Source organism: Pseudomonas sp. JH-2, from assembly GCF_036231725.1.
GTDB classification, from domain to species: Bacteria; Pseudomonadota; Gammaproteobacteria; order Pseudomonadales; family Pseudomonadaceae; genus Pseudomonas; species Pseudomonas delhiensis.
The window spans coordinates 1-57,350 of sequence record NZ_JAZAQP010000035.1 but is presented as its reverse complement, the minus strand read 5'-3'; the positions used below and the strand labels follow the sequence as shown (position 1 = coordinate 57,350).

Annotated in this window: 46 protein-coding genes; 27 read left to right on the top strand and 19 right to left on the bottom strand. The window is 70.2% G+C overall.

What is annotated here, in order from left to right; genetic code table 11:
- Nucleotides 1-89: 89 nt before the first annotated feature.
- Together VV867_RS21745 and VV867_RS21740 are read right to left on the bottom strand one after the other, a co-directional pair.
- Entirely contained in the window at nt 90-461 is a 372-nt protein-coding gene (locus VV867_RS21745; protein ID WP_109935132.1) for a response regulator transcription factor, read from the bottom strand.
- Between the two features lie 196 nt (nt 462-657).
- Complete coding sequence (locus tag VV867_RS21740) at nt 658-1,680, bottom strand: GlxA family transcriptional regulator (RefSeq protein ID WP_328567536.1); 1,023 nt, start codon at nt 1,678-1,680, stop codon at nt 658-660.
- Nucleotides 1,681-1,920: 240 nt separating this feature from the next.
- On the opposite strand from VV867_RS21740, the gene VV867_RS21735 reads away from it, so the two are divergent.
- From VV867_RS21735 to nahK, 7 genes are all read left to right on the top strand, one after another.
- Complete coding sequence (locus VV867_RS21735; RefSeq protein WP_275626826.1) at nt 1,921-2,595, top strand: response regulator transcription factor; 675 nt, start codon at nt 1,921-1,923, stop codon at nt 2,593-2,595.
- Nucleotides 2,596-2,617: 22 nt separating this feature from the next.
- On the top strand, nt 2,618-7,735 hold the full coding sequence (locus VV867_RS21730; RefSeq protein ID WP_328567535.1) for an AAA family ATPase: 5,118 nt from the start codon (nt 2,618-2,620) through the stop codon (nt 7,733-7,735).
- Between the two features lie 245 nt (nt 7,736-7,980).
- Nucleotides 7,981-8,205 (top strand): hypothetical protein, encoded by a 225-nt coding sequence (locus VV867_RS21725; RefSeq protein ID WP_328567534.1) that lies wholly within the window; start codon nt 7,981-7,983, stop codon nt 8,203-8,205.
- Between the two features lie 84 nt (nt 8,206-8,289).
- Nucleotides 8,290-10,578, top strand: coding sequence for a pyrroloquinoline quinone biosynthesis protein PqqF (gene pqqF / locus VV867_RS21720; RefSeq protein ID WP_328567533.1), 2,289 nt, complete (start codon nt 8,290-8,292; stop codon nt 10,576-10,578).
- A gap of 289 nt (nt 10,579-10,867) precedes the next feature.
- Nucleotides 10,868-12,064 carry a porin gene (locus VV867_RS21715; RefSeq protein WP_275626823.1) on the top strand — a complete coding sequence of 399 codons (1,197 nt, stop codon included), beginning with the start codon at nt 10,868-10,870 and terminating at the stop codon, nt 12,062-12,064.
- Between the two features lie 562 nt (nt 12,065-12,626).
- Complete coding sequence (gene nosP / locus VV867_RS21710) at nt 12,627-13,790, top strand: nitric oxide-sensing protein NosP (RefSeq protein WP_109933495.1); 1,164 nt, start codon at nt 12,627-12,629, stop codon at nt 13,788-13,790.
- A complete protein-coding gene (gene nahK / locus VV867_RS21705) occupies nt 13,720-16,347 on the top strand; it encodes a hybrid sensor histidine kinase/response regulator NahK/ErcS' (RefSeq protein ID WP_328567532.1) in 2,628 nt (875 codons plus the stop codon). The genes nosP and nahK overlap by 71 nt, the downstream gene beginning before the upstream one ends.
- 688 nt (nt 16,348-17,035) lie before the next feature.
- Here the strand turns inward: nahK and VV867_RS21700 are convergent.
- The 7 genes from VV867_RS21700 to VV867_RS21670 all read right to left on the bottom strand — a co-directional run bounded on the left by VV867_RS21700 (nt 17,036) and on the right by VV867_RS21670 (nt 23,025).
- On the bottom strand, nt 17,036-17,896 hold the full coding sequence (locus VV867_RS21700) for a DMT family transporter (RefSeq protein ID WP_109936002.1): 861 nt from the start codon (nt 17,894-17,896) through the stop codon (nt 17,036-17,038).
- A 9-nt stretch (nt 17,897-17,905) separates the two neighbouring features.
- Nucleotides 17,906-18,571, bottom strand: a complete 666-nt coding sequence (gene agmR, locus VV867_RS21695; RefSeq protein WP_058070436.1) for a response regulator AgmR — start codon at nt 18,569-18,571, stop codon at nt 17,906-17,908.
- A 52-nt stretch (nt 18,572-18,623) separates the two neighbouring features.
- Nucleotides 18,624-19,160, bottom strand: coding sequence for a PQQ-dependent catabolism-associated CXXCW motif protein (locus VV867_RS21690; RefSeq protein WP_328567531.1), 537 nt, complete (start codon nt 19,158-19,160; stop codon nt 18,624-18,626).
- Between the two features lie 104 nt (nt 19,161-19,264).
- The gene (locus VV867_RS21685; protein WP_328567530.1) at nt 19,265-20,083 is read right to left on the bottom strand and encodes an ABC transporter permease; all 819 of its coding nucleotides are present in this window, start codon (nt 20,081-20,083) and stop codon (nt 19,265-19,267) included.
- The gene (locus tag VV867_RS21680) at nt 20,080-20,811 is read right to left on the bottom strand and encodes an ABC transporter ATP-binding protein (protein WP_328567529.1); all 732 of its coding nucleotides are present in this window, start codon (nt 20,809-20,811) and stop codon (nt 20,080-20,082) included. The genes VV867_RS21685 and VV867_RS21680 overlap by 4 nt, the downstream gene beginning before the upstream one ends.
- A complete protein-coding gene (locus tag VV867_RS21675; RefSeq protein WP_109937295.1) occupies nt 20,808-21,779 on the bottom strand; it encodes a YVTN family beta-propeller repeat protein in 972 nt (323 codons plus the stop codon). The genes VV867_RS21680 and VV867_RS21675 overlap by 4 nt, the downstream gene beginning before the upstream one ends.
- 43 nt (nt 21,780-21,822) lie before the next feature.
- Complete coding sequence (locus tag VV867_RS21670) at nt 21,823-23,025, bottom strand: ABC transporter substrate-binding protein (protein WP_328567528.1); 1,203 nt, start codon at nt 23,023-23,025, stop codon at nt 21,823-21,825.
- A gap of 158 nt (nt 23,026-23,183) precedes the next feature.
- On the opposite strand from VV867_RS21670, the gene VV867_RS21665 reads away from it, so the two are divergent.
- The 4 genes from VV867_RS21665 (at nt 23,184) to hemN (ending at nt 27,105) form a co-directional block, all read left to right on the top strand.
- Nucleotides 23,184-23,324, top strand: a complete 141-nt coding sequence (locus VV867_RS21665; RefSeq protein WP_167364804.1) for a hypothetical protein — start codon at nt 23,184-23,186, stop codon at nt 23,322-23,324.
- Nucleotides 23,325-23,333: 9 nt separating this feature from the next.
- The gene (locus VV867_RS21660) at nt 23,334-24,584 is read left to right on the top strand and encodes a sensor histidine kinase (RefSeq protein ID WP_328567527.1); all 1,251 of its coding nucleotides are present in this window, start codon (nt 23,334-23,336) and stop codon (nt 24,582-24,584) included.
- Nucleotides 24,585-24,597: 13 nt separating this feature from the next.
- A complete protein-coding gene (locus VV867_RS21655) occupies nt 24,598-25,254 on the top strand; it encodes a response regulator transcription factor (protein ID WP_089392283.1) in 657 nt (218 codons plus the stop codon).
- A 465-nt stretch (nt 25,255-25,719) separates the two neighbouring features.
- A complete protein-coding gene (hemN, locus tag VV867_RS21650) occupies nt 25,720-27,105 on the top strand; it encodes an oxygen-independent coproporphyrinogen III oxidase (RefSeq protein ID WP_328567526.1) in 1,386 nt (461 codons plus the stop codon).
- A 281-nt stretch (nt 27,106-27,386) separates the two neighbouring features.
- On the opposite strand, the gene VV867_RS21645 is transcribed toward hemN, so the two are convergent.
- Genes VV867_RS21645 through VV867_RS21620 form a run of 6 tightly spaced genes read right to left on the bottom strand, consistent with a single transcriptional unit; the run spans nt 27,387 to nt 33,607 of the window.
- Nucleotides 27,387-28,010, bottom strand: coding sequence for a hypothetical protein (locus tag VV867_RS21645; protein ID WP_109933717.1), 624 nt, complete (start codon nt 28,008-28,010; stop codon nt 27,387-27,389).
- Between the two features lie 4 nt (nt 28,011-28,014).
- Nucleotides 28,015-28,641: a hypothetical protein gene (locus VV867_RS21640; RefSeq protein ID WP_109933716.1), complete on the bottom strand. Its 627-nt coding sequence runs from the start codon at nt 28,639-28,641 to the stop codon at nt 28,015-28,017.
- The gene (locus VV867_RS21635; protein WP_328567525.1) at nt 28,638-29,414 is read right to left on the bottom strand and encodes an ABC transporter ATP-binding protein; all 777 of its coding nucleotides are present in this window, start codon (nt 29,412-29,414) and stop codon (nt 28,638-28,640) included. The genes VV867_RS21640 and VV867_RS21635 overlap by 4 nt, the downstream gene beginning before the upstream one ends.
- On the bottom strand, nt 29,407-30,423 hold the full coding sequence (locus VV867_RS21630) for a FecCD family ABC transporter permease (protein WP_109933714.1): 1,017 nt from the start codon (nt 30,421-30,423) through the stop codon (nt 29,407-29,409). The genes VV867_RS21635 and VV867_RS21630 overlap by 8 nt, the downstream gene beginning before the upstream one ends.
- Nucleotides 30,420-31,487 (bottom strand): ABC transporter substrate-binding protein, encoded by a 1,068-nt coding sequence (locus tag VV867_RS21625; protein WP_109933713.1) that lies wholly within the window; start codon nt 31,485-31,487, stop codon nt 30,420-30,422. Before VV867_RS21625 ends, VV867_RS21630 begins: the two co-directional genes overlap by 4 nt.
- Nucleotides 31,487-33,607 (bottom strand): TonB-dependent receptor, encoded by a 2,121-nt coding sequence (locus VV867_RS21620; protein WP_177412042.1) that lies wholly within the window; start codon nt 33,605-33,607, stop codon nt 31,487-31,489. The genes VV867_RS21625 and VV867_RS21620 overlap by 1 nt, the downstream gene beginning before the upstream one ends.
- Nucleotides 33,608-33,716: 109 nt before the next feature.
- Between VV867_RS21620 and VV867_RS21615 the strand changes: the two genes are divergently transcribed.
- A complete protein-coding gene (locus VV867_RS21615; RefSeq protein ID WP_109933712.1) occupies nt 33,717-34,409 on the top strand; it encodes a Crp/Fnr family transcriptional regulator in 693 nt (230 codons plus the stop codon).
- A 737-nt stretch (nt 34,410-35,146) separates the two neighbouring features.
- Here VV867_RS21615 and VV867_RS21610 read toward each other — a convergent pair.
- Nucleotides 35,147-35,803 carry a pentapeptide repeat-containing protein gene (locus VV867_RS21610; RefSeq protein WP_328567524.1) on the bottom strand — a complete coding sequence of 219 codons (657 nt, stop codon included), beginning with the start codon at nt 35,801-35,803 and terminating at the stop codon, nt 35,147-35,149.
- Between the two features lie 53 nt (nt 35,804-35,856).
- The gene (exaA, locus tag VV867_RS21605) at nt 35,857-37,740 is read right to left on the bottom strand and encodes a quinoprotein ethanol dehydrogenase (protein ID WP_328567523.1); all 1,884 of its coding nucleotides are present in this window, start codon (nt 37,738-37,740) and stop codon (nt 35,857-35,859) included.
- Between the two features lie 313 nt (nt 37,741-38,053).
- Here exaA and pedF point away from each other — a divergent pair, with 313 nt between their 5' ends.
- From pedF to VV867_RS21530, 15 genes are all read left to right on the top strand, one after another.
- The gene (gene pedF, locus VV867_RS21600; protein ID WP_109936270.1) at nt 38,054-38,491 is read left to right on the top strand and encodes a cytochrome c-550 PedF; all 438 of its coding nucleotides are present in this window, start codon (nt 38,054-38,056) and stop codon (nt 38,489-38,491) included.
- Between the two features lie 7 nt (nt 38,492-38,498).
- On the top strand, nt 38,499-39,380 hold the full coding sequence (locus VV867_RS21595) for a substrate-binding periplasmic protein (protein ID WP_089392303.1): 882 nt from the start codon (nt 38,499-38,501) through the stop codon (nt 39,378-39,380).
- Nucleotides 39,381-39,394: 14 nt separating this feature from the next.
- Entirely contained in the window at nt 39,395-40,141 is a 747-nt protein-coding gene (locus VV867_RS21590; RefSeq protein ID WP_328567522.1) for a quinoprotein dehydrogenase-associated SoxYZ-like carrier, read from the top strand.
- A gap of 27 nt (nt 40,142-40,168) precedes the next feature.
- Nucleotides 40,169-41,098 (top strand): quinoprotein relay system zinc metallohydrolase 1, encoded by a 930-nt coding sequence (locus VV867_RS21585; protein ID WP_328567521.1) that lies wholly within the window; start codon nt 40,169-40,171, stop codon nt 41,096-41,098.
- 276 nt (nt 41,099-41,374) lie between these two features.
- Complete coding sequence (locus VV867_RS21580; RefSeq protein ID WP_109936274.1) at nt 41,375-43,153, top strand: methanol/ethanol family PQQ-dependent dehydrogenase; 1,779 nt, start codon at nt 41,375-41,377, stop codon at nt 43,151-43,153.
- A 485-nt stretch (nt 43,154-43,638) separates the two neighbouring features.
- Nucleotides 43,639-45,159, top strand: a complete 1,521-nt coding sequence (gene exaC, locus VV867_RS21575; protein WP_109936275.1) for an acetaldehyde dehydrogenase ExaC — start codon at nt 43,639-43,641, stop codon at nt 45,157-45,159.
- 599 nt (nt 45,160-45,758) lie between these two features.
- On the top strand, nt 45,759-45,830 hold the full coding sequence (gene pqqA / locus VV867_RS21570) for a pyrroloquinoline quinone precursor peptide PqqA (RefSeq protein ID WP_003106462.1): 72 nt from the start codon (nt 45,759-45,761) through the stop codon (nt 45,828-45,830).
- Between the two features lie 47 nt (nt 45,831-45,877).
- Nucleotides 45,878-46,792 (top strand): pyrroloquinoline quinone biosynthesis protein PqqB, encoded by a 915-nt coding sequence (gene pqqB / locus VV867_RS21565; RefSeq protein WP_089392308.1) that lies wholly within the window; start codon nt 45,878-45,880, stop codon nt 46,790-46,792.
- A 12-nt stretch (nt 46,793-46,804) separates the two neighbouring features.
- Nucleotides 46,805-47,551 (top strand): pyrroloquinoline-quinone synthase PqqC, encoded by a 747-nt coding sequence (pqqC, locus tag VV867_RS21560; RefSeq protein ID WP_109936276.1) that lies wholly within the window; start codon nt 46,805-46,807, stop codon nt 47,549-47,551.
- Nucleotides 47,551-47,829 carry a pyrroloquinoline quinone biosynthesis peptide chaperone PqqD gene (gene pqqD / locus VV867_RS21555; RefSeq protein WP_109936277.1) on the top strand — a complete coding sequence of 93 codons (279 nt, stop codon included), beginning with the start codon at nt 47,551-47,553 and terminating at the stop codon, nt 47,827-47,829. The genes pqqC and pqqD overlap by 1 nt, the downstream gene beginning before the upstream one ends.
- Complete coding sequence (gene pqqE, locus VV867_RS21550) at nt 47,801-48,946, top strand: pyrroloquinoline quinone biosynthesis protein PqqE (protein WP_089392311.1); 1,146 nt, start codon at nt 47,801-47,803, stop codon at nt 48,944-48,946. The genes pqqD and pqqE overlap by 29 nt, the downstream gene beginning before the upstream one ends.
- Before the next feature lie 2 nt (nt 48,947-48,948).
- Nucleotides 48,949-50,781 carry a S9 family peptidase gene (locus VV867_RS21545; protein ID WP_328567520.1) on the top strand — a complete coding sequence of 611 codons (1,833 nt, stop codon included), beginning with the start codon at nt 48,949-48,951 and terminating at the stop codon, nt 50,779-50,781.
- Nucleotides 50,782-50,860: 79 nt separating this feature from the next.
- Nucleotides 50,861-52,024, top strand: a complete 1,164-nt coding sequence (gene ercA / locus VV867_RS21540; protein WP_328567519.1) for an alcohol dehydrogenase-like regulatory protein ErcA — start codon at nt 50,861-50,863, stop codon at nt 52,022-52,024.
- Entirely contained in the window at nt 52,008-53,705 is a 1,698-nt protein-coding gene (locus VV867_RS21535; protein ID WP_328567518.1) for a PAS domain-containing hybrid sensor histidine kinase/response regulator, read from the top strand. Before ercA ends, VV867_RS21535 begins: the two co-directional genes overlap by 17 nt.
- Before the next feature lie 139 nt (nt 53,706-53,844).
- Complete coding sequence (locus VV867_RS21530; protein ID WP_328567517.1) at nt 53,845-55,437, top strand: sensor domain-containing diguanylate cyclase; 1,593 nt, start codon at nt 53,845-53,847, stop codon at nt 55,435-55,437.
- Between the two features lie 135 nt (nt 55,438-55,572).
- Here VV867_RS21530 and VV867_RS21525 read toward each other — a convergent pair whose 3' ends face one another.
- The gene (locus tag VV867_RS21525; RefSeq protein WP_328567516.1) at nt 55,573-55,983 is read right to left on the bottom strand and encodes a hypothetical protein; all 411 of its coding nucleotides are present in this window, start codon (nt 55,981-55,983) and stop codon (nt 55,573-55,575) included.
- Nucleotides 55,984-56,105: 122 nt separating this feature from the next.
- On the bottom strand, nt 56,106-57,350 hold a 1,245-nt coding region (gene bamA, locus VV867_RS21520; protein ID WP_328567515.1), incomplete at its 5' end, for an outer membrane protein assembly factor BamA.

The window sequence follows — 57,350 nt, the reverse complement described above, 5'->3', positions numbered from 1 at the left end:
CGCCGCACACTTCTACATGGGGTTCGCGGAATAGTGCGTTGGTCTGGCGGATATATACCTAGGTATCGGCGGAACTTGCCGGGGAGGTTTCAGCAGGGCTGGCGCAGGGCGCTTTCGATGCACGCGAGCAGGCGCTCGGCGTCGAACGGTTTGGACAGGCAGGCGAGCGGGACGGGAACCGCCTCGGGGTAGGCGGTGATGAAGATGACGGGAACGCACAGGCCCATGGCGATGAGCCTTGCATGCAGCTGCAGGCCGCTCATGCCGGGCATCTGCACGTCGGAAACCAGGCACTGCACCTCGCCGGGCTCTCCGGCGGAGAGAAAGTCCAAGGCGCTGGAATGACTGCGCACGCGGTAGCCGCTGGCGCGCAGCAGGCTCTCCAGCGCCGCGCGCACGGATTCATCGTCGTCGACCACGGCAATCACGGCCGTATGGTGACTCGGGGGTTCTTGGATCATCCGAAATTGCTCGTGGCGGTATCTGTCGAGATTTCAAGATACGCCAGCGGACAAGGCGAAGAAGTATACCTGGGTATAGTCCGGCGAGACCTGGGTATGGGTTCTTGCAAACTTCCGTCGAGGCACTTTCCACAACTTCGTAACTTGCCTTGATCACTAAAAGGCAAGCTCATCCATACGAAGACGAAGGCAGCACTCAGGCCTCGCGAGTGAAACGGCTGCGGTAGTCGCGCGGGGAGAGGGACAGGTTGCGCTGGAAGGTGCCGCGCATCCGCTCCTCGTTGCCGAAGCCGCATTGCCGGGCGATCTGCTCGATGCTCTGCGTCGAGTGCTCCAGCAGGCGCCTGGCCGCCTCCAGGCGGAACAGCTCGATGGCCCTGGACGGGGTGCGGCCGGTCTTCTGCTTGTAGACCCGCGAGAAGTTGCGCGGGCTCATCCGCGCACGCTCGGCCAGGCTTTCCACCGTCAGCCCGGGCTCGCCCAGGTGCTCGGCCAGCCACAGGTGCAGCTCGTCGAACAGCGGGCTGTCCGCGGCCTGGGACTGCAGCAGCGTGCTGTACTGCGCCTGGCCGCCGGGGCGCTTGAGGTACACCACCAGTTCGCGGGCCACCGCCATGGCCACCTCGCGGCCGCAGTCGGCCTCCACCAGGGCCAGCGCCAGGTCGATGCCGGCGCTCACGCCCGCCGAGGTCCAGACCGCGCCCTGCTGGATGAAGATGGCGTCGGCATCCACCTGCACCGCCGGGAAGCGCTGCCCGAGGGTGTCGCACAGGGCCCAGTGGGTGGCGGCGCGGCGGCCGTCGAGCAGGCCGGCCTTGGCCAGCAGGAAGGCGCCGCTGCACACCGCGGCGACGCGCCGGGCCCGCGGCGCGGCGGCGGCTATCCAGGCCGCCAGCTCGGCGTGGCTGTCCAGGGTCTGGCAGATGTCCGGGGCGCCGGGGACCACCAGGGTGTCCACCGCCAGGCTCTGCGGCGGGGCCAGGGCTACGCTGTCCACCGCCAGGCCCTCCACCGTGCGCACCAGGCCGCCGGCGAGGCTGGCGGTGCGCAGGCGGTAGCCGGGCAGGCCGCGTTCGGCCAGCGCCTTGCTGGCGGCCCAGAACACCGTCTGGGCGCCGCTGAGGTCGAGCAGGCCCATGTCCGGGTAGGCCACGAACAGCACGTCGCGCGGGCCGCCGGGTGTTTCGTTCATCACGCTGTCGCCAGGGGTTTCGTTCATCGCCACGCCGCCATGCCAGTTTCAGTTGCCTGGCGGAATACCGCCTGCGGTTGCGCTTTGCAAGCGCGGCGTCGGCGCTGGCCGATAACCTGGGATTTATGGCCTGGCGGGTGCGCGCGGCGGCGCGCTAACCTCGTGCGGATGCCAGCCGCCCGGCCGCCGCGTTGCCGGGCATGGCGGCATGGGCTAGATTTTTCGGGCTGCATGCCGCGCGCACCGCCGGCCGCCAGAGGAGACGAAATGAGTTCGTGGTCGCAATCGGGTTCGGCCCAGGGCGCCGCCGGCCACCAGGACCCCGTGGTCTACGTGGTGGACGACGACGAGTCGATGCGCCTGGCGCTGTCGGGCCTGCTGCGCTCCATCGGCCTGCGCGTGGAGGCCTTCGAATCCCCCCGGGACTTCCTCGCCTTCCCCCGCCACGACGTGCCCAGCTGCCTGGTGCTCGACGTGCGCCTGCGCGGCGAGAGCGGCCTGGCCTTCCAGGAGCAGGTGCAGAAGCACGGCCTGCGCATGCCCATCGTGTTCATGACCGGCCACGGCGACATCGCCATGACCGTCAAGGCCATGAAGGCGGGGGCGGTCGACTTCCTCGCCAAGCCGTTCCGCGACCAGGACATGCTCGACGCCGTGGCCAGCGCCCTGGCCAGGGACACCGAGCGGCTCGCCGCCGAGCGCTCCAGCGCCGGGCTGCGCGAGGCCTATGCCGCGCTCACCGCCCGCGAGCGGGAGGTGATGGGCTACGTGGTGGCCGGCCTGATGAACAAGCAGATCGCCGCCGAGCTGAACCTCAGCGAGGTGACGGTGAAGGTCCACCGCGGGCAGCTGATGCGCAAGCTGGCGGCGCGCTCGGTGGCGGACCTGGTGCGCAAGTCCGAGGCCCTGGGCATCGCGCCGCAGACGCGCCGGGCCCCCTGAGCGGGCGCGGCGTGGAGCGGGGATGAGCGACAGACAGCAGGCCCTGTGGGACGACGGCGAGCGCGTCTTCAGCCGTGGACGGCACCCGCGTGACGAAGCGCTGAGCGTGCTGCTCGCGCGCCCGGCCGGCGAGCCGCCGCAGCCCGCGAGCCTGGAACGCCTGGCCCACGAGTTCGGCCTGAAGGACGAGCTGGATGGCGCCTGGGCGGTGCGCCCGCTGGCGCTGCTGCGCGAGGGCGGGCGCAGCCTGCTGGTGCTGGAGGACCCCGGCGGCGAGCCGCTGTCGGCCCGGCTGGGGGCGCCCATGGAGACCGGCCGCTTCCTGCAGCTGGCCGTGGGCATCAGCGCGGCCCTGGGCCGCCTGCACCTGCGCGGCCTGGTGCACAAGGACCTGAAGCCGCCGCACATCCTGGTCGACTGCGCCGATGGCCGCGTCCGCCTCACTGGCTTCGGCCTGGCCTCGTGGCTGCCGCGCGAGCGCCAGGCGCCGGAACCGCCGGAGACCATCGCCGGCACCCTGGCCTACATGGCGCCCGAGCAGACCGGGCGGATGAACCGCTCGATCGACTCGCGCAGCGACCTCTACGCCCTGGGCATCACCCTCTACCAGATGCTCACCGGCGACCTGCCGTTCGCCGCCAGCGAGGCCATGGAGTGGGTGCACTGCCACATCGCGCGCCAGGCGGTGCCGCCCGCTGCGCGGGTGGCGGGCATCCCCGCGCCGCTGTCGCGGCTGGTCATGAAGCTGCTGGCCAAGACCGCCGAGGAACGCTACCAGAGCGCCGCGGGGCTGGAGCACGACCTGCGCCGTTGCCTGGCGAACTGGCAGCGCCAGGGGCGCATCGACGACTTCCCGCTGGACGGGCACAGCGTGCCGGAGCGCCTGCTGGTCCCCGAGAAGCTCTACGGCCGCGACGCCGAGGTGGCCACCCTGGTCGCCGCCTTCGAGCGCATAGTCGGCGGTGACGCGCCGGGGCTGGTGCTGGTGTCCGGCTACTCCGGCATCGGCAAGTCCTCGGTGGTCAACGAGCTGCACAAGCTGCTGGTGCCGCCGCGCGGGCTGTTCGCCGCCGGCAAGTTCGACCAGTACAAGCGCAACATCCCGTACTCGACCCTGGTGCAGGCCTTCCAGGGCCTGGTGCGCATGCTCCTGGGCAAGAACGAGCGGGAACTGGCGCGCTGGCGCCAGGCCCTGCTGGCGGCGCTGGGCGCCAACGCGCGGGTCATGACCGAGCTGATCCCGGAGCTGAAGCTGGTCATCGGCGAGCCGCCGCCGCTGCCGCTGCTAGAACCGCAGCAGGCGCAGCGCCGTTTCCTGCTGGTGTTCAAGCGCTTCATCGGCGTGTTCGCCCGGCCGGAGCACCCGCTGGCGCTGTTCCTCGACGACCTGCAATGGCTGGATGCGGCCACCCTCGGCCTGCTGGAAGAGCTGCTGACCAGCGACGACCTGCGCCACCTGATGCTGGTCGGCGCCTACCGCAGCAACGAGGTGGACGAGGCCCACCCCTTGCGCGCCACGCTGCGCAAGGTCGGCAAGGCGCAGGTGCGCATCGACGAGATCGGCCTGGCGCCGCTCGGCCGCGCCCACGTCGAGCAGCTGATCGCCGAGGCGCTGCACGGCGAGCCGGCGCACGTCCGCCCGCTGGCGCAACTGGTGCACGGGAAGACCGCCGGCAATCCGTTCTTCGTCATCCAGTTCCTCCAGGCCCTGGCCGAGGAGGGCCTGCTGGCCTTCGACGCCGGCGCGCGGGGCTGGCGCTGGGACCTGGGGCGCATCCAGGCCATGGGCTACACCGACAACGTCGTCGACCTGATGCTCGACAAGCTGGGCCGCCTGCCGGCGCAGACCCGCGAGGTGCTGCAGCAGTTGGCCTGCCTGGGCAACCGCGCCGAGGCCGGGGCCCTGGGCCGCGTGCTGGCGCTGCCCCGCGGCCAGCTGCAGCGGGCCCTGTGGGCGGCCATCCGGCAGGAGCTGGTGGAGCGCGTGGACGGCGCCTACGCCTTCGCCCACGACCGCATCCACGAGGCGGCCTACCTGCTGATCCCGCAGGCCGAACGCGCCGCGGCGCACCTGCGGATCGGCCGCCTGCTGGCCGAGCAGACGCCGCCGCAGGCACGCGAAGAGGCCATCTTCGAGATCGTCGGCCAGCTCAACCGCGGCGCCGCGCTGATCGCCGAACCGGCCGAACGGGAGCGGCTGGCCGGGTTCAACCTGCTCGCCGGGCAGCGGGCCAGGGCCTCGGCCGCCTATGCCTCGGCGCTGGCCTATTTCAGCCGGGGCCTGGAGCTGCTGGACGAGGCGTGCTGGCAGGCCCGGCACGAGCTGATGTTCGCCCTGGAATCCGGCCGCGCCGAGTGCGAGTTCGTCACCGGCCAGGTGGCCGTGGCCGAGCAGCGCCTGCGGGCGCTGTCCGGGCGCGCCGCGACCACCGTGCAGCGCGCCTGGGTGGCCTGCCTGCAGGTGGACGTCTACCTGATCCTCGACCGCCGCGACGACGCGGTGGCCGTGTGCCTGGATTTTCTCCGCCACGTGGGCATCGACTGGCCGGCCCACCCGGACGACGCGACGGTGCAGGCCGAGTACGAACGCATCCGCGCGCAGCTCGGCGCGCGGCCCATCGAGACGCTCATCGACCTGCCGCCGATGCGCGACCCGCTCGCCCTGGCCACCATCGAGGCGCTGACCACGCTGTTCTCGCCGGCCCTGCACACCGACGGCAACCTGGCCTGCCTGACCATCTGCAAGGCCATCAACCTCAGCCTGGAGCACGGCAACGGCGACGCCTCCTGCGTGGCCTACGCCAACATCCCGCGGGTCGCCGGGCGGCGTTTCGGCGACTACGACGCCGGCTTGCGCTTCGGCCGGCTCGGCTGCGAACTCGTCGAACGGCGCCGCCTGGAGCGCTACGAGGCGCGCACCCTGCTTTCCTTCTCGCTGTTCGCCGCGCGCTGGGTGCAGCCGGTACGCGCCTGCGACGAGCAACTGCGCCGCGTGTTCGACAGCGCCAACCGCACCGGCGACCTGCCGTTCGGCGCCTTCGCCTGCAACAGCCTGGTGTCCAACCTGCTGTTCGGCGGCGAGCCGCTGCCCGAGCTGCAGGCCGAGGCGGAGCGCGGCCTGGGCTACGCCGGCAAGGTGGGTTTCGGCCTGGTCATCGACTTCCTCGACAACCAGCTCGCCCTGGTCCGCATGCTGCGGGGCCTGGCGCCGCGCTTCGGCCGCCTGGACCAGGGCGGCTTCAGCGAGGCGGACACCGAGGCGCGCCTGGCCGGCGCCTCGCGGGTGTACAGCTGCTGGTACTGGATCCGCAAGCTGCAGGCGCGCTACTTCGCCGGCGACCATGCGGCGGCGCTGGAGGCCTCCGCCCAGGCGCAGCCGCTGCTGTGGACTTCCCACGCGTTCATCGAGGAAGCCGAATACTGCTTCTTCGACGCGCTCGCCCACGCGGCGCTGTGCGACGCCGCTGCGCCGGGCGACCGCCACCTCGGCGCCGTGGCCGCGCACCGGGAGGAACTGCGGATGTGGGCGCACCTGTGCCCGGCCAACTTCAGCTGCCACGTCCTGCTGCTGGAGGCCGAGCTCGCCCGCCTGCAGGGCCGCGTGGCGGATGCCGAAGTGCATTACGAGCAGGCCATCCGCGCGGCCCAGGAAGGCGGCTTCATCCAGGTCGAGGCGCTGGCCAACGAACTGGCAGCCGCCTGCTACGCCACGCGTGGGCTCGACAGAGTGGCCCGCGTCTACCTGCAGGGCGCCCGCGACTGCTACCTGCGCTGGGGCGCCGAGGGGAAGGTGCGGCAGCTGCAGGCGCGCCATCCCTTCCTCGGCGAGCCGGCGCCGGCGCCGGGCCCCACGGCCACCATGGCCACCCCGGTGGAGCAGCTGGACCTGGCCACCGTGCTCAAGGTGCTGCAGACCACCTCCGGCGAGATCGCGCTGGAAGGGCTGGTGGACAGGGTCATGCGCACGGCCATCGAACAGGCCGGCGCCGAACGCGGCGTGCTGGTGCTCCAGGGCGCCGGCGAACCGCGCATCGTGGCCCAGGCGACGGTCGACGACGACGCGCCGGCGCTGCAACTGCGCGACGAGCCGGTGAGCGAGGCGCTGCTGCCCGAGGCGGTGCTCTACCAGGTGCTGCGCACCGGCCGGAGCCTGGTGCTGGACGACGCCCTGGCCGAGGCGGCGTACGCCAGCTCGGCCTACGTGCGCAGCCGCCAGGCGCGCTCCATCCTCTGCCTGCCGCTGATGAACCAGGGCCAGCTCACCGGCGCCCTGTACCTGGAGAACAACCTGACCGCCCGGGCCTTCAGCCCGGCGCGCACCGCGGTGCTCAAGCTGGTGGCCTCGCAGGCCGCCAGTTCCCTGGAGAACGCCCGGCTGTACCGCGACCTCGCCGAACGCGAGCGGCGCTACCGCGAGGTGCAGGCCGAACTGGCCCACGCCAACCGCGTGGCGACCATGGGCCAGCTCACCGCATCCATCGCCCACGAGGTCAACCAGCCGATCGCCGCCACCGTCACCAACGCCTACGCGGCGCAGCGCTGGCTGGCGGCGCAGCCGCCGGAGCTGGGCGAGGTGGGGCAGGTGCTCGAACGCATCGTCAAGGACGCCAACCGCGCCTCGGACGTGCTCAAGCGCATCCGCGGGCTGCTGCGCAAGGCGCCGTCGCAGAAGGCCGCGGTGGACATCAACGAGGCGATCCTGGAAATGGTCGAGTTCACCCGCGGCCAGGCCGCCAAGGGCGGTGTCTCCGTACGCACGCGGCTGGCCGACGGGCTGCCGCCGGTGCAGGGCGACCGGGTGGAGCTGCAGCAGGTGCTGCTCAACCTGATCATCAACGCCATCGAGGCCATGGGCGAGGTCGACGACGGGGTGCGCCAGCTGGACATCGAAACGGCGGCGGACGGCGAGGGCGGCGTGGCGGTGAGCGTCGGCGACTCCGGCCCGGGGTTCGCCGCGCAGGACGCCGGGCAGCTCTTCGCGCCTTTCTACACCACCAAGCCCAGCGGCCTGGGCATGGGCCTGTCGATCTGCCGCTCGATCGTCGAGGCCCATGGCGGGCAGCTCCAGGCGCTGGCCAACCCGCCCCGCGGCGCGCTCGTCCGCTTCAGCCTGCGGGGCCGCCCGGACGAGGCCCCATAGCCGCGACAGGCCACCGTCCACGATTGCTCCCGCCACGCCGGGCGTCCAGGCGGCACGGCCCGAGTTCCAGCGCTCGCGGGAATGACGAGGGTGGAGGATGGCGCCTGACCTCGACGCCGCTCCGAACGGCCCCCTCTCCCGCTTGCGGGAGAGGGCTGGGGAGAGGGCGCTCTTCCCCGGCGCGGAGCCCGGCCGTACCCGACTCGGCTATGCTGGAATTTTCGACTGCCTTGCGAGGGTGCGTCATGGGCCTGAACGAAGCGAGCCAGCGGCTGCGGCGCGAGTTGCTGAACATGGCCTTCCGCCATGAAGGGCTGGCCACCGACCTGGGGCGGGCCGCCGAGCAGTTGCCGGCGTCCCAGGCGGTGCACCTGGTGCGCATGGCGGCGTTCCTGCAGGGCGATGCCGAGCGGCTGATCGCCATGGCCGAGCAGGTGCGCACGGGCGTCATCAGCGCCAGCGGCCGCTGACCCCTCCAAAGCACTATTCCCTTCTTCCGGCGTGCGGGTAATGTGGCCGCAACAGGCCTCCGGGCCTTCTCGACCGGACCCTCCATGAGCCGCAACGCCGATCCCCAGCAGACCCGCCAGGCCACCCTGGCCAACGGCCTGGCGCTGACCCTGGTGCATGCCCCCCAGGCCACCCGCGCCGCCGCCCTGGTGCGGGTGGCGGCCGGCAGCCATGACGAGCCGCCGGCGCACCCGGGGCTTGCGCATTTCCTCGAGCACCTGCTGTTCCTCGGCGGCGCGCGCTTCGCCGCGGGCGAGCGGCTGATGCCCTGGGTGCAGGCGCGGGGCGGGCGCCTGAATGCCAGTACCCGGGCGCGCACCACGGACTACTTCTTCGAGGTGCCCGCCGCGGCGCTGGACGGGGGCCTGGCGCGCCTGGCGGACATGCTCGCCGGCCCACTGCCGGAGGCCGGCGCGCAACTCGGCGAGCGCGAGGTGCTGGAAGCGGAGTACATCGCCCGCGCGACCGATGCCGGCACCCTGATCGACGCGGCCCTGGCCGCCGGGGTGGCCGAGGGGCATCCGCTGCGCCGTTTCGTGGCCGGCCGGCGTGCCAGCCTGGCGGTGGAAGAGGAGGGCTTCCAGCGCGCGCTGCGAGACTTCCACGGCAGCTTCTACCAGCCTGGCAACCTGCAGCTGTGGCTGCAGGGGCCGCAGTCGCTCGACGAATTGCAGGCGCTCGCCGCCAGGTATTGCGAGGGCTGGCCGGCCGGCCAGCTGCCGGCCCGCGAGCGCCCTCCGGCCCTGGCGCCATTGGCGGAGGACTGGCTCCACCTGCGCCTGCCCGGTGCGCCGCGCCTGGTGCTGGGCTTCGCCGTGGGTGAGCTGGACGCCACCGCCGAGCAGACCCTCGATGCCCTGGCCGGCCTGCTGGCCGACGAGGCGGCTGGCGGGCTGCTGGCCTGGCTGGGGGAGCGGGGGTTGTGCGATGCGGCGGCCCTCCGGGTGGCCTACCGCGCAGCGGGGCAGGCGCTGTTGGCCGTGACCTTCGAGCTGGCGCAGGCCCGGCATGCGCCGACCGTCGAAGCGGCCTTCCTCGATTGGCTGCGTGCACTGTGCAGTGGCAGCGGCGAGGCGCTGGTGCCGGCCGAATGGCATCACCTGGCGCCCCTGGAGCAATTGCGCCAGCGGGCCCGCGGCCTGCCGGCGCCGGTCGTGCCGCAGTGGCTGGCGGCGCTGGACGCTTCGCGCCCGGTCCGCCTGCTGGTCGCGCCGGATGCGCCGGGCCGGCCCACCTGCGTGGCCGGCTTCGAACTGCAGCTCAGGCGCGGGCCGGCCAAGCCCCTGGACTTCGCCCCCCGGGCCTGGCGCTTCGAGGCGGCGGCACCGGCCAGCACAGCGCCGGCGGGTACGTTGCACCTGCGCTGGCGCTTCCCGAATGTGCCGGCCCGCAGCCACTTCCTCGCCCTGCGCCACGGCCTGCGCCCACTGGCTGGGCTGGCGCGGCGCAGTGGCGTGAGCCTGCGCCTGGACGAGGAGGGCGCCGACTGGGCCCTGGGCCTGCAGGGCCCGGCCGACCGCCTTCAAAGCTGCCTGGACCGCGCCCTGGCGCTGCTGGCCGAGCCCTCCGCGGCGCTGGCCGCCCAGGGCGAACGCCTGCTGCAGCGCGAGCTACAGCGCAAGGCCGCCGAACTGCCGATCCGCCGCCTGCTCGACGCCTTGCCGGTCCAGTTGGCAGGGGAGGGTACGGCTTTACCGGACTGGTCCTCGGCGCGCTGGGATGTGCTGGCGCGTAATGCCGAGACGCTCCGGGCGAGCCGGGTACCCGGCCTGCCGGCGACGCAGCCTCTGCTGCCGCCGGCCCTGGCCGCGGGCTACCATCGCCGCGTCGTAGCGGGCGAGGGCGAGGCGGCGCTGCTGCTGTTCTGCCCGCTGCCAGGACGTGACGCGGCGCAGGAGGCCGCCTGGCGGCTGCTGGCACGCGAGCTGGAAGGCGGCTTCTACCAGCGCCTGCGCGTCGAGCTGAACCTGGGCTACGCGTTGTTCTGCGGCTTCCGCCAGGTAGCCGGCTGGCGCGGGCTGCTGTTCGCGGTGCAGTCGCCGCACGCGCAGCCGGAGGCCCTGTATGGCCACCTGCGCGCCTTCCTGGAAAGCGCCGCCGCTTCCCTGGGCGAGCTGCCCGACGCCCGCCTGCACGACCTCGCCAACGCCCTGGCCCACGAGCCCGCCGGCGAGGACGCGGCCTGGCGCGACCAGCTCGCCGGCGTCGCCGCCGACCACGCGCAACACGTGGCCGAGGCGGCCCGGTGCATGACCCGCGCCGACCTCCTGGCCGCCCACGCCGCCTTGCTGGGCGAGCAGGGCGGCAGCTGGCTGCTGACCAACCGCGCCTGAGCCCCTCGAACCCTCCTTCCACCGTTGCCCGGGCATACCGCCCCCGGGCACGTACGCCTGCGACTTTGGTCCTGCGCCGCAAGGCCCGCTGCCAAGGTGCCGCTACCCCCGCGACCAAGGCGCCGAGCCTTGTGGTGGCCTGGTGCCATGGCCTTGCGCAGCGCTCCGGCAAGCCCCACGCAAGCAGCGCCGAAGCGCGCCCAAAGCAGCGTATGGCGCCGCGCAAGCCGTTTCGATAATCGCCTCCGCCACGACCCCGAACGGTCATCCATCCCCTGCGGAGCGCGTCATGAACAAGAACAACACCGCCATTCGCCGTTTCCTGCCCCTGGCCCTGGCCTCGCTGGGCAGCCTGGGCTGCCTGCCGGCCGTCGCCGACATCAAGCTGTACGACAAGGACGACACCACCTTCTCCACCGACGGCTACTTCAACGCCTTCTACGTCAATAGCGACGTGGACCGCGAGGGCGAGACCTACGACCGCCGCCAGTCGCGGGTGAAGATGGGCTTCCTGCCCAACTACATCGGCTTCAACTTCGGCAAGAAGATCGACGGCCTGACCCTCACCGGGCGTTCCTCGTTCTGGGTGACCATCAACGACAGCGAGCAGGACGGCACCGACACCGCCATCGACGTGCGGCAGTTCTACGGCAACGTGGCCGGCGACTGGGGCGAGGTGCTGATCGGCAAGGACTTCGGCCTGTTCTCGCGTTCCAACATCTTCCTCGACGAGCTGCTGGCCGGCTTCGGCAACGCCAGCGACACCCTCGGCCTGGTGGACGGCAAGGGCGTGTCCTTCGGCAACATCGGCACCGGCTACCCGTACCCGTTCCCCACCTCGCAGATCACCTACCGCAACAACAACCTGGTGGACGGCCTGCGCGTGGCGGTGGGCATCATGGACCCGATCGACACCAACCAGATCGACAAGGACGCCAGCGACGGCCTGGACGACAAGGCCTACCAGGACAACCCGCGCTACGAGAGCGAGATCAGCTACCAGTTCGACCTGGCCGGCGCGCAGATCTACAGCTGGGTCAACGGCGCCTACCAGACCTCGAAGAACACCAACGACCAGGTCGACGACGTGACCTCCAAGGGCCTGGGCTACGGCATCCAGGCCAAGTTCGGTGGCGTGTCGCTGACCGGCTCGGGCTTCACCGCCAAGGGCATCAACCCCTTCTTCACCAACAACGCCGGCGAAGCCGCGCTACGCGAGGTGGACAGCCGCGGCATGCTGCTGCAGGGCTCCTACAGCTGGGGCAAGAACCGCGTGGCGCTGTCCTACGGCAAGACCGAGGACGACGGCAACGGCCTGGGCAGCGCGGCGGACTACTCCACCCGCGGCATCGCCTACTTCCGCACCATCAACGACAACCTCAAGCTGGTGGCCGAGTACAACCAGTACGAGATCGACGGCCGCAAGGGCTCGCTGGTCAGCGAGGACACCGACACCTTCGCCGTCGGCGCGGTACTGAACTGGTAATTCCCGAGCTCCTTTGGCAGCAATTGGGCGGGGCGACGGTGACGTCGGCCCGCCGTTTTTTTTGCAGGCAGGGCGGGCGGGGTCCATCCACGGCCTTCTGCGCGCGGCGGGCCATCGCGGACGGAGTCCGCTCCTACGCCCGTGCTTCCCGGAACCGTAGGAGCAACTGTCTTGCCGGCTGCGCCGATGTGCTCTTCGTAGGAGCGAGCTTGCTCGCGAATAAGCCCCGCAGCGGAGCCTGTTCGCGAGCAAGCTCGCTCCTACGAGAAGCAGTGCCCCCCGGCAGGGTAGGAGCGGACTCCGTCCGCGATTCGGCGGATAACGCCGTAGGTGTTATGCGCCCTACGAAACTGAAGGGAGAGGGCTGCGGACTCCAACCCCCGCTCCGCAGCTGAACCTGACTCCGCTGTTCGCTGTACCGCGAATCGCCCGCAGGGCGCGCTCCTGCGAACGACACGGAGCTACGCCTTTCGGAGGTCCCCGCCAGCACCCAAGTAGCATGGGGCCGCGCCGGGCGCCTTCGTAGAATGCTCGCGAGGTCAACCGGCGTTGAGGCAGGCGTATGCAGGAAGGGCAGGGGGAAGGCGTGGTCAGGGGCATGTCCAGTGCCCGCGACGCGGAGGCGGTGGCCCAGGACCTGGCGCGCCAGCTGATCCACCCGCACCTGGGCTTCGTGCTGTTCTTCTGTTCCGCCGAGCACGACCTGCCGGCCCTGGCCGCCGCCCTGGAGCAGTACTTCGGCGGCATCGAGCTGGTCGGCTGCACCACCGCCGGCGAGATCACCCCCCAGGGCTACGGCCGCGGCTGCGTCAGCGCGGTGGGCTTCGACGTGCGCAGCTTCGCCGTGGCCAGCGCGCTGATCGACGAGATGGAGCGCTTCAGCCTGATCGACGCGCAGCAGCTGGTGGAGGCCCTGGTGGCCGACTGCCGCAGCAGCGAGCTGGCGCCGATCAAGGACCACAGCTTCGCCCTGACCCTGCTCGACGGCCTGTCCAGCCGCGAGGAGGTGGTGCTGGCGGCGCTCAGCGCGGCGCTCGGCGCCATCCCGCACTTCGGCGGCTCGGCCGGCGACGACAACCACCTCACCCACACCCACGTCTACTACCAGGGCCAGTTCCACACCGGCGCGGCGGTGGTGCTGCTGTTCAACACCTGGCTCGACTTCGAGGTGTTCACCACCCACCACGTGGTGCCGCGCGGCGAGAAGCTGGTGGTGACCCGCGCCGACAGCGCCAGCCGCCGGGTGCTGGAGCTCAACGCCGAGCCGGCGGCCCTGGAGTACGCCCGGCTGGTCGGCGTGGAGCCCCAGGCGCTGAGCTTCGAGCTGTTCTCCCGCCACCCGCTGGCGGTGCGCATCAAGGACCAGTACTACGTGCGCTCCATCCAGCAGGTCAACGACGACTTCAGCCTGACCTTCTACTGCGCGGTGGAGAACGGCATCGTCCTCACCGCCATGAGCACCGGGCCCCTGCTGCCCAACCTGCGGGCACAGTTCGCGCGCCTGCACGAACGCCTCGGCCCGCCGCTGCTGACCATCGGCTGCGACTGCTTCCTGCGCCGCCTGGAGCTGGAAGTGGCGGGCGACACCGCAGCCACCGCCGAGTTTCTCCGCCACCAGCAGGTGATCGGCTTCAACACCTACGGAGAGCAATTCAATGGCATGCACATCAACCAGACCTTCACCGGTGTCGCCATTGGCCGTCCCCGTGGCGGCGCAGCCGGCTGAGCTGCAGGCGCGCATCGAGGCGCTCGAGCGCGACAAGCTCAAGCTGCAGCGCATCAACACCGCGCTGATCGAGCGCATCGAGTCCAGCGCCTCGCGCGGCGACGGCGCCTACGGGGCCTTCCAGCACTCGGTGGTGCTGGCCGAGCAGGTGCGCGAACGCACCGACGCCCTGAGCCAGGCCATGGCCGAGCTGAAGTCCAGCAACCAGCTGCTCAGCGATGCCCGCCTGCGCGCCGAGACCGCCCACCAGCACCTGCTGGACGCCATCGAGAGCATTTCCGACGCCTTCGTGCTGTTCGACCCGCAGCAGCGCATCGTGCTGTTCAACGAACGCTTCCGCGCGCTCTGGGCGCCCACCCGCGCGCGCCTGGGCGCCGGCACCCGGCTGAGCGAAGTGCGCCGCCTGGCGCAGAGCAGCGGGCTGATCGTCGAAGAGCAGCGCAGCAGCGACGACGAACACACCCTCTACCGCCTGCGCAACGACCGCTGGGTGCGCATGAGCGAGCGGCCGACCCGCGACGGCGGCCTGGTGGTGCTCTACACCGATATCACCGAGATCAAGCTCAGCGAGACCGCGCGCCGCGAACAGGCGGTGGCGCAGAAGTCGCACCTGCTGCAGCGCGCCGTGGACAACCTGTCCCAGGGCGTGGCCATGGTCGGCGCCGAGGGCACGCTGGAGCTGTGGAACCGGCGCTTCCTGGAGCTCTGCGGGCTGGCGCCGATCGGCGCGCACCGGCTCTTCGCCGACGTCATGGGCGAGAGCGGCCTGCCGCTGCTCACCCCGCGCAGCCGCGACGCTTCCGGCGCGCCCCTGGCGGCCCTGGAGCAGCGCCTGTTCGACGGCCGCATGCTGGAGATCCGCACCCATGCGCTGCCCACCGGCGGCTTCGTCAACACCTTCACCGACATCACCGAGCGCTACCGCCACGCCGAGGCGCTGCGCGAGAGCGAACGCTGGATCCGCCTGATCACCGACCAGGTGCCGGCGCTGATCGCCTACCTCAGCGCCGACCTCAACTACGAATTCACCAACAAGGTCTACGAGCAGTGGTACCGCTGGCCCAGCGGCTCGATGCTCGGGCGCAACCTGCGCGACGTGCACAGCGCCGAGCACTGCCAGCGCCTGGAGCCCTACTTCGAGCGGGCGCTGTCGGGCGAGAGCGTGACCTTCGAGATCGCCGAGACCAACCTCGCCGGGCAGGAGCGCTACATGCAGCGTTCCTACGTGCCCAACCGCCAGGCCGACGGCCAGGTCGCCGGGCTCTTCGTGCTGATCCGTGACATCACCGAGCGCCGCCGCACCGCCGAGGCCCTGCACCAGGCCTACCAGAACCTGGAACAGCGGGTGCGCGAGCGCACCGCCGAGCTGACCAGCCTGAACGACCAGCTCAAGCGCGAGATCGACGAGCGCAGCCAGGTCGAGGCGCGCCTGCGCGAGGCCAAGCGCGAGGCCGAACAGGCCAACCTGTCGAAGACCAAGTTCCTCGCCGCCGTCAGCCACGACCTGCTGCAGCCGCTGAACGCCGCGCGGCTGTTCACCAGCGCCCTGCAGGAGCGCGGCGGCGACGGCCTGGTGCGCAACATCAGCCACTCGCTGGAGGACGTGGAGAACCTGCTGGGCACCCTGGTGGACATCTCCAAGCTCGACGCCGGGGTGATCAAGCCGGACATCGCGCCCTTCGAGGTCAGCGAACTGCTCGGCAACCTCGCCGCCGAATACCGCCAGGTGGCCGCCAGCGAGGGCCTGCGCCTGGACTACGTGGCCTGCGGCGCCCAGGTGCGCAGCGACATGCAACTGCTGGCGCGGATCCTGCGCAACCTGCTGTCCAACGCCATCCGCTACACCCCCAGCGGGCGCGTGCTGCTGGGCTGCCGACGGCGCCGGCAGAGCCTGTGGATCGAGGTCTGGGACACCGGCATGGGCATCCCCGCCGACAAGCTCGGCGAGATCTTCCAGGAGTTCAAGCGCGGCGACACCCAGCGCTCCAACCAGGACCGCGGCCTGGGCCTGGGGCTGGCGATCGTCGAGAAGATCGCACGCATGCTCGGCCACCGCATCCAGGTCGGCTCGGTGCCCGGCAAGGGCTCGCGCTTCGCCGTCGAGGTGCCCCTGGCCCGCCGCGTGGCCCGCACCCGGCCGGAGCCGGCGCAGCAGGCCGAGCATCTGGTGGAACGCCTGCGCGGCTCGCGAGTGTGGGTGCTGGACAACGACGCGGCCATCTGCGCCGGCATGCGCACGCTGCTGGAGGCCTGGGGCTGCCGGGTGGTCACGGCGCTATCGGAAGAGGACCTGGCGCGCCAGGTGGACAACTTCCACGCCGAGTCCGACCTGCTGATCGTCGACTACCACCTGGACGACGGCTGCAACGGCGTGGACGCGGTGGCCTCGATCAACGCCCGCCGCGGCACGCCGCTGCCGGCGCTGATGATCACCGCCAACTACAGCAACGAACTCAAGCAGCAGGTGCGCGAGCTGGGCCATACGCTGATGCACAAGCCGGTCAGGCCGATGAAGCTGAAGACGGCGTTGTGCCATTTGATGGACAGGGCGGGCTGAGGCTTCGTGTTGCGCCTGTAGGCGCGGGCCCTGCCCGCGATTTTCGCGCGCAGGGCGCGCTCCTACATGGGAATGGTGGGTGGGTCGGGTAGGGCGGATAACCGTTCGCGGTTATCCGCCGTTGGTTGGGCCGTGGTGGTGAAGGTTCGACTTCGGCGCAGGGGTTGGGTCCGCAACCCTCTCCCCAGCCCTCGGCTGCGCGCCCCGCCCTGAAGGGAGAGGGGGCTATCCGTGCCGCCGGTGGTTTTCGTGCCATCCGGCAACACCGGCGTGGCCGGCGAGCGCCGAAATCACACTTCACGCCGAACGGTCCCCTCTCCCTTCAGGGAGAGGGTTAGGGAGAGGGAGCGAGGGTGGGTTTGGCAGTGGAGTAGCAGGTTGTGGTGGTCGCGTAATAACGGATCAGGTTCGACTTTGGCGCAGGGGTTGGGTCCGCGACCCTCTCCCCAGCCCTCGGCTGCGCGCCCCGCCCTGAAGGGAGAGGGGGCTATCCGTGCCGTCGGTAGTTTTCGTGCCACCCGGCAACACCGACGTGGCCGGCGAGCGCCGAAATCACACTTCACTCCGAACGGTCCCCTCTCCCTTCAGGGAGAGGGTTAGGGAGAGGGAACGGAGGTTGGTTCAGCAGCGGAGTCACCGGGAGGCCGGTTCGCGAGCAAGCTCGCTCCTACGAAAAGCCAACCAGTGTTCAGGCCCGCTGCACAGCCGGCGCGCGAACCTTGGCGCGCAGGATCAGCGCAATCCCGCCCAGCACCGCACAAGACACCAGCAACAACCGCACCCCGATATGCTCCCCCAGCACCAGCGCCCCGGACAACGCCGCCAGCACCGGCACGCTCAACTGCACCGAAGCCGCCTGGATCGCCGACAACCCCGGCAGCGCCGCATACCAGATGGCATAGCCAATCCCCGAAGCCAGCGCCCCGGACAGCACCGCGTAGACGACCCCAGGCACATCCGCGCGCAACTGGCCATGGAACACCAGGGCCAGCACGGCCGCGAAGGCTATTGCGCGGACGAAGTTGCCAGTAGTCACCGCCAGCGGATCGCCCGCGTTGCGGCCCAGCAGCGAGTACAGGCCCCAGGCCACGCCCGACAGCAGCATCAGCAGGGCGCCGGCCAGGGGCGGTGCGCCGGCGCCGGGCAGCAGTTGCACCAGCAGGCCGCCCAGGGCCAGGCCGAAGCCCAGCAGGGCCTGGCCGGCCAGGCGTTCGCCGCGCAGCAGGCCGACCACCAGCATGGTCACCTGCACCGCGCCGAACAGCAGCAGCGCGCCGGTGCCGGCGTCCAGTTGCACGTAGGCATAGGAGAAGGCCGCGGCGTAGGTGAACAGCGCCGCCGCCGCCCGCCAGTTGCCGCGGGCCTGGCCGGCCCGGCCGCGCAGGCGCAGCAGCAGGCCGAGCATCAGCGCGCCGGAGAGGATGCGCACGCCGGTGAAGCTCACCGCGTCGAGCTGGGTGGCCTTGAGCGCCAGGCGGCAGAGCAGCGAGTTGCCGGCGAACGCCAGCATGGCCAGGGCGGTCAGGAGCAGGGTGCGCGAAGCGGGCATGGGCGCTCCCTAGCGGCGCAGGTAGGCGGCGAAGTCGATGTCGCCGGCGCTGAGGATGGCCTGCACCCGGTTGTGCACCTTGAGCTTGCGCAGGATGGCCGAGACGTGGGCCTTCACCGTGGTCTCGGCGATCTCCAGGTTGTAGGCGATCTGCTTGTTCGACTCGCCCTTGGTCATGCGCTCCAGCACCAGCAGCTGCTTGCGCGTCAGCGCCTGAAGCAGTTCCGGGGGGATGCCGTGCTCCTCGTGGCCGCTGCGCCGCGGCGAGGCCTTCTGGGTGCGGATGATGTCCGAGGGCAGGTAGACGTTGCCGTTGAGGATCTGCTCGATGGCCTCGGTCATCTGCGCCCGCGGCGAGGATTTGGTGATGAAGCCCACCGCGCCGTAGGTGATGGCCTGCAGCACCACCTGCTTGTCCTGCTCGGCGGAGACGATCACCACCGGGATGGTCGGCGCCTCGTTGCGCAGGTTCATCAGGCCGCTCAGGCCGTGCATGCCGGGCATGTTCAGGTCGAGCAGGATCAGGTCCAGGTCGTCGTGTTCCTGGGTCAGGCCCAGGGCGCTGTCCAGGTCGGCGGTCTCCATCACTTCGCTGCCGGGGAAGCCGTCGGCGATGACGTTGTGGATGGCCTCGCGGAACAGCGGGTGATCGTCGGCGATCAGGATCTTGTACATGGCCTACACCTCGTTGTTGTCGTTATGGCGGCGGCTAGCCGTTGGGTTGCGCTCAGGGGAAGGGCCGTGGCTGGGCGTCCTGCAGGGGCAGGCCGGCCTGTTCCCAGGCGTCCACCCCGTCACGGTACCAGTAGAGGTTGGAATAGCCCAGCGCGTGGGCGCGCCTGACCGCGTTCCAGCTCGCCCAGCAGTCCGAGCGGCAGTAGAACACCAGCGGGCGCGTCGGGTCGCCCTCGCTGAGTTGCCGCAGGTTCTCGCGGAAGTAGGCCAGCCAGGGCTCGCTCAGCACGCCGTCGCCGGTGTTGGCCAGCCACAGGCTGCCGGGCAGGTTGCGGTGCGCTTCGTTGGCCACGAACTGGCCGTTGAGCCAGGTGCGGCGGTACACGTCCACCAGGCGCGTACGCGGCTCGCGCTCGAGCAGCGCGCGCAGGGTGGCGGTGTCCAGGGTGGTGGCATGGTCGGCGCTGGCCGGGGTCGGGCTGCGGTACTGGCTGGTGCGGTAGCCGTCGCTGGAGAACAGCGCTTCGTCCGCATGGGCCAGCGGCAGGCCCAGCAGCGCGCAGAGCAGGGCAGGGGCTAGGCGAGGCATGGTGGCATCTCGATATTTATTCTTCTGCCCGCCATTACATGCCAGGGGCGCTGCTTTGGAAATTCGACGTCCGGAGGGTTGATCCAGTACCAAAGTAGGAGATTTCACCCCTTGCGCAGCGCCGCGTGCTGCGGGTTGAAGGTCAGCACCGCCAGGCCCGCGAACAGCAGCGTCAGCCCCAGGCACACCGCCAGCGCCAGGGGGTTCAGCCGTTCGTACAGGGCGAAGCGCACCAGTTCCACCGCATGGCTGAAGGGGTTGAGCGCGCACAGCCAGTACAGGCCCACGCTGGCCTCGCGCATCTTCCACAGCGGGTACAGCGCCGAGGACAGGAAGAACAGCGGGAAGATCACGAAGTTCATCACCCCGGCGAAGTTCTCCAGCTGGCGGATGGCGTTGGATAGCAGCAGGCCCAGGGCGCTCAGCAGCAGGGCCGCCAGCAGCAGCGCCGGCAGCGCCGCCAGCAGGCCCCAGGCCGGCGGCTGCACGCCGTAGAGCCAGGCGATGGCGAGGAAGGCGTACACCTGCAGCAGCGACACCAGCGCCGTGGCCAGCAGCTTGCCGGCCAGCAGGAAGGCGCGCGGCAGCGGGCTGGTGAGCAGCACGCGCATGCTGCCCATCTCGCGGTCGTAGACCATCGACAGCGAGCCCTGCATGCCGTTGAACAGCAGGATCATGCAGCACAGCCCGGGGACTATGTACGTCTCGTAGGTGACGTAGGTGTCGTAGGGCTCGATGATCGAGATGCCCAGCGCGGCGCGAAAGCCCGCGGCGAACACCAGCAGCCACAGCAGCGGTCGCACCAGGGCGCTGAGGAAGCGCGAGCGCTGCAGCACGAAGCGCAGCCACTCGCGCACCACGATGCCGCGCAGGCACTGCCAGTAGGCGGCCGGGCCGAAACCGATGGCGTCGCAGGCTCTCATGCGCAGGCCTCCAGGCGGGTGAGGCGGGCGAAGGCGCGGGGCAGATCGCCGCCGTCGGCGGCGCTGACCTGGGCCGCTTCGCCCTGGGCCACCAGGCGGCCGCGGTCGAGCACCAGCAACTGGTCATCGCCGCGCACCTCGTCCAGTAGATGGGTGGTCCACAGCACCGCCAGGCCCTCGTCGCGGCACAGCTGGCGCACGTGTTCGTTGAGCGCCTGGCGCGCCGCCGGGTCCAGCCCCACGCTGGCCTCGTCGAGCAGCAGCAGGCGCGGGCGGTGCAGCAGCGCGCGGGCGATCTCTACGCGGCGGCGGTGGCCGCCGTTGAGGGTACGCACCTTGTCGCGGCGGCGCTCCCGCAGTTGCTGGCGCGCCAGTTCCAGCTCGATGTGCTCCGCCGCCAGGGCGCGCGGCAGGCCGTGCAGGGCGGCGTGGTAGCGCAGGTTCTGCTCCACGCTCAGGTCCAGGTCCAGGGTGCTCTGCTGGAACACCACGCCCAGCTGGCGCAGGGCCAGGCGCGGCTGGCGGGCCAGGCTGCAGCCGCATACCTCGATCTCGCCCTGTTGCAGGTCGTACAGGCGCGTGAGCAGGGCGACCAGCGTCGACTTGCCGGCGCCGTTGGGCCCCAGCAGGGCGGTGAAGCGTCCGGCCGGCAGGGCGAAGTCGATGCCCTCCAGCGCCTGGCGCGCGCCATAGGCGAAGTCCACGCCGGCCACCCGCAGGGCGTTCATGGCGTCACCACCACGCCCCAGGGGTAGCGCCCGACCTTGATCGAGCGGGTCACCTTGAGGTCCTTCACGTCGATCACCGAGACGTCGCCGCTGACGCCGTTGGTGGCCAGCAGCAGGCTCTCGTCCGGGTTGAACGCCAGGTGCCAGACGCGGCGGCCCACCAGCAGGTAGTCGAGCACCTCGAAGGTCTTCGCATCCACCACCGCCACGTGGTTGGCCGGGCCCAGGGCGACGAAGGCGTACCTGCCGTCGCTGGTCAGCTTCACGCCCACCGGCTGGATCTTGTCCGGGTGCACGCCCTTGATGGCGAAGCGCAGGCTCTTGAGGATCTTGCGGCTGGCCACGTCCACCACACTGACGCTGCCGCCGATCTCCGCCGACACCCAGACCTGGCTGCCGTCCTTGTTGAACTCCGCGTGGCGCGGGCGCTGGTCCACCAGGGTGCTGTCCACCAGCTTCTGCGTGGCGGTGTCGATCCAGTGCAGCATGTTGGTGGTCTCGCTGGTGTTCACCGCCCACTTCCCGTCGGGGCTCACCGCCATGCCCTCGGGCTCCACGCCCACGTCGATCTGGCCGAGCACCTGGGCGGTTTGGGTGTCCACCACGGTCACCAGCGCGTCGTCCTCGTTGGAGACGTACAGCCAGCGGTCGTTGGGGTGCAGGGCGAACTGCTCGGGGTCGGCGCCGGAGGGCAGCTGCTTGACGATCTTGCCGCTGGCCAGGTCCATCACCTGCACGGTGTCGGAGTCGCTCGCGCAGATGTACAGCAGCTTGTTGTCGTGGGACAGCGCCAGGCCGCGCGGGCGCTTGCCGGTGTCCAGGGTGCCGGTCACGGTCATGCTGTCCAGGTCGATGACGCTGATGTTGTTGTCCTTCTCGTTGGACACGTAGGCCTTGGCGGCGAAGGCCGGCGGCGCCAGGCACAGGGCGATGGCCAGCAGGGAAGGGGCCAGGGCGGCTGGGAACATGGCAGGTCGGAAAATGGCGGCTCGGAACATGGGGTATCTCCAGTCAGGGCTTGGCGTCGGCGAGGTGGCAGCGGCTTTCCGGGGCATCCAGGCCGAGGCTGTCGAGTTCGCTTTCGGGGTGCAGGAAGCCTTCCTGCGGCGAGGTGCTGACCAGCGCGCGCGGCTGCACCAGGGGGATGGGCTGGCGCAGCTGGCCGTCCCAGGGGCGGTAGCTGAGCCGGTAGCCCTTGAAGCCGTCCAGCGGCAGGTCCGGCGACAGCGCCAGGGCGCGGATGGCCATGGGCTCGGCGCTGCGCAGGCGCGTCACGGCGCTGGCCACGCTGCGCACGGCGACCCAGGCGGCGAAATCGCGGTCGTTCATCCAGCGCCTGGCGTGCTCCTCGAAGCGCTTCTGCAGCTGCGCCGCGCCGAAGGTCTCCACCGTCTTGTGCCAGCCCGTGGCCACCAGGCCCTGGGTGCCGGCCACCGGGCGCGGCAGCCAGGTGTTGTAGGGCACGTACTCGCCGAAGTCGCCGTGCTCGTCGGCCACCAGCACCGCGTCGTAGTCGTCGGCCTGGGTGAACAGCGGCATGTCGGCCTGGGCGCTGCGGCGCTGGTCGTTGGCGAAGGTGAAGGCCTTCTCCTCGACGATCTTCGCCCCGAAGCGCCTGGCCGAGCGGCGCAGGGCGGCGGCGTAGGCCTGGTCCTCGGGGCGCTGGCCGACCACCAGCAGCCAGCGCGTCCACTTGCGCAGCACCAGGAACTGGGTGAGGGCGTCGGTCAGCATCAGCCGGCTGGGCAGGGTGTGCAGCACGTTGGCCGGGCACTGGTCGGCGCGCAGGTCGTCGTCGGCGGCGCCGGCGTTGAACAGCAGGCTGTCCGGCAGCGCGGCGGCCAGCTGGCGCAGGCTGTCGGCCGGGGCGTTGACCACGAACAGGCGCAGGCCGTCGTCGTGCAGCTTGCGCGCCTCGGCCAGCAGCTGCTGCGCATCGGCGCTGGTGGCCGTGACCAGGCTGTAGCGGTGCTTGAGGAAGCGCCCGGTGGTATTGCTGTCGTCAATGGCCAGCTCCGCGCCGCGCAGGCCGGCGTCGGTGGGCTCGGGGATGATGTTCGACAGCAGCGGGCCGGGGTCGGGCGTGTAGCCGAGGTAGGCGATGCGCACCTGCAGCTCGGCCGGGGCCTCCTCGGCACGCACGTCCAGGCAGAGCAGGGCGGCGCAAGCGACCGCCAGCAGGTAGGCCACGCCGTGCAGGGCGAACTGGCGCATGGGCGACTCCATTGTTGTTGTGTCGCCAGCATAGGAACGCGCCAGGGGCCGGGAAATATGCAGAAAGTACCGCCGGGGCAGTACCAAGGTAGTAGATCGCCGCCCGCGGCCGCGCCCTAGCATGGCCCTACAACAACAAAGACAACGGGAGCCGAGCCATGCGTATCGCCGTCACCCTGGTACTGCCCATCCTGCTGATCCTCAGCCTGCTGGGCTTCGACTTCATGTACAGCCTGCACACCCGCCCCGGCGTGCCCACCGTCTGCATCGCCGGCCAGCCCTGCCGCGTGGGGCCGTAAGGCGCGGCCATGTCGGCGCTGTGGCGGATCAACCTGCTGGTCGGGCTGTTCTTCGCCCTGGTGGCCGCGCTGTGCGTGGCCGTGCTGCTGCACCAGGGCGACGAGGACGTGCGCCGCGAGCTGGATGCCGCCCGCGCGGTGGTGGAATACCTGCGCGAGGCGGCCCTGCGTGATCCGGCCAGCCTCGACCAGAGCCTCACCGGCGGCCTGCGCCACGTGCGCGTGCACTGGCTCGACCAGCCGCCGCCGGCGCCCCGCGGCTGGCTGGACGAATGGCTGGCGGCGCGCCTGTACCCGGACGTGTACCGTGCCGAGCCACTGCAACTGGCCGACGGCCGCCGCGTGCAGCTGAGCGTGGACCCGCGCGACGAGATCGACGAGGTCCGCGACTCCCTGGTGCAGTTGCTGGCGCTGTTCGGCGTGGCCCTGGCGGTCAGCCTGCTGGCCATCCGCTGGGCGGTGCATGGCGGGCTGCGGGTGGTGGAGCAACTGCAGGCCGCGTTCGGCGAGATCGCCCAGGGCCGCCTGCAGGTGCGCCTGCCCGGCCATTCGCTGCCGGAGGCGCAGCGCCTGGCCGGGCGCTTCAACGGCATGGCCGAGGCCCTGGAGCGCGCCTGCCAGGAAAACGCCGAGCTGACCCGCTCGCTGCTGGCCGTGCAGGAGCGCGAGCGCCAGGAACTGGCCCAGGCCCTGCACGACGACATCGGCCAGTACCTGGCCGGCATCCGCGCGCAACTCTTCCTGCTGCACAGCCTCCACGACCAACCCGCCGCGCAACCCACCCTGGAACGCATGGACCAGCACTGCCGCGGCCTCAACGACAGCTTCCGGGCGCTGATCCGCGACCTCTACCCGGTGGTGCTGGAACACCTGGCCCTGGACGAAGCGGTGCGCGCCTACGTCGAGGACTGGCAGGCCAGCCAGGGCATCGCCTGCACCCTGTACCTGGCCGAACGCCTGCCGGTCCTGAACGACGCCGCCAAAGCGCACCTGTACCGCCTGCTGCAGGAAGCCCTGACCAACGTCGCCCGCCACGCCAGCGCCAGCCGCGTGTGGGTACGCCTGCAAGCGCGCGGCGGCTACCTGTACCTGGGCGTGCGCGACGACGGCCGCGGCAGCGACGGCCCGCCACGCGCCGGCATCGGCCTGCGCTCCATGCGCGAGCGCGCCCGCTGCCTGGGCGGCGAGCTGCAACTGCGCAGCCAGCCCGGCCTGGGCCTGGCGCTGCGCCTGCGGGTGCCGCTGCCGGCAGCGGCATGAGAGGAGAAAAGCGATGAAGATCCTGCTGGTGGACGACCATTTCGTGGTGCGCGAAGGCATAGCCGCCCTGCTGCGCGGCCTGCTGCCGGAAGCGGAAGTGCTGGAGGCGGCCGACGGCGAGGAAGCGCTGCAGGCGGTGCAGCGGGAAATCCCCGCGCTGGTCATCCTCGACATCGGCCTGCCGGGCATCAGCGGCCTGGAGGTCACCCGCCGCCTGCGCCAGCGCCTGCCGCAGCTGCGCGTGCTGTTCTTCAGCATGCACGACGAACTGCCCCTGGTCCGCCAGGCCCTGGACGCCGGCGCCGCCGGCTACGTGACCAAGGGCGCGGCCCCGGCAGTGCTGCTGGAAGCGGTGCGCCGCGTGCTGGCCGGCCAGCTCTACATCGAGCAACCCCTGGCCACCCGCCTGGCCTGCCAACCCCGCGGCCTGGAGCAGGGCGACCCGCGCCTGCACGGCCTGACCCGCCGCGAATTCGAAATCTTCGTCATGCTCGCCCGTGGCCTTCCGGTACGCCAGGTGGCCGAACACCTGTGCGTGAGCGCCAAGACCGTGTCCAACCATGTGACGCTGCTGAAGCAGAAGCTGCAGGTCAGTTCCCACGCGGAGCTGGTGCACCTGGCGATCGACAGCGGGGTATTGCGCGTGAGCGGCGAGGCGCTGGCCGGGTAGGGCGGCCCGCCTGCCTGCGATTCGCGGGCAGGGGAACGGAGGGCGAATAACCGTTCGCGGTTGTCCGCCGCCGGCCGCGCCACCGGGGCGTCCGGCGTGGCCGGTGAATCCGATCGCGGACGGAGTCCGCTTGTACGCCGACACCGCTGTCCCACCTGTAGGAGCGCGCCCTGCGCGCGATTCGCGGGCAGGGCCCGCTCCTACGGCTGCATGGGCAACGCCACCGCAGGATGGCGTGGAGCGAAGCGATGCCCATCGCCATGGCCCATGGGTTTCGCCCGTGGCATCCGTCACCTCGTCGAGGGCCCGGGCGCCCGCCATCCTGGAAAGGCCTATCCTGAACGGACGAAACCGCCGTGCGCGCCTGAGCGGTTCTTGATCCCACTCAGGAGCAACGCAGCCGGTCGGGTGTATCGTTGCCCGCGAAGCCCGCCGCAACGGACGGCGAGCCAGAGGAGCCGTGTCATGCCTGAGTCGATGAGTTTCAACCGCGCCCTGGTGGAGAAGTACGACCGCCCGGGGCCGCGCTATACGTCCTATCCCACCGCGCCGCAGTTCCATGGCGCCTTCGCCGCCGACGACTACCGCGCGGCGGCCCGGCGCAGCAACCAGGCACCGGCCAAGCCGCTCTCGGTGTACATCCACATCCCGTTCTGCAAGAGCCTCTGCTACTACTGCGCCTGCAACAAGATCATCACCCAGAAGACCCACCGCGCCGTCGAGTACCTGGCCTACCTCAAGCGCGAGATCGCCATGCAGGCGGCGCTGTTCGACGGCCAGCGCAAGCTCACCCAGCTGCACCTGGGCGGCGGTACGCCGACCTACCTGACCAGCGAGCAGCTGGCCGAGCTGATGGACTGCCTGCGCGAGCATTTCAACCTCGACGAGAGCGACAACCACGAGTTCTCCACCGAGGTCGACCCGCGCACCATCAGCCGCGAGCGCATCGCCGAGCTGCGCGCCCAGGGCTTCAACCGCCTGAGCTTCGGCGTGCAGGACTTCGACGGGAAGGTCCAGGCCGCGGTCAACCGCGTGCAGAGCGAGCAGCAGATCTTCGACCTCGTCCAGGCCGCCCGCGAGGCGCGCTTCAAGTCGGTGTCCGTGGACCTGATCTACGGCCTGCCGCTGCAGACGGTGGAGAGCTTCGATACCACGCTGGGCAAGATAGTCGCGCTGCGCCCCGACCGTATCGCCGCCTACAGCTACGCCCACCTGCCCGAGCGGGTGCGCGCCCAGCGCCTGATCCGCCGCGAGGACATGCCGCCGCCCGAGCGCAAGCTGGAACTGCTGGAGCTGACCATCGGCCGGCTGACCGGGGAGGGCTACGCCTACATCGGCATGGACCACTTCGCCCTGCCCGACGACGAACTGACCGTGGCCCGCGCCAAGGGCACGCTGCAACGCAACTTCCAGGGCTACTCGACCCACGCCGATTGCGACCTGATCGCGCTGGGCGTGTCGTCCATCAGCAAGGTCGACGACACCTACGGGCAGAACGTGAAGGAACTCTCCCAGTACTACGCCCGCCTCGACGAAGGCCTGCTGCCGGTGCACAAGGGCTACCGCCTGAGCGACGACGACCGCCTGCGCCGCGAGGTGATAGGCGAGCTGATGTGCCACGGCCGGGTGGACTATGCACCGCTGGAGGCACGCCACGGCATCCGCTTCACCGAGTACTTCGAGGACTCGCTGCGGCAGTTGCGGGAGCAGGTCGACGACGGGCTGGTGGAACTGCATGACGACGGGCTGCTGTTGCTGCCCCAGGGCCAGCTGATGATGCGCAGCGTGGCGATGGCCTTCGACGCCTACCTTGGCGGCGAGCAGCGGGAGCGTTTCTCGCGGACCATTTGAGGTCGCCGAAGGTCGATTCCGGCGTGGCGATGGGTGAGGCGGCGGATAACCGCGAACGGTTATGCGCCCTACGGGTGGGCCTGGCGTAGGGCGAATAACGCTCCGCGTTATCCGCCGTTTGACCTTGGCCGCATTCCGCTCGGCGCCGGGCACGGAGCCGCCGTCGGAGCCGCGCCAGGCTCGACCACGGGGTTGCCGACAAGGAAGGTGAGGCGGCGGATAACCGCGAACGGTTATTCGCCCTACGGGTGGGCTTGGCGTAGGGCGAATAACGTTCCGCGTTATCCGCCGTTTGACCTAACCCTGGCCCCCGCCTTCAGCCATGGCAGGAACCCATGCAGGAAGCGCGTGGTAGCCGGCATGAAGTAGCTGCCATGGTGGTAGCACGGATCCAGGGTGGAGACGATCATCCGCCCTGGCGTGGTGACGCTGTCGTCGTAGAGCACCGAGCCGCCGTCCACCGTGTTCACCAGGGAGATCGCGCCTTCAGGCGGCTGCAGTTCGCCGTGGCGGTGCCAGGTGGCGGCGGCCAGGTCGAGGTGGGCGAACAGGCCGTGGTCGGCTGCGCCCAGGCGCAGGCCGGAGTCGGCGCCGGGCTCCAGCCACCACCAGAAGTTGGTTTCGCAGGGGCGCCAGCGTACGCCTTGCAGCCAGAGGTCGGCGCGGCTTTCGCCCAGGGCCACCACCAGTTTGCCGGCGGCGAGGAAGGCGGCGATGGTGTCTTGCGCGGCCATCAGGTCCTCGGGGTTCTGCCGGCTGGCGACGTAGAGGCAGTCGATGTCGTCGAGATCGGCGCCAGGCAGTTCCGGGGCGTAGAGGTTGCGGTCGAAGTAGGCGTGCAGCTGCGGGTCGTTGTAGGTGGCGTGGTGGTAGTAGGTGCCACCGTCGACGAAGGCGATTCGCATGCTTTCACTCCTGTTCCGCGTAGGTGACGGCGGGCGCGCCGGCGCGCACCCAGTCCAGCAGCTGCGGGGCGATGCGCGCCGCGCTGGTGTCGTCGTTGATGTACATCCAGAGGTTGTTGCCGCTGTGCATGAACACCTGCCCGCCGGCCGGCCGCTGCCACACCCAGTCGATGGGCGAGCCGTCGGCGCGCAGGCGGTGCAGCACCACGGCGCCGGGCGGCGGCGGGTTGGCGCCGCGGGCGTAGAAGCCGGCGACGCCGCGGCGGTAGCTGAGGTCGTGGCAGTCCACGCCGTCGAACACCGGGTGCGGGTTCACGCGCTCCACTTCCAGCTCCTTCACGCCGCGCCGAGGCGCCACGACGAAGTCCGCCAGGCCGTCGAAGATCGGGTAGACCAGGTGGCCGTTGAACACCAGGGTGCCGCCGGCGTCCAGGTGGCGCCGCAGGGCGTCGCGGTGGGTGAGCAGGGCGCGCTGGTCGACGTGGCCCTCGACGAGGATGGCGCTGCGCCCGGCGAAGTGCTCGTCGCTCATCTGGCGCAGCGACAGGGAGTCGATGCCCAGCGCTTCCAGGCGCGCGACGAAGGCCGGCAGTTCATGGGAGACGGCACGGATGTGGAGGATGCTGCTCATGGCTGTTCACGGTTCTCCTGAGGGAGTTGGGAAAAGATCGGGACCGCCGTGCCGCTCTGCGGCAGCTCGTCCAGGCGGACCCGGCGTACGGGGATGCGGTACAGGCGCGACAAGGCCGCTTCGTCCATCACCTGCGCCGGCTCGCCGAAGGCGTGGGCGCCTTCGCTGAACAGCAGCAGGGCATGGCTGGCGAATTCCAGCGCGTGTTGCGGGGCGTGGGTGCTGAACACCAGGGTGATGCCGGCGCCGGCCAGCTCCGCCAGCAGGCGCAGGGTCAGGGCCTGGTTGTGCCAGTCCATGGCCGCGGTGGGTTCGTCCAGCAGCAGGATGTCGGCCTCGGCGGCCAGGGCGCGGGCCAGCAGCACCAGCTGGCGCTCGCCGCCGGACAGCGAGGCGAAGGCGCGCTCGGCCAGGTGCGCCGCTTCCACCCGTTCCAGGGCGCGGCGGGCGGCGGCATAGTCGTCGCGGCCGGCGGCGCGCAGCAGGGAGATGCCGGCGGAGCGCCCGAGCAGGACCATCTCCAGGGCGGTCATCGGCAGCGCCGGGTGCACTTCCTGGGGCACGAAGCCCAGGCGGCCGCGGCGTTCCACCCGGCCGCGGCTGGGCGCCAGGCTGCCGGCCAGTATCTTCAGCAGGGTGGACTTGCCGGCGCCGTTGCCGCCCAGCAGCGCGCAGAGGGCGCCGCGCGGCAGCGCCAGGTCGAGGCCACGCAGCAGCGGGCGGTTGTCGTAGGCGTGGTGCAGGTCGTGGCAACGCAGGGCGGCTTCAGCCATGCAGTGTCCCTCCCAGGCGACGGATGAGGAAGGCGAACAGCGGCGCGCCGAGCAGCGCGGTCAGCACGCCCAGGGGCACTTCCAGCTGGGTCAGGGTGCGCGCCAGGGTGTCGACCAGGATCAGGTAGGTGGCGCCGGCCAGCGCGGTGTTGAGCAGGAAGCCGCGGTGGTCGCTGCCGCAGCCCATGCGCACCAGGTGCGGCACCACCAGGCCGACCCAGCCGACCACGCCGCACACCGCCACGCTGGAGGCGGCGATCACGCCGACGGCGAGCAGGGCCAGCAGGCGCACGCGCTGCACCGGCACGCCGAGGCTGCGCGCGTCGCTGTCGCCGACCGACAGCGCCATCAGGTGGAAGCGCAGGCCGTAGAGCAGGGCCAGGCCCAGGCCGATGCAGGGCAGGGCGATCAGCAGCTTGCCGGTGTCGGCCGCGGACAGGCTGCCCATCAGCCAGAAGACGATGGCCGGCAGCTGGTTCTGCGGGTCGGCCACCAGCTTGATCAGCGACACGCCGGAGGCGAACACGGCGCTGACCACGATGCCGGCCAGCACCAGCAGCACGGTGCTGCTGCCACGGCTGCCGCGCCCGCCGGCCAGCCAGTAGACCGCCAGCAGTGCCAGCAGGCCCCAGACCAGCGCGCCGGTGACCACCGGCCAGCCGTCGCCGGCGAGCAGGAAGGCCAGCACGCCGCCGAAGGCCGCGCCAGAGGACACGCCGAGCAGCTGCGGCTCGGCCAGCGGGTTGCGGAACAGCGCCTGCAGCGCCGCCCCGGCCCCGGCCAGGCCGGCGCCGACCACCGCCGCCAGCAGCACCCGCGGCAGGCGCACGCCTTCCACCACGCGTTGCTGCATGGCGTTCCAGTCGCCTTCGCCGAACAGCGGGGCGAAGAGGATGCGCAGCACCGTCCAGGGCTCGATGGCATAGCGCCCGGCGCCCAGGGCGAGCACCGCGGCCAGCAGCAGGGCGACCAGCAACAGCGGCGTGGCCAGGCGTTGGCGCAGGCTCATCGGGCCTCCCCGGCGAACAGCGCGCGGTAGTGGGCGCTGTCGCCGTTGCCGGCGAGCTTGAGCAGGTCGTCGAGATCGGCCGGGCCCATGGCATAGCCGTAGAGCAACTGGTAGGCCTCGGTGATGCGCTGGCGCAGGCCGGGTTCGGCCCGTTCGGGGTGGAACAGGCTGGCCAGCCAGTCCAGCGCCAGGGGCGTTTCCTGGCTCGGCGGGTCCCAGCGGAAGCCGCCGTGGGGGTAGCTGTAGACGCGCCGCTCGCGCACCGCGGCCAGGCCGGCCAGGCGGCTGTCGCCATACAGCTCGGCCGGTGCCAGGCCCGGCTCGAAGTTGTTCAGCAGCACCACCTGCGGGTCCCACACCAGCAGTTGCTCGACGTCCACCGGAGCGAAGCCGGGCACGCCGGCGGCGACGTTGCTGCCCCCGGCCAGGCGGATGTCGCCGTCCATGCTGGTGCCGGCGCCGGCGGCGATCAGCCCCGAGCGCGTGCGCTGCAGGTAGAGCACCCGCGGCCGCTGCGCCGCGGGGATGGTGGAGGTGCGCGTGGCGATGGCCTGGCTACGCGCCTCGAACCACTGCGCCAGGCGCTCGCCGCGCTCCGGCTTGCCGAGGGCGGCGCCGACCAGGCGCAGCCAGCCGGCGGCCAGCGCGCTGTCGCCGTAGCGCAGGGTGATCACCGGGATGCCCAGGGCGCTGATCGGCCGGACGATGTCGTCGCCGCGGTCGCCCCACTGGAACACCAGGTCGGCGCCGGTGGCGGCCAGCGCCTCGACGTTGGGCACGAAGCCTTCGCCGGCTACCTGCGAGGGCACCTGCTGCGCCTGTGGGTACATGCGCCCGAGCAGGCCGTGCTCGAAGTCGGCGCGGCTGGCCGAGTTCATCCCGGCCAGGCGTTGCGGGCCGCCGTCCACGGCCATGATCATCGACGCCAGCGGGATGGGGATGGCCACCAGGTGCTCGACCCGCGCCGGCAGCTCCACGCTGCGGCCGCTCTGGTCGACGACCTGGGCGGCCAGCGCCGGGACGGCGCCGAGCAGGGCCAGCAGCAATGCGATGGGGCGCCGCATCAGTAGTCCACCGACAGCTTGACCACCAGGGCGCGGCCCGGCTCCACCAGCGGGTTGCCCACCAGGTCGTTGGGGTAGGCGAGGTTCTCGGCCACCGTGGGGTTGCGGCCCACGCGGTCGAACAGGTTCTCCACCCCGCCCATCAGCTTCCAGTCCTGCCAGCCGTTGCCGAGCACGCGGTCCAGGTCGATGCCGGCGTACAGGTCGACCATGGCGTAGCTGGAGGTCTCGCGCTCCTGCTTCTCGTCGATGTGGTGCTTGCCCTGGTAGGCGCGCACCACGCCCTCGCCGTACCAGTGGCCGGTGTCGTAGCGCAGCTTGAGGTTGCCGGTGAGCGGGGCGATGTAGGGCAGGTCCTGGTCGGTCTTGTCGTCGCGGCCGCGGGTCAGGGTGGCGGCGTAGCCCAGGCTCCAGCGCTCGGCCAGCTGCGTCCGGCCGTCCAGCTCCAGGCCGCGGATGGTGGCCTTGGCCACGTTCTGCCGCTGGTAGAGGGTGGAATCCAGGCGCACCAGGCTGATCAGGTCCTTGTACTTGCTCTGGTAGGCGGTGAGGTTCAGCTGGCTGTGCTCGCCGTACCAGCGCACGCCGGCCTCGGCGGTGACGTTGGTTTCCGGGTCGAGGTCGGGGGAGGGCAGGGTCGGCTGGGTGCCGGCGGTGCTGGAGATGGTCAGATCGTTGCCCGAGGGCGCACGGAAGCCGCGGCTGAGGTTGCCCACCAGGTGCCAGGCCGGGGTCAGCCGGTACACCGCGCCGAGGCTGCCGGTGACCGCATAGTGGCGCTGGTCGGTGTTGCCGCGGTAGGCGTTGGCCAGGCTCGCGGCCTCGCCGGCGAAGGTGTCGCCGATGTCCACGTTGACCATGTCGCCGCGTAGCGCGCCGGTGAACGACCAGCGTTCGTCGAAGCGCCAGTCGTCGTTGACGAACAGGCCCAGGTTGGTCGACTCGGAATCGCGCTCCATCTGGTTCCAGCCGCTGTCGGAGAGCAGCGCGCCGGTGCTGCGGTTGTAGCGCCGGGCATTGTTCTCGCGGCCGTCGAAGCGCTCGTTGAAGAAGTCGCCGCCGTAGCTGAGGTTGTGCTCGCCCAACTGCTTCATGGCGGTCAGGTGGCCGCCCCAGACGGTGGGGGTGTAGACCTTGATGTGGGCGAAGGCGTCGACCGTGGCGGCGGTGCTGTTGCGCTGGTAGATGTCGGTCTCGAAGTCGCGCACGTAGAGGCTGCTGTCCAGGCTGTCGGCCCAGGCGCCGACGTTGTAGTTCTGGTAGCCCAGGCGCAGGTAGCGCTCGGTGATCGGGTCTTCGCGCACGTCCATGAAGGGCTCGCCCGGCGCCGCGCCCAGGCCGCCGGCGCGCTTGCTGACCACCCGCTGGTAACGCCCGGAGAGTTCCCAGCGCGAATCGTTGTCGGGGCTGTAGCCGATGGCGAAGTCGCCGCCGAGCGAGCTGTAGCCGCTGTTGGCGGCATCGCCGATGGGGGTGGAGTAGTCGCTGGCGCTGCGCTGGTTGACGCCCAGCAGCACGTCGAAGCCGTTGCCGCCGCCAACCATCTCGGCACGCCCGCCGACCATGCTGTTGCCGCTGTTCCATTCCAGGGCGCGCAGCTTCGGCGTCAGCTCGAAGCTCTGCGATGGGTCGACCTTGGCCCTGCGGGTGACGATGTTGACCACGCCGTTCATGGCGTCGGAACCATAGAGCGCCGAGGCGGGGCCGCGGATGATCTCGATGCGCTCGATCGAATCCGGGTCGATCATGTTGAATTCCAGGGTGCTGCGGCCGCGGTAGCGGTCGCCGTCGATGGCCAGGATCGAGCGCCCCGAGTTGCTGTTGAAGCCGCGCACCACCAGCTGCCCGCCAAGGCCGCCGCTGCGGGCGAACTCGATGCCGGGGATTTCCGCCAGCAGGCTCTGGATGCCGCCGCTGCCGACCCGCTCGCGGACCTGCTCGCCGCTGATCACGGTCAGGGTGCGCGGCGAATCCTCGGCCGCCGCCGAGGAGCGGGTGGCGGTCACCGTCAGGCTTTCCAGCTCTTTATTGGTGTCTTCCGCCTGGGCCAGCGGGCTCAGGGTGAACAGGCCGCTCAGGGCCGGTGCCAGCAACAGTGCACGATAGGACTTCAGAACCACGATCAATGCCTCCCCCAAGGATGGTGTGCGCCCTTAGCAAAAGAGCTGCACGCTGTAAATGACATGAATTATCATTTGCGAATAATCCACCTTTGCGGGCTTGTATCAAATGAGAAATGTCAAGAACGGCCTGGTATTGGCCCGCGAACTGCTCGCCAGCCACCCGCTGCTGGGCGCGCAGCCGGAGGCGCTGCGCGAAAGCCTGCTGGCGGACGCCAGCCTGTGCGCGCTGGAGGAGGGCGAGGCGGTGTTCAACCAGGGCCAGCCGGCGCTGTTCTGGTACTTGGTGCTGGAGGGCCGCATCGACACCCTGCGCTACGGCATGGACGGCGAGGAACGGGTGATCCAGCACGTGGGCCGCGGCCAGCTGCTGGCGCCCGTGGTGATGTTCATGCCGCAGCGGCAATACCCGGTGGGCACCCGCGCGGCCATGCCCAGCCTGCTGTGCCGCCTGCACCGGGAAAACCTGCGCCGCGCCTGCCTGGAACACCCGCCCCTGGCGCTGGACATGCTGGACATAGCCGGCCAGGCGCTGAGTTCAAGGATCGACGACGTCGACAGCCTCGCCGGCTTCAACGCGCCGCAGCGCCTGGCGACCTACCTGCTACGCCTGCCGCGCCGCGCCGGGCAGAACATCGAGCTGCCACTGAGCCAGCGCCAACTGGCCGCCAAGCTCGGCGTACGCGCGGAAACCCTGAACCGCCTGCTGGCCGAATGGCAGCGCCAGGGTGTGCTGGAAGGCAAAAGGCGGCAATGGCGGATCGCCGAGATAGAGGCGCTGGAGGCGCAGGCGCGGAGTTGATGGTGCTGATGGCGTGCCGGGCCTGACTGTGGACGGTGCTTACCGGCGGCACTGATGTTTCGGGTTTACTCCGCACCCTCACCCCAACCCTCTCCCGCAAGCGGGAGAGGGGGCTGTCCGGCGTGGCTGGGAGGTTCGGCGTCAACCTGTAGGAGCGGGCCCTGCCCGCGATTCGCGCGCAGGGCGCGCTCCTACATGGGGCACGGCGTGAGGCTGTCTATTGGATTCCCGCGTTCGCGGCTAGGCATATCAGGATGACACTGAACTCGCCACACGCTCCGAACGGCCCCCTCTCCCTTCAGGGAGAGGGTTGGGGAGAGGGGCGGAGTTGATCCAAACACTAACGGTGCCCGGGAAGCGCCATTCGCGAGCAAGCTCGCTCCTACGAAGAGCGCCTCGGCACTGCCTGCAAGCCAGTTGCTCCTACAGGACCGATATGAAGCGAAGCGCCACGCGCCACCAGCGACTAACGCTTCGCATCACGCCCCCTACGCCTGGCTGCCATCCTCGGCAGCGGCATACAACCGCTCGGCATCGGCCGCCAGGTACTCCAGCGAGGACCTAAAAGGGGACGCATTTATTTTCTGCTCTAAAGCTGCCTATGCGGTCAGGCTCGTAGGGCGCATAACCGTTCGCGGTTATCCGCCGGTGGCCTTGGCACAGGGGCCGATGGCGGATAACGCCTGGGGCGTTATGCGCCCTACGGGAAACCCCATTCGCGAGTTCGAGCGTAGCGTTCAGTCCCAGCCGCCGGGGCAGCCCTTGCACCCCTGCATATTCGTCCCCTGGAAGTTCCCGAACCTCGGCTTGCTGCCCCGCAGGTCCGCATCCTCCAGGTTCGCCTCCGCCAGCTTCACCTCCTGCAGGTTCGCATCGCGCAAATCCGCCCCCTTCAGGTCCGCACGGGACAACCAGGTCATTTCCAGGTCCGCTGCGCGCAGGTTGGCCTGGTGCAGTTTGCCGCCGCTCAGGCGGGCGAATTCGAGGTAGGCGGCGGTCAGGTCGGCGCCTTGCCATTGGGCGCCCTGGGCGAACAGGCCCCAGGCCTGGATGGCCACCAGGCTGGCGCCGGAGAGGTCGGCGGCGCGCAGGTTGGCTTGTTGCAGGCTGGCGCGGGTGAGGTTGGCGCCGCGCAGGTTGGCTTTTTCCAGGTTGGCCAGGTCCAGGGTGGCGTGGCGCAGGTCGGCGCCCGACAGGTCCGCGCCGGCGAGGTTCATGCGGGTGAGGTCCTGGCCCTTGAGGTCGGCGCCGCGCAGGTCGGCGCCGGGGCACTGGCTGCCGGGCTCTATGCGGCAGTGGGCGATGACGGTGGCGTCGTCGGTGTCGGCGGATTCGTCGTTGGCGTGGGCCAGGCCGGCCAGCAGCAGGGCGGCGAGCAGGGTGGTGGTTTTCATGGCGTTCTCCCGGGGCATGGAAAACCGCGCCCCTGGGGGCGCGGTCGGTGGGCTCAGCGGCTGGCGGTCTTGTTGTCCCAGCTGGGCAGCTTGAACACCCAGAAGGAGCCGCCCTGGGCCACCGGGCGCGTCAGTTCGGCCATGTCGCCGCCCCACAGGGGTACGGCGCCGCCGTAGCCGACGGTCACGCCGATGTACTGCTCGCCGTCCTGTTCCCAGGTGATGGGCGGGGAGACGATGCCGCTGCCGGTCTGGAACTTCCACAGCTCCTTGCCGTTCTTCGCGTCGAAGGCCTTGAGGAAGCCGTCGCCGGTGCCGGTGAACACCAGGTTGCCGGCGGTGGCCAGCACGCCGGCCCACAGCGGCAGGTGCTCCTTGTGCTCCCACACCACCTTGCCGCTGGTGGGGTCCATGGCGCGCAGGCTGCCGACGTGGTCGTCGTACATGCGCTTGATGCGGAAGCCCATGCCCAGGTAGGCGCTGCCCTTGGTGTAGTTGACTTCTTCGGTCCAGTAGTCCTCCTTCCAGTGGTTGGCCGGCACGTAGAACAGGCCGGTGTCCTGGCTGTAGGCCATGGGGTTCCAGTTCTTGCCGCCGAGGAAGGGCGGCGAGACTTCCACCGGCTTGCCGTGCTTCTGCCCCGGTTCCGGCAGCGGCGGACGCTGGCCTTCGCGTTCCACCGGGCGGCCGGTCTTCAGGTCGATGTGGCTGGCCCAGGTGATGTTGTCGACGAAGGGGAAGGCGTTCTGCAGCTTGCCGTTGCTGCGGTCGACCACGTAGAAGAAGCCGTTGCGGTCGGCGTGGGCGGTGGCCTTGACGATCTTGCCGTCCTTGGCCTTGTAGTCGAACAGCACCAGCTCGTTGTTGCCGGAGAAGTCCCAGGCGTCGTTCGGGGTGTGCTGGTAGAACCATTTCACCTCGCCGGTGCTCGGGTCCACGCCGACCTGGCCGGAGGTGTACAGGCTGTCGTAGTCGTGCGGGTTGCCGCCCTTGGCGGTGCGCGCCCAGGTGTTCCACGGGCCGGGGTTGCCGGCGCCGACGATGATGGTGTTGGTCTCGGCGTCGAAGCTGGCGCTCTGCCAGGGCGCGCCGCCGCCGTGGTTCCAGGACTCGACCTTGCCGGTGGGGGAGTTGAGGTCGTCCGGCCAGGACGGCGCCTTGACGTTGCCGGTGACGCTGCTGTCCTTGCCGTTGAGGCGGCCCATGTGGCCTTCGACGAAGGGCCGCATCCAGATTTCCTCGCCGGTGTCCGGGTCGCGGGCGAACAGGCGGCCGACCACGCCGAACTCGTCGCCCGAGCTGCCGTGGATGAGCAGCACCTTGCCGGTCTTGCCGTCCTTCACGATAGTTGGTGCGCCGGTCATGGTGTAGCCGGCGCCGTGTTCGCCGAACTTCTTCTTCCACACCACCTTGCCGGTGTTCTTGTTCAGCGCCACGACTGAGGCGTCGAGGGTGCCGAAGAAGATCTTGTCGCCGTAGATGGCGGCGCCGCGGTTGACCACGTCGCAGCACGGGCGGATGTCGTCGGGCAGGCGGTGGTTGTAGGTCCACAGGCGCTTGCCGGTCCTGGCGTCGAGGGCGAACAGCCGCGAGTAGGAGGCGGTGACGTAGATCACCCCGTCGCTGACGATGGCCTGGGATTCCTGGCCACGCTGCTTCTCGTCGCCGAAGGAGTAGGACCAGGCCGGGGTCAGCTTGAACACGTTGTCGGCGTTGACCTGCTTGAGCGGGCTCCAGCGCTGGGCGTTGGTGCCCATGCCGTACTGCAGCACGTCGCCGGTGGTCTTGTGGTCGTTGGCGATGTCGTCCCAGCTGACGTCCTTGGCCAGCGCGGCGCCGCCGGCGCCCAGGGCGATGGCGAGGGTCAGGCTGTGCAGGGCGAGGCGCAGGGGGCCGGCAGAGCTGGGTGAAGAGGCGGGTGAGGTTCTTGTTGTCATCTTCGGGTTCCCGTTTTTTGTGTTGGGTCGAGAAACGGCGGGCCGCTGCTCGGGCCGCGGCGGTTCCATGGTGGGAGCCGGCGGCGGTGGCGGAAACGGAAAAGCTCCCGCATCGGCCGGGACAAGTTCCCGGCCGGGGCATGACTTGGGCTTGCTGCCGAAGGCGCTGGCGCGGCAGCCCTGCGCCCTAGTACGAAGGGAGTAGGCGGGGACATCCAAAGCAGCATTCGGGGCGGGGGCGGGGCTTCCTAACATGGTCGAGGAGCGCCCCGGTGGCGCCCGTGCCTTGTCCTACCCCCAGAGGAATGAAGTGATGAACAAGAAGAACTCCTTGCGCGGCCTGCTGGTGCTGGCCGGCCTCAGTGTCTCGGCCCTGGCCCTGGCCCACGGCAACGTGACCCCGCAAGCGGTGGATACCAAGGGCCTGGAGCCCCTGGGCAAGGAGTGGCGCGACACCAACCCGTACCGCGAGCCCTACGCCAACCACAAGCTGGCGGTGGAGATCGGCTCCTCCGCCTACAACCAGAACTGCGCGCGCTGCCACGGGCTGGAAGCCAAGTCCGGCGGCATCGCCCCCGACCTGCGCAAGCTCGACCTGGGCGCCGAGGGCGACGAGTGGTTCAAGGAACGGGTGATCAACGGCGCGGTGCGCGATGGCGCCGTGTACATGCCGAAGATGGCCGACTACATCAGCCAGGAAGGGCTGTGGGCGATTCGCAGCTACCTGGAAAGCGTGCACGTGGACGAGTGACGCCGCCATGCGCCTGCTCAGCCTGCTGTGCGGCCTGCTCCTGATGCTGGGGCAGGCCGAGGCCAAGGTCCGGCCCTACGAAGACATGGTCGCTTCCGGCGTGCTGCGGGTGGCGGTCTATCAGAACTTCCCGCCCTACAGCTACATGCAGGGCGGCCAGCCCCGCGGCATCGACGTCGACCTGGCCACGCGCCTGGCGCAGGGCCTGGGGCTGCGCGCGGAGTTCCTCTGGGTGATCCCCGGCGAGCGCCTGGACGACGACCTGCGCAACTTCATCTGGAAGGGCCACTACCTGCGCCCGGGCGTGGTCGCCGATGTGATGCTGCGGGTGCCCTACGACCGCGACTACTCGAACAAGCGCAACGACGTCGGCGAGCTGGCCAACGACCAGGTGGTGATGTTCGGCCCCTACCAGCGCGAGCGCTGGCAGGTGGTCAACGACGCCCGCCGGCTGCCGCAGGTGGACACCATCGCGGCGTTCCGCGAGCACCGCATCGGCGTGGAGCTGGACAGCGTGCCCTCGTTCTACCTGACCTCGGTGCTGGGCGGCCAGCTCAGCGCCATGACCGTGCACTTCCCCAGCACCCAGGCGGCCTTCGACGCCATGCGCGGCGGCAAGGTGGACGCGGTGATGGCGCTGCGCGGCGAGCTGGACTGGATGCGCGCCCAGGCCCACGACGAGCAGCTGAAGAACGCCGAGAACACCTACCCCAGCCTCGGCCAGCCGGACTGGGACATCGGCATGGCGGTGCACGAGAGCAACCGCCAGCTGTCCAACGCCCTCGACGGCGAGCTGGAGGAACTGGTGCGCAGCGGCGAGCTGGCCAAGCTCTACGCCGGCTACGGCGTGCGCTACGAGTTGCCGGGGCTGTACCAGGACGTGCAATAGCACGAGGAGGAGGGATGCGCAGACGTAGCCTGCTGTTGGGCCTGTGCGGCCTGCCGCTGCTGGCCGCGGCGGTGGAGGGCGACCCGGTACCCTCGGTGATGTGGGACTACCACCACAAGCGCCTGCTCGGCGACGAGCCCTTCGTCTTCGACGAGCGGGTGAAGCTGAGCGTGCCGCCCTTCGCCGAGGACTCGCGGCAGGTACCGGTGGAGGTGGACGCGCGGCAGCTGCCGGGGCGCTACGAGCGCCTGGTGCTGTGGGCCGAGCTGAACCCCATCCCCCACGTGCTGACGCTCTACCCGGGCAAGGACCTGGAGGCGCTGCTGGCGGTGCGCATCCGCATCGAGCAGGCCACCGCCATCCGCGCCGCACTGCGCGGCGAGGACGGTGTGTGGCACGTGGGCTCGGCCTGGGTCGACGCCGCCGGCGGCGGCTGCACCGCGCCCAGCGTGGTGCGCGCCCAGGCCGGCTGGGAGCAGCGCCTGGGCCAGGTGCACGGCGGCGCCTTCTCCCGCGGGCCGAACACGCGCTTGCGCCTGAAGGTGGACCACCCGATGGACAACGGCCTGGTCGGCGGCATTCCGGAGTTCTACCTCGACCACGCCGAACTGCGCACGCCCGAGGGCGAGGTGCTGGCGCGCCTGGACCTGTTCCCGGCGGTGAGCGAGAACCCCAGCTTCAGCTTCGAACTGCGCGGCCATCCCCACGCGAAGCTGTTCCTGCACGACAACAACGGCAACGAATTCGAGGCCGCCCTCTGAGGCGGCCGGCCCGCCCGCGAGGTGCCCATGCGTTACCTGCTGACCTTCCTGCTGCTGCTCTGCACCCAGGTCCTCGCCGACCTGCAGTACCACCTGCAACCCCGGCAGATCGCCGCGGGCACCTGGCTGGTGGAGGGCAGCACCGGGAACTTCGCCAAGGACAACGGCGGCAACATCGTCAACGTCGCCTTCATCGACACCGGCGACGGCATCCTGGTGATCGACACCGGCCCCTCGCGGCGCTACGGCGAGGCGCTGCGCGCGGTCATCCAGCAGACCACCGGCAAGCCGGTGAAGCAGGTGCTGCTGACCCACCACCACCCGGACCACGTCCTGGGCAACCAGGCTTTTGCCGACGTACCCATAGGCGCGCTGGCCGGCACCACCAGGCTGCTGAAGGAGCAGGGCAACGCCATGGCGGAAAACATGTACCGCCTGGTGGGCGACTGGATGCGCGGCACCGAGGTGGTGCTGCCGACGCAGACGGTGGAGCCGGGTGAGCTGCAGGTCGGCACGCACCGCCTGCGCCTGCTGGGCCTGCGTGGCCACACCGGAGCGGACCTGGCGATCCTCGACGAGACCACCGGGGTGCTGTTCGCCGGTGACCTGGTGTTCTACGAGCGCGCGCTGACCACGCCCAACAGCCCGGGGCTGGACGTCTGGCTGGCCGATCTCGATACCCTGCAGGCGCTGCCCTGGAAGCTGATCGTGCCCGGCCACGGCCCCATCGCCACCGACGCCAAGCCCTTCGCCCAGATGCGCGACTACCTCGGCTGGCTCGACGGCGTGATGCGCGAAGGCACCCGCGAAGGCGCGGACATGAACGACCTGCTGCGCACCCCCATCCCCGAACGCTTCGCCGGCATCAGCCTGACGCGCTACGAGCTGATCCGCAGCGTCACCCACCTGTACCCGCGCTACGAACAGAAGGCCCTGCCGCGTATCGACCAACAATGAGTCGCCCCGGCTCTTCGTAGTCGCGTAGGGCGTATAACCGTTCGCGGTTATACGCCGTTGCCCCGGGCCACGGTATCCCCCTGTAGGAGCGCGCCCTGCGCGCGAATCGCGGGCAGGGCCCGCTCCTACACCTGCGCCGAGGTTCGGGTATTGCTACCAAGGAACTAGGGAATTCGGCAAAGCGGTCAATTGTTGGCCCACCGCACCGGGCCAAGAATCTGCGGCAGACCGGGAAAACTTCCCGGGTACAACAACAAATCCGCAGAGGTAGCCGCAATGAGACATGCAGGTCCCACCCCTTCCTTCGCGCGCAGCGCGCTCTTCGCCGCACTCGCCCTGGCCAGCCTGGGCGCCCAGGCCGCGGTTACCGACCAGGACATCAGTGACAGCGCCAAGCGCACCGACCAGATCGTGGTCAACGGCATCAACCAGCAGGGCCAGCGCTTCAGCCCGCTGAAGACCCTCAACAGCGACAACGTCAAGGAGCTGCGCCCGGTGTGGGCGCTGTCGTTCGGCGGCGAGAAGCAGCGCGGCCAGCAGGCCCAGCCGCTGGTGAAGGACGGCGTGATGTACGTCACCGCCTCCTACTCGCGGGTGTTCGCCGTGGACGCGCGCACCGGGCGCAAGCTCTGGCAGTACGATGCGCGCCTGCCCGACGGCATCATGCCCTGCTGCGACGTGATCAACCGCGGCGTGGCCCTGTATGGCGACCTGGTGATCTTCGGCACCCTGGACGCCAAGCTGGTGGCGCTGAACAAGGACACCGGCAAGGTGGTGTGGAAGAAGACCGTGGCCGACTACAAGGCCGGCTACTCCATCTCCGCCGCGCCGCTGATCGCCAAGGGCAAGCTGATCACCGGCGTGGCCGGCGGCGAGTTCGGCGTGGTCGGCAAGATCGAGGCGTACGACCCCAGCAACGGCGAGCTGCTGTGGAGCCGCCCGACCGTCGAAGGCCACATGGGCTACGTGTACAAGGACGGCAAGGCCATCGAGAACGGCATCTCCGGCGGCGAGGCCGGCAAGACCTGGCCGGGCGACCTGTGGAAGACCGGCGGCGCCGCGCCCTGGCTGGGCGGCTACTACGACCCGAGCACCGATTCGCTGTTCATCGGCACCGGCAACCCGTCGCCGTGGAACTCGCACCTGCGCCCGGGCGACAACCTGTTCTCCTCCTCGCGCCTGGCGCTGAACCCGGAGGACGGCTCGATCAAGTGGCACTTCCAGACCACCCCCCACGACGGCTGGGACTTCGACGGCGTCAACGAGCTGGTGTCCTTCGACTACAAGGATGGCGGCAAGACCATCAAGGCCGCGGCCACCGCCGACCGCAACGGTTTCTTCTACGTGCTGGACCGCACCAACGGCAAGTTCATCCGCGGCTTCCCCTTCGTCGACAAGGTCACCTGGGCCAAGGGCCTGGATGAGAACGGCCGGCCGATCTACGACGACGCCCACCGCCCCGGCGCGCCGGGCGACGCTACCAAGGGCTCTTCGGTGTTCGTCTCGCCGTCGTTCCTCGGCGGCAAGAACTGGATGCCCATGGCCTACAGCCAGGACACCGGCCTGTTCTACGTGCCCTCCAACGAGTGGGGCATGGACATGTGGAACGAGAACGTGACCTACAAGAAGGGCGCGGCCTACCTGGGCGCCGGCTTCACCATCAAGCCGCTGAACGAGAAGTACATCGGCGTGCTGCGCGCCATCGACCCCAAGACCGGCAAGCAGGTCTGGCGCTACGAGAACTACGCGCCGCTGTGGGGCGGCGTGCTGGCCACCCACGGCAACCTGGTGTTCACCGGCAACCCCGAGGGCTACCTGATGGCCTTCGACGCCAAGACCGGCAAGAAGCTCTACGAGTTCAACACCGGCTCGGGCGTGATCGCTTCGCCGATCACCTGGGAGATGGACGGCGAGCAATACGTTACCGTGCTTTCCGGCTGGGGCGGCGCCGTGCCGCTGTGGGGCGGCGAGGTGGCCAAGCGCATCAAGGACCTGGACCAGGGCGGGATGATCTGGACCTTCAAGCTGCCGAAGGACCTGGTGAGCAAGCGCTGAGTTCGCTGGGGTGAGGGCAGGGGGCTGGCCGGGTGCCGGCCCTTGGCTTTTTGGCTTTTTGCTTTTTGTAGGAGCGAGCTTGCTCGCGAACGGTGGCTCCCGGCGGCTGCGGTGCAAGCACTGACGCCGTTCCCTCTCCCTAACCCTCTCCCTGAAGGGAGAGGGGACCGTTCGGCGTGTGCTGATATTTCGATGTTAGCCGGCTTGCATCGAGTCTCCGGCTGAAACCAGAGCCCTTCTCGGCACGGACTAGCCCCCTCTCCCTTCAGGGAGAGGGCTGGGGAGAGGGCGCGGAGCAACCCCAAACGCCAATACCGCCGGCTAACGCCATTCGCGAGCAAGCTCGCTCCTACGAACACCCCCCTCTACTACCAAATAACTATCCCCTCACGCCCATGGGCGCATTCCTGGCCGGCGCGGGCGCTGCCTAAGATCGCCGCAAGGCCCGGGCTTGGTGCGCCGGGACGCCACAGGAGAGCTTCGCCATGATCTACGCCCCACCCGGAACCCCCGGTGCCGTCGTCACCCTCAAGCCGCGCTACGGCAACTACATCGGCGGTGAATTCGTGCCGCCGGTGCTTGGCCAGTACTTCACCAACACCTCGCCGGTGAACGGCCAGCCGATCGCCGAGTTCCCCCGTTCCACCGCCGAGGACGTGGAGCGCGCGCTGGACGCCGCCCATGCCGCCGCCGATGCCTGGGGCCGCACTTCGGTGCAGGAGCGCTCGCTGATCCTGCTGAAGATCGCCGACCGCATCGAGCAACACCTGGAACAGCTGGCCGTGGCCGAGACCTGGGACAACGGCAAGGCCGTGCGCGAGACGCTCAACGCCGACGTGCCCCTGGCCGCCGACCACTTCCGCTACTTCGCCGGCTGCATCCGCGCCCAGGAAGGCGGCGCCGCCGAGATCAACGACAGCACCGTGGCCTACCACATCCACGAGCCGCTGGGCGTGGTCGGGCAGATCATCCCGTGGAACTTCCCGCTGCTGATGGCCGCCTGGAAGCTGGCCCCGGCCCTGGCCGCCGGCAACTGCATCGTGCTCAAGCCGGCCGAGCAGACGCCGCTGTCGATCATGCTGCTGGCCGAGATCGCCGGCGACCTGCTGCCGCCGGGCGTGCTCAACATCGTCCAGGGCTTCGGCAAGGAGGCGGGGCAGGCCCTGGCCACCAGCAAGCGCATCGCCAAGATCGCCTTCACCGGCTCCACCCCGGTGGGCTCGCACATCCTCCACTGCGCCGCGGAGAACATCATCCCGTCCACCGTGGAGCTGGGCGGCAAGAGCCCGAACATCTTCTTCGACGACATCATGCGCGCCGAGCCGAGCTTCATCGAGAAGGCCGCCGAAGGCCTGGTGCTGGCCTTCTTCAACCAGGGCGAGGTGTGCACCTGCCCGTCCCGCGCGCTGGTGCAGGAATCCATCTTCGAGCCGTTCATGGCCGAGGTGCAGAAGAAGATCGCCCAGATCAAGCGCGGCAACCCGCTGGACACCGAGACCATGGTCGGCGCCCAGGCCTCGCAGCAGCAGTACGAGAAGATCCTCTCCTACCTCGACATCGCCCAGAACGAGGGCGCCCAGCTGCTGGCCGGCGGCCAGAGCGAGCGCCTGTCCGGCGACCTCGCCAGCGGCTACTACATCCAGCCCACGCTGCTGAAGGGCCACAACGGCATGCGCGTGTTCCAGGAGGAAATCTTCGGCCCGGTGGTGGGCGTCACCACCTTCAGGGACGAAGCCGAGGCCCTGGCCATCGCCAACGACACCGAGTTCGGCCTGGGCGCCGGCGTCTGGACCCGCGACATCAACCGCGCCTGGCGCATGGGCCGCGGCATCAAGGCCGGCCGCGTGTGGACCAACTGCTACCACCTGTACCCGGCGCACGCCGCCTTCGGTGGCTACAAGAAATCCGGCGTGGGCCGCGAGACCCACAAGATGATGCTCGACCATTACCAGCAGACCAAGAACCTGCTGGTCAGCTACGACGTCAACCCGCTGGGCTTCTTCTGAGGTAGGCCGGCCGCCCGCGAACCCGTCCCCATCCGGGGGCGCGGGCCGGTTCCGGCAAGCGTGTTCAACACCCGCGCCCGGCGCTCCACCGGGCCACCTTTTTTCGATGCGCCCGTCCGTGGGCGACCCGTGCGTCCCTCCCACTTCCGGGCGCGGCGGGACTGTCGAGCGCGGCTTTGGCCGCGTTTTTTGTTTTTGGGGGGAGGAGGCTTGGGTGCCTCGCGGTGATCGCGGTGTCTTGGTGTGACTCCGCTCCCTCTCCCCAGCCCTCGGCTGCGCGCCCCGCCCTGAAGGGAGAGGGGGCCAGTCCGTGCCGAGAGAGGATCTGGTGTCAGCCGGTCGCTCGGTGCAAGCCGGCTAACGCGGAAATATCAGCGCACGCCGAACGGTCCCCTCTCCCTTCAGGGAGAGGGTTAGGGAGAGGGAACGGCATCAACACTCGCACCCCTGCAACCGGGAGGCACATCCACAAAAAAGCCGTCCCCCCCTCCCTACCAAATCAGGGGGAAAACTCCTTCGAAAGTATCATTCGGAGGACCCACCCCCGGTGTTTAACTCGACCTGCCGGAATCGCCGGCCAACAAGAAGAGGACAGACCCATGTGGACCAAGCCTAGCTTCACCGACCTGCGCCTTGGCTTCGAAGTGACCCTGTACTTCGCCAACCGCTGATCCACCCGGCCCCGGTCTTCCGGGGCCCCTGCCCACGGGGCACTGTCATGCACATCCGTATTCTCGGTTCGGCCGCCGGTGGCGGCTTCCCGCAGTGGAACTGCAACTGCCGCAACTGCCATGGCGTGCGCACCGGCCAGGTGCTGGCGCAACCGCGCACGCAATCCTCCATCGCCCTGTCCGACGATGGCGAGCGCTGGATCCTCTGCAACGCCTCGCCCGACATCCGCGCCCAGCTCGCCGCCTTCCCGGCCCTGCAGCCGGCACGCAAGGTCCGCGACACGGCCATCGCCGGCATCCTCCTGCTGGACAGCCAGATCGACCACTGCACCGGCCTGCTCAGCCTGCGCGAGGGCTGCCCGCACGACGTCTGGTGCACGCGCATGGTCCACCAGGACCTCTCCACCGGCTTCCCGCTGTTCAGCATGCTGCAGCACTGGAACGGCGGCCTGCGCCACCACCTGATCGAGCTGGACGGCGCACCCTTCAGCGTTCCCGCCTGCCCGAACCTGCGCTTCACCGCCATCCCCCTGCGCAGCGCCGCGCCGCCGTATTCGCCGCACCGCCACGACCCGCACCCGGGCGACAACATCGGCCTGTTCGTCGAGGACCTGGGCAGCGGCGGCAAGCTGTTCTACGCCCCCGGCCTGGGCCAGGTGGACGACGCCCTGCTGGGCTGGATGCGCCGCGCCGACTGCCTGCTGGTGGACGGCACCCTGTGGCGCGACGACGAGATGCGCCGCTGCGAGGTGGGCGACAAGCTCGGCAGCGAGATGGGCCACCTGGCCCAGAGCGGCCCCGGCGGCATGCTCGAAGTGCTGGACGGCGTGCCCGGGCCGCGCAAGGTGCTCATCCACATCAACAACACCAACCCCATCCTCGACCCGGCCTCGCCCGAGCGCGCCCAGCTGGACGCCCGCGGCGTCGAAGTGGCCTGGGACGGCATGGCCATCCACCTGTAGAGGGAGTACGCGATGAACGCCGCCATGAGCCCCGCCGAATTCGAGCAGGCGCTGCGCGCCAAGGGCGCCTGCTACCACATCCACCACCCGTTCCACGTGGCCATGTACGAGGGCCGCTCCACCCGCGAGCAGATCCAGGGCTGGGTGGCCAACCGCTTCTACTACCAGCTGAACATCCCGCTGAAGGACGCCGCCATCCTGGCCAACTGCCCGGACCGCGACACCCGCCGCGAGTGGGTGCAGCGCATCCTCGACCACGACGGCCGTCCCGGCGAGCCCGGCGGCATCGAGGCCTGGCTGCGCCTGGCCGAGGCGGTGGGGCTGGAGCGCGAGCAGGTGCTGTCCCAGGAACTGGTGCTGCCCGGCGTGCGCTTCGCGGTGGACGCCTACGTCAACTTCGCCCGCCGCGCCAGCTGGCAGGAGGCCGCCAGCAGCTCGCTGACCGAGCTGTTCGCCCCGCATATCCACCAGTCGCGGCTGGACGCCTGGCCGCAGCACTACCCGTGGATAGACGCGGCCGGCTACGACTACTTCCGCAGCCGCCTGTCCCAGGCGCGCCGCGACGTCGAGCACGGCCTGCGCATCACCCTCGGGCACTACCGCACCCGCGAGGCCCAGGAACGCATGCTGGAGATCCTGCAGTTCAAGCTCGACGTGCTCTGGAGCATGCTCGACGCCATGAGCATGGCCTACGAGCTGGAGCGCCCGCCTTACCACACGGTCACCCGCGAGCGCATCTGGCACCGGGGGCTGCTGTGATGAGCCTGCCCTCGCTGGACAGCGTGCCGCGCATCCGCCGCGGCTTCCGCCTGCAGTTCGAGCCGGCCCAGGGTTGCCACGTGCTGCTCTACCCCGAAGGCATGGTCAAGCTCAACGACAGCGCCGGGGAAATCCTCCAGCGCGTCGATGGCCAACGCGACGTGGCGGCGATCATCGCCGAGCTGAGCAAGAGCTTCCCCGGCGTGCCGGGCATCGACGAAGACATCCTGGCGTTCCTCGAGGTGGCCCATGCGCAATTCTGGATCGAGCTGCACTGAAGGCGCCGGCCCGCCGCTGTGGCTGCTGGCCGAGCTGACCTACCGCTGCCCGCTGCAGTGCCCGTACTGCTCCAACCCGCTGGACTTCGCCAAACAGGGCGGCGAGCTTTCCACCGCCGAGTGGATCGAGGTGTTCCGCCAGGCACGCGAGCTGGGCGCCGCGCAACTGGGCTTCTCCGGCGGCGAGCCGCTGCTGCGCCAGGACCTCGCCGAACTGATCGGCGCGGCCCGCGGGCTGGGCTTCTACACCAACCTGATCACCTCCGGCATCGGCCTGACAGAGGCGCGCCTGGCGCAGTTCGCCGAGGCCGGGCTGGACCACATCCAGATCAGCTTCCAGGCCGCCGACGAGGAGGTGAACAACCTGCTCGCCGGCTCGCGCAAGGCCTTCGCCCAGAAGCTGGCCATGGCCCGCGCGGTGAAGGCCCACGGCTACCCGATGGTGCTCAACTTCGTCACCCACCGGCACAACATCGACAACATCGGGCGCATCATCGAGCTGTGCATCGAACTGGAGGCGGACTTCGTCGAACTCGCCACCTGCCAGTTCTACGGCTGGGCCGAACTCAACCGCGCCGGCCTGTTGCCCACCCGCGCGCAGCTGGAGCGCGCCGAGCGCATCACCAACGAATACCGCGAGCGCCTGGCCGCCGCCGGCAACCCCTGCAAGCTGATCTTCGTCACCCCGGACTACTACGAGGAGCGGCCCAAGGCCTGCATGGGCGGCTGGGCCAGCGTGTTCCTCGACGTCACCCCCGACGGCACCGCGCTGCCGTGCCACAGCGCGCGGCAGTTGCCGGTCAAGTTCCCCAACGTGCGCGAGCACAGCCTGCAGCACATCTGGTACGAGTCCTTCGGCTTCAACCGCTACCGCGGCGATGCCTGGATGCCCGAGCCGTGCCGCTCCTGCTCGGAGAAGGAGCGCGACCACGGCGGCTGCCGCTGCCAGGCCTACATGCTCACCGGCAATGCCGACGCCACCGACCCGGTGTGCGCCAAGTCGGAGCACCACGGGCTGATCCTCGACGCCCGGCGCCAGGCCGAGGAAGCGCCGCAGGGCCTGGACCAGCTCACCTGGCGCAACCAGCGTGCCTCGCAGCTGATCTGCAAGGCCTGAGGGTGCGCAGCCTGGCCTACGGCGACTGGCCCAGCGCCTGGAGCGCCGAGCGCGCGGTGGCGGCGGGGCGCGACTTCGCCGAACTGCACGCGGCCCATGGCGGGCTGCTGTGGCTGGCGTTCGAGCCGCGCAGCGCACGCTGCCGCCTGTACCTGTGGCGCGCCGGCGAGCTGCGGGAGCTGACGCCGCCCGGTGCCTCGGCGCGCAGCCGCGTCTACGAGTACGGCGGCGGCGCCTGCTGCGCCACCGCCGACGGCGCGGCCTGGGTGGAGGAGGGCGACCAGCAGGTGCGCTGGCTGCGCTTCGGCGAGCCGCCCCGGCAACTGACGGCGCGGCCGCAATGCCGCTATGGCGACCTGCACTACGTGGCGGCCTGGAACGCGCTGCTGGCGGTGGAGGAAAGCCGCGAGGGCGACGCGGTGGTGCACCGCATCGTGCGCCTGGCGGCCGACGGCGCGCGCCAGGTCGTCGCCGAGGGCGCGGACTTCTACGCCGCGCCGGTAGCCGCGCCCGACGGGGCGCGCATCGCCTGGGTGGAATGGGACCGCCCGCAACAACCCTGGACCGCGACCCGCCTGTGCCTGCTGCAGGACGGCCTGCGCCGCTGCCTGGCGGGCGAGGGCGGCGGCGAGTCGATCCAGCAACCGCGCTTCGACGGCCAGGGCAGCCTGCACTGGCTGAGCGACCACAGCGGCTGGTGGCGCCCCGAGGTCGAGGATGGACAAGCCGGTGCCTTCGCCGCCGCCGACCATGCCCCGGCGCCCTGGCAACTGGGCGGGCGCAGCTACCTGCCCTTGCCCGGCGGCGAAATGCTGCTGAGCCGCTTCGAGGAAGGCCGCGGGCTGCTGGTCCTGCGCGCTGCCGAGGGCGGCGAACGGCGCCTGGCCCCGGACTTCTCGCGCTTCCGCGCCCTGGCCGCCGACGCCACGCATTTCTATTGCATCGCCGCCGCCGAGGACCGCCTGCCGGCGGTGCTGGCCATCGGCCGCGACGATGGCCACGTACAGCTGCTCTGCGGCGGCGAGTGCCCGCTGCAGGAGGCCGAGCTGTCGCGCCCGCAGCCCTTCGCCTACCCGGTGGCCGGCAACGAGCGCGGCCACGGCTTCTTCTACCCGCCGCGCAATGCCCAGTGCCGCGGCCCGGCGGGGCGGCGGCCGCCGCTGGTGGTGTTCCTGCATGGCGGGCCGACCTCGGCCTGCTACCCGGTGTTCGATGCGCGCATCCAGTTCTGGACCCAGCGCGGCTTCGCCGTGGCCGACCTCAACCACCGCGGCAGCGCCAACTTCGGCCGCGCCTACCGCGAGCGGCTGCGCGGCGAATGGGGCAGGGTGGAGGTGCAGGACATCTGGGCGGCGGTGGTGCGGCTGGCCGCCGACGGGCAGATCGACCGCCAGCGGGTGTTCGTCCGCGGCGCCAGCGCCGGCGGCTACAGCGCGCTCTGCGCCCTGGCCTTCGTCGGCGGTTTCCGCGGCGGCGCCAGCCTCTATGGCGTCAGCGACCCGCTGGCGCTGGGGCGGGTGACGCACAAGTTCGAGGCCGACTACCTCGACTGGCTGATCGGCGACCCGCAACGCGACGCCCGCCGCTACCGGGCGCGCACGCCGCTGCTGCACGCCGCGCGCATCCAGGCGCCGGTGATCTTCTTCCAGGGCGAGCTGGACGCGGTGGTGGTGCCCGAGCAGACCCGCGCCATGGTCGCCAGCCTGCGCCAGCGCGGCCTGGCCGTGGAATGCCACCTGTACCCCGGCGAGCGCCACGGCTTCCGACAGGCGGCCAACCTGGCCCACGCGCTGGATGCCGAGTGGCGCTTCTACCGTGCGCTGCTGGGCGGCTGACGGTCGCCAAGGTCGGATTGCAATCGCCGGCGGATGCAGTAGGCTCGCGGAAACATTTCATAACAAGAACAAGCACCCCATGAGCCACGACCTCAGCCTGCTGCGCAAATTCGTCTCGCCAGAGATCATCTTCGGTGCCGGCTGCCGGCATACCGTCGCCAACTACGCCAAGACCTTCGGCGCCCGCAAGGTGCTGCTGGTGTCCGACCCCGGCGTGCTCGCCGCCGGCTGGGTGGCCGACGTGCAGGCCAGCCTGGCCGGGCAGGGCATCGAGCACTGCCTGTACACCGACGTATCCCCCAACCCGCGCGTGGAAGAAGTGATGCGCGGCGCCGAGCTGTACCGCAGCGAAGGCTGCAACGTGATAGTCGCGGTCGGCGGCGGCAGCCCCATGGACTGCGCCAAGGGCATCGGCATCGTCGCCGCCCACGGCCGCAACATCCTCGAGTTCGAAGGCGTGGACAAGCTGCGCGTGCCCAGCCCGCCGCTGATCCTCATCCCCACCACCGCCGGCACCTCGGCCGACGTCTCGCAGTTCGTCATCATCTCCAACCAGGACGAGCGCATGAAGTTCTCGGTGGTGAGCAAGGCGGTGGTGCCCGACGTGTCGCTGATCGACCCGGAAACCACCCTGAGCATGGACCGCTTCCTCTCCGCCTGCACCGGCATCGACGCCCTGGTGCACGCCATCGAGGCCTTCGTCTCCACCGGCCACGGCCCGCTCACCGACAGCCACGCGCTGGAGGCCATGCGCCTGATCGACGGCAACCTGGTGCAGATGATCGCCAACCCCGACGACATCGCCCTGCGCGAGAAGATCATGCTCGGCAGCATGCAGGCCGGGCTGGCCTTCTCCAACGCCATCCTCGGCGCGGTGCACGCCATGTCCCACAGCCTGGGCGGCTACCTCGACCTGCCCCACGGGCTGTGCAACGCGGTGCTGGTGGAGCACGTGGTGGCCTTCAACTACAACGCCGCGCCCGAGCGCTTCAAGGTGATCGCCGAGACCTTCGGCATCGACTGCCGCGGCCTGACCCACGCGCAGATCCGCCAGCGCCTGGTCGAGCACCTGATCGCCCTCAAGCGCGCCGTGGGCTTCCACGAGACCCTCGGCCCGCACGGCGTGGGCATCTCCGACATCCCCTTCCTGTCGCGCCACGCCATGCAGGACCCGTGCATCCTCACCAACCCGCGCGAGTCCAGCCAGCGCGACGTCGAGGTGGTCTATGGCGAGGCCCTCTGAGCCCCAGCAGGACGCCCTGGCGGCGCTGCTCGGCCTGGGCAGCCACTCCACGCGCAAGAGCCACTACCCCGAGCTGCTGGCGCGCCTGGAGGAACTGGAAACCGAGCGCAACCGCTACAAGTGGCTGTTCGAGCACGCCGTGCACGGCATCTTCCAGGCCAGCCTCAGTGACGGCCTGCGCGCGGCCAACCCGGCCCTGGCGCGGATGCTCGGCTACGCCGACCCGCAGCAGGTGCTGTGGAACCTGCAGGACATGGCGACCCAGCTGTTCGCCGGCGGCGAGGCGGAGATGCGCCGCATCCGCGACCTGCTGCGCGAGCAGGGCGGGCTGTTCGGCTACGAGACGCGCCTGCTGCGCAAGGACGGCAGCCACGTCGACGTGCTCATGAACCTGCTGCTCAAGCCCGACGAAGAGGGCCTGGTGGAAGGCTTCGTCGCCGACATCACCGAGCGCATCCTGGCCCAGCAGCGCCTGCAGACCCTGAACGAGGAGCTGGAGCAGCGAGTGGCCGAACGCACCGGCGAGCTGGAAGCGCTGAACCAGCAGCTGCGCGAGGCGCGCGACGCCGCCGAGGCGGCCAACCGCAGCAAGGACAAGTACCTGGCGGCGGCCAGCCACGACCTGCTGCAGCCGCTCAACGCCGCGCGGCTGCTGGTGGCCACCCTGCGCGAGCGGCAGCTGCCGGGCGCCGAGCAGCAACTGGTGGAGCGCACCCACCAGGCCCTGGAAGGCGCCGAGAACCTGCTGACCGACCTGCTGGAGATCGCCCGCCTGGACCAGAGCGCGATCCGCCCGGACCTGGACGTGCACGGCCTGGACGAACTGCTCGGCCCGCTGGCCTCGGAGTTCGAAAGCGTGGCGCTGTCGTCCGGCCTGCAACTGCGGGTGCGCATCCCCAACCTGTCGGTGCGCACCGACGCCCGCCTGCTGTCGCGCATCCTGCGCAACTTCCTCAGCAACGCCTGCCGCTACACCGGCCGTGGTGGCGTGCTGCTGGCCGCGCGGCGGCGCGGTGCCAGCGTGCGCCTGGAAGTGTGGGACACCGGCCGCGGCATCCCGGCAGACCAGCTGCAGGCGATCTTCCTCGAATTCAACCAGCTCGACGCCGGCCGCGCCGCCGAGCGCCAGGGCGTGGGCCTGGGCCTGGCCATCGTCGACCGCATCGCCGGGCTGCTCGGCTGCGCGGTGCAGGTGCGCTCGGTGCCCGGGCGCGGCTCGCTGTTCGCCCTCGAAGTGCCCCTGGCCGAGGCCCTGCCGCCGCGCGCCAGCGGCGATGCCGCGCCGCGCCCGAGCACCGGCGACCCGCTGCCGGGCCGGCGCCTGCTGGTGGTGGACAACGAGACCTCGATCCTCTTCAGCATGGCCGCGCTGCTCGGCCAGTGGGGTTGCGAGGTGCTCACCGCCACCGACCGCGACGCCGCCCTGGCGCTGCTCGGGCCGCGGCCGCCGGAGGCGATACTCGCCGACTACCACCTGGACCACGGCGCCACCGGCTGCGAGCTGGTGCGCGACCTGCGCCGCCACTACGGCCGCGAGATCCCTGCGGTGATGATCAGCGCCGACCGCAGCGACGACTGCCGCCGCGCCCTGCAGCGCCTGGGCATCCCGCTGCTGAACAAGCCGGTGAAACCGGGCAAGCTGCGCGCGGTGCTCAGCGCCTTGCTCGATGCGCCGGCGTGACCGACCGGTCATGGGCGGATTCGCACCAGCGGGCTAGAATACCCGGCGCGCAGACGGCTGCGCCCGATCGCCGGTGCCGGTCCCGACAGGGGGCCGCGCCGTCCGGCAACGGTTTTCCCCGTGTTGAGCCCGTGATGCCGTGAAGCGTGATACCCGCGTAGCGTCCCTCCTGCTGTTCATGATCTGCGTCTCCCTGGCACTGCTGACCGCCTGGCAGACCTGGTCCTCGCGCGAGCGCACCCTGCGTGACGTCAACACCGACATGCTCAACCTCACCCAGGCGCTGGACTCCTACACCGAGGGTGTCATCCGCCAGTGCGAGGTGCTGCTGCTGGACCTGGCCGACCGCATCGAGAGCGATGGCCTGGGGCCCCTGCAGCTGGAACACCTGCAGGGGTTGCTGGGGCGCCAGCAGAAGGTGCTCAGCCAGGTGCTCGGCATTTCCCTGTTCGACGCGCGTGGCCGCTGGCTGCTGGTGTCCAGCGGCAGCGTCCCGCCGGGGGCGAGCAGCGCGGACCGCGCCTTCTTCATCCACCACCGCGACGACCCCTCGCGGGACATCTTCATCGGCCCGCCGATCCGCAGCCGCTCCACCGGCCAGTGGGTGATCACCGTCAGCCGCCGCCTCGACCGCCCGGACGGAAGCTTCGCCGGCGTGGTGGTGGCGACCCTGAGCATCGAGAACTTCCTCGGCCTGTTCGGCCGGCTCGACATCGGCCGCCACGGCGCCATGAGCCTGACCCGCGACAACGGCCAGCTGCTGGTGCGCCATCCCTTCCGCGAGGCCGACATGGGCCGCGACCTGTCGGACTCGCCGCTGTTCACCGACTACCTGCGCCACGCCGACTCCGGCAGCGCCAGCGCCACCTCGCGCCTGGACGGCGTGGAGCGGCTCTACGTGTTTCGCCGCAACGACCACTATCCGCTGGTGACCACGGTGGCGCTGAGCAAGGAGGAGGTCCTGCAGGATTGGCGCACCCAGGCCGAGCTCAGTGCCGGCATCGCCCTGGCGCTGCTGGCGGTGCTCGGCCTGACCGGCCAGCGCCTGCTCATCGGCATCCGCCGGCGCACCCGCACCAGCCGCCAGCTCGCCAGCGCCCGCGAGGAACTGCTGCGGGCCAACGACCAGCTGCGCGTGCTGGCCACCCAGGACGCGCTGACCGGCCTGGCCAACCGCCGCTGCTTCGACGAGACCCTGGCCACCGAGGCCCGCCGCTGCGCCCGCGAAGGCGCGCCGCTGTCGCTGCTGCTGATCGATATCGACCACTTCAAGCGCTACAACGACAGCTACGGCCACCAGGCCGGCGACGACTGCCTGAAGGTGGTGGCCGGGCTGCTCAGCGCCTGCGTGCGCCGCCCGGGCGACCTGGTGGCGCGCTACGGCGGCGAGGAACTGGCGGTGATCCTGCCCAGCACCGACGGCGCCGGCGCCGAAGCGGTGGCCCGCGGCTTCCTGCAACGCCTGGCGGCCGAGCGCCTGGAACACCGCGAAAGCCCCTTCGGCGCGGTCACCGCCAGCCTCGGCCTGGCCACCGCCCCGGCCAGGGCGGCCGGCGGCCAGGAATGGCAACTGGTGAACGCCGCCGACCGCGCCCTGTACCGCGCCAAGGCCGACGGCCGCAACCGCCTGGAAGTGGAACGCGGCCGGTCAGGCAGCGTAGGAGCGGACTCCGTCCGCGATGGCTGGGAGCATCGGCGCGATTCGCGGATAAGATCCGCTCCTACAGGTTGACGCCGGATTGCCCGCCCATGCCGGACAGCCGTCGCCGGGAGGCACGGCCGTAGGAGCGGACTTCGTCCGCGATTGGCCCATCGACCGCACCGGGCTCTCCGCTGGTACCCGGTTCTTGGGCATCGGTACATCGGTTTACCCCCGGGAAGAACACCTCAACACCCGCGCCGCGGGGTAGAGGCTGGCGGCCACCCGTCGCAGCTCGGCGGGGCAGGTCAGTTCGCTGATCCAGGCCAGGCGCCGCACCGGGCCGGGTTCGTCCATGGATTGCAGTTCGGCGGATTCGAGCATGGCCTTCATGCGCCAGGCCAGGGCGAAGAGTTCCTCGATGAAGGGCGGCGCCACGCTGCCGCGGTGCTCCAGCGACAGGTCGCTGGGGTGGTGGCGGATGCACAGCTGGTAGTGGCTGGCGCCGCCGTGCCCGCCGGCGGCGGCGAGGGTGGCGGTGAAGTGCGCGCCGAGGATGCGTTGCAGCTGCTGCTGCACGTCGTGCAGCAGTTGCAGCGGTACTTCCTCGCGCAGCGCGCCGTGGTCGGTCTGGCCCATGGTCGTCCCCGGGGTCGAGTGGCAGGGCGGCGGCCGCGGGGCCGCCGGAACAGGTGCCGCCAGCATAGGGAGGGCGACTGTGAACTTGGGTTAAGCCAGGGTAAAGGCGGGTAATTCCGGGCTCAGAAGGTCTGCCCGAGGGAGAACTGGAACACCTCGGTCTCGGCGCCGTCGGGCTTCTTCAGCGGCGTGGCCAGGCTGAAGCTCAGCGGGCCCAGCGGGCTCTGCCAGGTCAGGCCGACGCCCATGGACATGGCCATCTGGTCGAGGCTGACGCTGCCGCAGCCCTGGGTGGTGGACAGGTAGCACTTGTCGGCGAAGACGCTGCCGGTGTCCCAGAACAGCGTGCTGCGCAGCTGGCTCTGGTCCTTGATGAAGGGCAGCGGGAACAGGTACTCGACACCGCCGGTGATGAGGATGTTGCCGCCGAACACTTCCGCGTCGCGGTCGGAATAGTAGGCCTGGCCTGCGCTGGCGTAGTCGCCGGTGGCCGGGGTGCTGCGCGGGCCCAGGGTGCCGTCCTTGAAGCCGCGCACCGAGCTCAGGCCGCCGGCGGTGTAGTTCTCGTAGAACGGCAGGCCGTCGGTGGAGCCGTAGCCGTTGCCGTAGCCCAGCTGGGTGTGCAGGCGGATGGCGGTGCGGTCGCTCACCGGCAGGAAGGCCTGGGCGCTGTAGTCGACCTTGTAGAAGCTCAGGTCGCTGCCCGGCACCGTGGCCATCAGCGTGAGGCTCTGGGAATGTCCGCGGGTGGCCATCACGCCCTTGTTCAGGGTGGATTCGGACCAGCCGATGGAGGCCTTGAGGTTGTTGAAGGTACTGCCCTCGCGGGAGATGAAGTCGTAGATCTCGTCGGCGCTGTAGGTGCCCGGGGTGATGTCGTCGTGCTGCAGGGTCAGGCCATAGGTCAGGCGCGAGGTCTCGCTGATCGGGTAGCCGATGCTGACGCCGGCGCCGAAGCTGTCGATGGAGTAGTACGACACCTCGTCATCGTCGTCGTAGTACTTGCTGTAGTCGGTGCTGCGGTAGAACAGGTTGTAGCCCAGGCTGACGCCGTCGCTGGTGAAGTAGGGGTTGGTGAAGCCGAAGTTGTACTTGGTCTGGTAGTCCGAGCGGGTCAGGCCGATGCTGGTGTAGTTGCCGGTGCCGAGGAAGTTGCTCTGGCTGATGGAGCCGCCGAGGATCAGCCCGGAACTCTGGGAGAAGCCGACGCTGGCGCTGATCGAGCCGGAGGCCTGTTCCTCGACGCTGTAGTTGACGTCCACCTGGTCGTCGGTGCCGGGCACCGCCGGCGTCTCGACGTTGACCGTCTTGAAGTAGCCCAGGCGCTCCAGGCGCTGCTTGGACTGGTCGATCAGGTAGGTGGAGGC

Excerpts from the sequence above, each read along its gene's own strand:
- VV867_RS21740 (WP_328567536.1), bottom strand. The coding sequence starts at position 1,680 with ATGAACGAAACCCCTGGCGACAGCGTGATGAACGAAACACCCGGCGGC.
- VV867_RS21685 (WP_328567530.1), bottom strand. The coding sequence starts at position 20,083 with ATGAGAGCCTGCGACGCCATCGGTTTCGGCCCGGCCGCCTACTGGCAG.
- VV867_RS21640 (WP_109933716.1), bottom strand. The coding sequence starts at position 28,641 with ATGAGCAGCATCCTCCACATCCGTGCCGTCTCCCATGAACTGCCGGCC.
- VV867_RS21585 (WP_328567521.1), top strand. The coding sequence starts at position 40,169 with ATGCGTTACCTGCTGACCTTCCTGCTGCTGCTCTGCACCCAGGTCCTC.
- nosP (WP_109933495.1), top strand. The coding sequence starts at position 12,627 with ATGCAGGAAGGGCAGGGGGAAGGCGTGGTCAGGGGCATGTCCAGTGCC.
- VV867_RS21645 (WP_109933717.1), bottom strand. The coding sequence starts at position 28,010 with ATGCGAATCGCCTTCGTCGACGGTGGCACCTACTACCACCACGCCACC.
- VV867_RS21630 (WP_109933714.1), bottom strand. The coding sequence starts at position 30,423 with ATGAGCCTGCGCCAACGCCTGGCCACGCCGCTGTTGCTGGTCGCCCTG.
- pqqE (WP_089392311.1), top strand. The coding sequence starts at position 47,801 with ATGCGCAATTCTGGATCGAGCTGCACTGAAGGCGCCGGCCCGCCGCTG.
- VV867_RS21715 (WP_275626823.1), top strand. The coding sequence starts at position 10,868 with ATGAACAAGAACAACACCGCCATTCGCCGTTTCCTGCCCCTGGCCCTG.
- VV867_RS21690 (WP_328567531.1), bottom strand. The coding sequence starts at position 19,160 with ATGCCTCGCCTAGCCCCTGCCCTGCTCTGCGCGCTGCTGGGCCTGCCG.
- exaA (WP_328567523.1), bottom strand. The coding sequence starts at position 37,740 with ATGACAACAAGAACCTCACCCGCCTCTTCACCCAGCTCTGCCGGCCCC.
- VV867_RS21665 (WP_167364804.1), top strand. The coding sequence starts at position 23,184 with ATGCGTATCGCCGTCACCCTGGTACTGCCCATCCTGCTGATCCTCAGC.
- VV867_RS21700 (WP_109936002.1), bottom strand. The coding sequence starts at position 17,896 with ATGCCCGCTTCGCGCACCCTGCTCCTGACCGCCCTGGCCATGCTGGCG.
- VV867_RS21660 (WP_328567527.1), top strand. The coding sequence starts at position 23,334 with ATGTCGGCGCTGTGGCGGATCAACCTGCTGGTCGGGCTGTTCTTCGCC.
- VV867_RS21580 (WP_109936274.1), top strand. The coding sequence starts at position 41,375 with ATGAGACATGCAGGTCCCACCCCTTCCTTCGCGCGCAGCGCGCTCTTC.
- hemN (WP_328567526.1), top strand. The coding sequence starts at position 25,720 with ATGCCTGAGTCGATGAGTTTCAACCGCGCCCTGGTGGAGAAGTACGAC.
- pqqF (WP_328567533.1), top strand. The coding sequence starts at position 8,290 with ATGAGCCGCAACGCCGATCCCCAGCAGACCCGCCAGGCCACCCTGGCC.
- VV867_RS21525 (WP_328567516.1), bottom strand. The coding sequence starts at position 55,983 with ATGGGCCAGACCGACCACGGCGCGCTGCGCGAGGAAGTACCGCTGCAA.
- VV867_RS21655 (WP_089392283.1), top strand. The coding sequence starts at position 24,598 with ATGAAGATCCTGCTGGTGGACGACCATTTCGTGGTGCGCGAAGGCATA.
- VV867_RS21595 (WP_089392303.1), top strand. The coding sequence starts at position 38,499 with ATGCGCCTGCTCAGCCTGCTGTGCGGCCTGCTCCTGATGCTGGGGCAG.
- VV867_RS21670 (WP_328567528.1), bottom strand. The coding sequence starts at position 23,025 with ATGCGCCAGTTCGCCCTGCACGGCGTGGCCTACCTGCTGGCGGTCGCT.
- VV867_RS21735 (WP_275626826.1), top strand. The coding sequence starts at position 1,921 with ATGAGTTCGTGGTCGCAATCGGGTTCGGCCCAGGGCGCCGCCGGCCAC.
- pqqD (WP_109936277.1), top strand. The coding sequence starts at position 47,551 with ATGAGCCTGCCCTCGCTGGACAGCGTGCCGCGCATCCGCCGCGGCTTC.
- VV867_RS21745 (WP_109935132.1), bottom strand. The coding sequence starts at position 461 with ATGATCCAAGAACCCCCGAGTCACCATACGGCCGTGATTGCCGTGGTC.
- VV867_RS21610 (WP_328567524.1), bottom strand. The coding sequence starts at position 35,803 with ATGAAAACCACCACCCTGCTCGCCGCCCTGCTGCTGGCCGGCCTGGCC.
- pqqB (WP_089392308.1), top strand. The coding sequence starts at position 45,878 with ATGCACATCCGTATTCTCGGTTCGGCCGCCGGTGGCGGCTTCCCGCAG.
- VV867_RS21730 (WP_328567535.1), top strand. The coding sequence starts at position 2,618 with ATGAGCGACAGACAGCAGGCCCTGTGGGACGACGGCGAGCGCGTCTTC.
- VV867_RS21590 (WP_328567522.1), top strand. The coding sequence starts at position 39,395 with ATGCGCAGACGTAGCCTGCTGTTGGGCCTGTGCGGCCTGCCGCTGCTG.
- VV867_RS21635 (WP_328567525.1), bottom strand. The coding sequence starts at position 29,414 with ATGGCTGAAGCCGCCCTGCGTTGCCACGACCTGCACCACGCCTACGAC.
- VV867_RS21725 (WP_328567534.1), top strand. The coding sequence starts at position 7,981 with ATGGGCCTGAACGAAGCGAGCCAGCGGCTGCGGCGCGAGTTGCTGAAC.
- VV867_RS21615 (WP_109933712.1), top strand. The coding sequence starts at position 33,717 with ATGAGAAATGTCAAGAACGGCCTGGTATTGGCCCGCGAACTGCTCGCC.
- VV867_RS21625 (WP_109933713.1), bottom strand. The coding sequence starts at position 31,487 with ATGCGGCGCCCCATCGCATTGCTGCTGGCCCTGCTCGGCGCCGTCCCG.
- ercA (WP_328567519.1), top strand. The coding sequence starts at position 50,861 with ATGAGCCACGACCTCAGCCTGCTGCGCAAATTCGTCTCGCCAGAGATC.
- agmR (WP_058070436.1), bottom strand. The coding sequence starts at position 18,571 with ATGTACAAGATCCTGATCGCCGACGATCACCCGCTGTTCCGCGAGGCC.
- pqqC (WP_109936276.1), top strand. The coding sequence starts at position 46,805 with ATGAACGCCGCCATGAGCCCCGCCGAATTCGAGCAGGCGCTGCGCGCC.
- pedF (WP_109936270.1), top strand. The coding sequence starts at position 38,054 with ATGAACAAGAAGAACTCCTTGCGCGGCCTGCTGGTGCTGGCCGGCCTC.
- VV867_RS21535 (WP_328567518.1), top strand. The coding sequence starts at position 52,008 with ATGGCGAGGCCCTCTGAGCCCCAGCAGGACGCCCTGGCGGCGCTGCTC.
- nahK (WP_328567532.1), top strand. The coding sequence starts at position 13,720 with ATGGCATGCACATCAACCAGACCTTCACCGGTGTCGCCATTGGCCGTC.
- VV867_RS21680 (WP_328567529.1), bottom strand. The coding sequence starts at position 20,811 with ATGAACGCCCTGCGGGTGGCCGGCGTGGACTTCGCCTATGGCGCGCGC.
- VV867_RS21675 (WP_109937295.1), bottom strand. The coding sequence starts at position 21,779 with ATGTTCCCAGCCGCCCTGGCCCCTTCCCTGCTGGCCATCGCCCTGTGC.
- exaC (WP_109936275.1), top strand. The coding sequence starts at position 43,639 with ATGATCTACGCCCCACCCGGAACCCCCGGTGCCGTCGTCACCCTCAAG.